The organism is Sphingomonas hengshuiensis (assembly GCF_000935025.1).
Taxonomy (GTDB): domain Bacteria; phylum Pseudomonadota; class Alphaproteobacteria; order Sphingomonadales; family Sphingomonadaceae; genus Sphingomonas; species Sphingomonas hengshuiensis.
In genome coordinates, this window is record NZ_CP010836.1 from 4,470,783 (window position 1) to 4,526,479 (window position 55,697).

Consider the following 55,697-nt stretch of genomic DNA (forward strand, 5'->3'; position numbering starts at 1 on the left):
CTCGATCTCGGTCTGCTGGGCTTCCGAAAAGGCGACGATCCCGATGCTGAGCCCGGTTTCGCGGAACAACAGATCGCGGACCATGGCGGCGATCAGCCGCGCCTCGGGATCGTTGACGCGCTTTTCGTAGAGGCCGTCCGCGACCGGATGGAAGCTGACCGCGCGGGCGAGCATCCGATCGACGGCAGTGGCTGCGGACGCTGCATCGTCGGAGCGGAGCGGATCCGGGGCGGCGGACGGATCGGCGAGGACAAGGTCGGGGACGGTGATCAGGCGCCCCTCGTAAAAGGCGGCATTGGAAAAGCTGATCAACGCCTCGGACCGGCTGCGATAATGCCAGGCGAGCAACGTCGCCGGCAGGCTGCGCGCCGACTGGTTGAGCAGGCTGTCCGCGTCGAGGATGATGGCCACGGTCTCGCCATCCTCTTCCGCGCTGACCTGCATCTCGTCCTCGTCGCGCGCGGTCGCGAAGAAGCTGGTGGGCGGCAGCTGCATCTCGTCGCCGACCACGATCACCTGTGGCGCGCGCGAAAGCGCGGGGACGGCTTCCTCGGTCGGGATCTGGCTGGCTTCGTCGAAGATCACGACGTCGAACAGCTCGGGATGCAGGGGCAGCGTGTCGGACACCGATAGCGGGCTCATCAGCCAGATCGGCTTGAGGTCGATCACCACCGGTCCCGTCTCGTCGTCCGACAGGTCGCGGATCGAGCGGTAGCGCATCGATTTGCCGAACTCATGCTCGAGCTCGCGCCGCCCCGTCGAATAGATGCGCTTGAAATTGCGACCATCGGCGTCGAGCTGCGTCACCGACAGCATCGAGCGCTTCACATGGTCGCGGAAGCGCCGATGGTTGACGCCAAGGATCGCCGCCGAATTATCGCGCTGGAGCAGCCTCCGCGCTTTGGCGGCGCGCCGCGCGCTGGAACCGAGTTCTGCGGCATCGAAGCGCTGGAGCGCCGGCTCGTCGCGCAGGATGCGCGCAAACGCCTCTTCGATCACCTGCGCCTCGATCGCGGGCGGGGCGAGGGCGAGGCTGCGCATCGCATACGCCATGCGCGACCCCGCTGCGTCGGCGGCGGCGAGCAACGGGAGCAGGTCGGGCAGTTCCTCCAGCCCCTCGCGCATGTCGCGCAATGCTTCGGACAGCGCGCCGAGGGTCATGTCGTCCGCGCTGGTGAGGAAGCGCGCGCACAGCGCCGCCAGCGCCTCGATCTGAACCGCGGGTGCGGCCTCGCGCGCGATCAGCGCGGCGGGATCGGCGGCGGCGCGGACATGGCCGATCAGCGTGCGCAGCATCGGCGTCGTCGCATTCGCCCAGTCATCGCGCGCAGCGGCGAGGGCATCGGTATCGCCCGTTGCGAAGCGGCGCGCGATCGCCCGGCGGGCCTCGGCATCGGCGGCGGCGGTCGCATGCCGCGCGGCCAGCCGTTCGAGCACCGTGGTGATGCTGGGTTCGACGGCATGCGCCGAAAAATCATAGCGCTCGCGAACGGTGCGCTTGAGGCGCCGCCATGCGCCGCTCAGGAACTTGAAGAAGCTCGGCTCCTGCCGCCGCGCCTGTTCGAGTGCCGCGGCGGTATCCTCGGGGGTCAGCGGATCGCGCCAGTGCGCCGCTGCCTCGGCGGCGGCTTCGGCGTCGCCCTGCGCGCGATCGAGCGTGGCGCGCCCCGCGGCGAAGTCGCTCGACAGCGCCGATCCCGGATCGAGCAGCGCGAGATTGCCGGCAAGGTTGGTCTCGACCGCCTGTCGCGCGGCGCGGACCAGCGTCAGCGCATCGGCGAGCCGCGTGTCCGGCGACAGCAGGACCGCTTCGTCCTCCAGCGCCGCGTCGAGCGCATCGATCAGGCGCTCGCCGTCTCCGATCGCCGCTTCGGCTTCGGCATAGGCGCGGTCGCTTGCCACCATATCGGGGGCAAGTCGGGCAAAGGGGTGTTGGGCAAGGCTGGCAAGGCCGAAGCTCTCCACCATCGTGCGGTGGATTCGCTCGGCCAGCCCGCGATGCGCGTCCCATTCGGTGAGCAAAGGCAATTGTTCGCGAACCGCAGGGCCAAGCGCTTCGGTCTCGGGGAGCGCGGCGCGGCGGCGGACCATGGCGCGGATGCTGGCGCCCGTCGCCTCGGGCACGCGGCGGGTCGCGGTGTCGAATGCGGCGATCCGGTCGAGATGGCGCGCCAGTGCGGCAAGCGTCCGGTCCCGCGACGCCCACAGCGCGTCGAGCCCGTCATCCTGCCTGGTCCAGCGTTCATAGCTGTCCTTCAAATCCATCACGAAGGACTTTTTGTCCTCCTGCGAATCGTGGATCAGGCAGGAAAGCCGGTCGAGCCCGACCGATTTGAGCCGGTTGAACACCACATCGAGCGCCGCGCGCTTTTCGCAGACGAACAGCACCCGTTTCCCGCGCGCGGCATAGTCGGCGATCAGATTGGTGATCGTCTGCGATTTGCCGGTTCCCGGCGGGCCCTGGATGATGAAGCTGCGGCCCGACCGCGCCATCGCCACCGCGGCATCCTGCGTGGCGTCGGCGGGCACCACCGAATGATGCTCGGCGAGCGGCAGGGCCGGCGGCGCCTCCGCCTCCAGTTCGCGCGGCTCGATCGAGAAAATCCGGTCGAACGCGGGCGGCGGCACGGCATCGTCGATCAACTGGTTATAGTCGCGGACCAGCGACATCTTCTTGTAGTTGAAATTGGCCAGCGTGACTTGGGTGAGATCGATCTCCCATTGGTAGCGATGCCCTTCGCCGCGCACGAGCGCATAGGTCAGTGCCTCGGCATCGCCCCCCGCCACGATGCGGTCCGGTCGGGCCGGCATCCTGCCGCCGACCGCCAGCCGCTGGGGCAGCGGGGCGGGGCGCACATATTTCTCGAACAAGGCGAGGCCCAATGGGCGATAATCGTCCCGTTCGTAGCTGAACTCGGGTCGCGAAACGCCGCTGGCGCGGGAGGTCCGCTGCTTGCGGCGCTGGAATAATTTGAGCCGCTGCACTGCCTTTTGATGGATCAGTTCGATCTGTGGCTTGTCCGCCACCGCCAGAGTCACCCCCGGTTCGCTCCGGTGAATCTGCGCGGCGATGTCGGCCTGGATCTGCTCGATCGAGGTCTGGGCGAGATCGACGCGTTCGGGCAGTTGGATATCGTAGAGTTGGCGCAGATAATGCCGCAGCGCCGGATTGAACTCCGCTTCGGTGCCGGGGCAGCGCAGCAGATACTGGTCGCGCACGCCCTTCTTCCTGGTCACCTCGACCGGCAGCCAGAGCAGGGGCGACTGGATGCGCTCGCCCGGTGCGTCCTTGAGATTGTGCCAGTGGAGGAAGGCGGCGACCAGCCGGAGATGGCTGAAGCCATATTCGGCACGGTCGCGCCGCGTCTCCTGGATGATCCGGTCGAATGCCGAGGGCAGATAAGGCTGGTCCTCGAAGCGCAGCCACTTGGCGAGCGCGATCTGGCCCCCGCCCAGCACCTCCGCCGCGAACTTGCTGTCCCAGGTGCATAGCTGGTCGGCGCGGATCGATTCGAGCCGCATCACCACGGGCACGCTGGCCACGGTGAGGTTCACGCTCGCTTGCGTCGGGCGGAAATGGATCAGCCGGTTGCGGCGCGACAGGTCGAACAACCGGTCGCGCAAATGGGTGAGCACCGCGGCCCGGCGGCCTTTCGCCCCCGTCGCCCCGACCAGCGCGCGCTCGACATCGAGGCCGCCGGGCTGGTCGCGATACCCCTCCAGCCGCCGCGCGAGCGCCTCCAGATCGCTTCCGCGCTCCTGCCGCTTCAGCGCAGTCATCTCGACGATCAGCGCGGCGATTACCGGGTGGAGCGCGGCGTTGAGCCGGAACAGATTGGCCTGTGCGCCGGAAAAGCGCGCGACGTCCTCCTCGTCGTTCAGGTCGAGCCCGCAAGCGAGGCTGGCGAGGATCAGCCCGATGACGAAGATGTCGGCCAGCGCGTCATGATGGCCGATCGACTGCTCCCACGCGCGATAGCCGGTGAGGTAGGCGGGCTTGCATTCGGCCTCCGCGTCCTCGCCGCGCGCTCGCAGATCCTCGATCGTGCTGCCGGTATCGACATCGGTCGCAACGCGATATTCTCCGACGACGCGCAGCGCCGATCCGGCGTGCGGCTGTACCGCGCGCAGCCGGGCGTCGTTATAGCTGGGGCGGCGGCCATCGGGGTGCGCCAGCGCAAGCACGCCGTCGCCGGAATCGGTCACTGCGTCACCGCCCAGATCGGCGACGCGCTCGATCGCATGCAGCGCCGCGACTGCGCGCATCAACGGGAGCATCGCGCGCAGGAGATCCTCGGTCGGCAAGGCGCCGCCCTCGGCCACGCGCTGGCTGAGCGTGACGGGCCGCCCCTCGCTCATGCTTTCGCCTTTTTCAACGGAGCGAAGATGCGTTCTATCGCCGGCTTGGTGAATTTGAGGTCGCGCTTCAGCGCCGCCTTGAACGGCTCGACCCCGTCATACAGGCTGGCGATCCCCGCGCCTGCGGTCAGCATCGCATTGCGGCTGTCCGGGTCCGGATCGGCCATCGCGACATCCAGGCTGAGCGATACGAGATACTCGCGAAACGAGCCGTCGAGGCGATCGGGCGAGAGCGCGCTGTCGCTCACGACCGCCTCGCCCGGCTGCCAGTCGGGGAAGGTGCGGCGCAGCAGCGTCCCGACCGACTCATCGGCGGCGGGATGCGTCGCGAGCCGGGTCAGGAAGCCGCGCGTAATCGCCGTTGCTTCATACTGGCGCGGCAAGTCGAGCGCCGCGATCGACAGGGGCCCCCGAACGCGCTTTTCGATCCACGCCTCGGTGCCGGGATCGCCGCGCCACCATTTGTCGAGTGCCTGGGCGCGTACGAAGATTTCGGGGTGGGTTTCGCCCTGCGAGGGTTTGGCGTCGCTCTCCGCCTCGGCGGCCTGGCGGAGATAGGCCTCGGGATCGACCGAGCCGAGGCCGGTCATCGTCTTGACCAAGGTGGCGATCGCCGGCCCGGGGGCCTGGGCCGCAACCGCGCCGCCGCGATCGGCATAGAGCTCGGTATGCAGGCGATAGAGGCGGGCAGTCTCGACATGGCTGGGCGAAGCGCCGGGATAGGCGAGCGCATGATCGAGGATGGTGGTCGCCGCGTAATAGGCGCCGCCTTCGATCGACCATAGCCGGTAATGCGCCAGCTCATGGCCGAGCAGCGCGATCCGTTCCTCGCGCGAGAGCTTGTCGAGCACCGGCCCGTGGAACAGCAGATGGATCTCGCCCGGCACGAAGCACAGCGCCGCGTTCATCGCGCCGTCCGCCGCCTGATACAGCGTGGCCGGCGCGTCGATCTCGAGCCGCGCCAGCACCGCCGCAATGTCTTCATGCACTTCGGGATGCGCCGCCGCGTCGATGCGATAGGTTTCGCGGAGCAGATAGGCGCGCATTTCCTGCACCTGCTCCTCGCGTGTCTGCTGCGAACTGCCCCAGGCCCAGATTTCGGGCTCGTACTCGCGCAGATGCTCGACGATGAGGCGATGATAGGCGAGCGGCTCAAGCGCCGGTACGGATTGCGATTCGTCCCCCATCGCGCCAATCCTAACGCGGGTTTGGCAACGGTCCAGCCGCAACTGGCGGGCCTTTGTCCACGGTCGGCGCTATTCCGCCGCCAGATCCGTGTCCGCCTCGCGCTCCTGCGCCTGCCTTGCCCACATCTCGGCGTACAGCCCGCCCTGCCGCAGCAGTTCGGCATGCGTGCCCTGCTCGGCGACGCGCCCTGCCTCCAGCACGACGATGCGGTCGGCATGGACGATCGTCGAGAGGCGGTGCGCGATCACGATCGTCGTCCGGCCCTGCTCGATCGCCTCCAGCGTCGCCTGGATGTCCGCCTCGGTGCGGCTGTCGAGCGCACTCGTCGCCTCGTCGAGGATCAGGATCGGCGGGTTCTTGACCAACGTCCGGGCAATCGCGACGCGCTGCTTCTCGCCCCCCGACAGCTTGAGCCCCCGTTCGCCGACGCGCGTCTCGAATCCTTGCGGCAGCGACTGGATGAACCCCGCAATCGCCGCCCCGCGCGCGGCGTCGGCCACGTCCTCGGGCGTCGCATCCTCGCGGCCATAGGCGATATTGTAGCCGATCGTGTCGTTGAACAGCACGGTATCCTGCGGCACGATCCCGATCGCGGCGCGCAGGCTGGATTGCGTCACGCGCGCAATGTCCTGCCCGTCGATCGTGATCCGCCCGCCGGTAAGGTCGTAGAATCGGTACAGCAGCCGCGCGAGCGTCGATTTGCCCGCACCCGAGGGGCCGACCACCGCGACGGTCGCGCCCGCCGGAATGTCGAGGTCGATACCTTTCAGGATCGCGCGGTCGGGGTCATAGCCGAACTGCACGCCCTCGAACCGCACCTGCCCCCGCGCCACCGCCAGCGGCTGCGCGCCGGGTGCGTCGGTCACTTCGGCGGGGGTGTCGACCAGGTCGAACATGCTGCCCATGTCGATCACGCCCTGGCGGATCGTGCGATAGACCATGCCGAGCAGGTCGAGCGGGCGGAACAGCTGGACGAGCAAGGTCGACACCAGCACGACATTGCCCGGCGTGAATTCGCCGCGCGCCCAGCCGAACACGATCAGCGCCATGCCCGCGCCCAGCATCGCATTGGTGATCACCGCCTGGCCGATATTGAGCCACGCCAGCGAATTCTCGCTCACCACCGCCGCCTTGGCATAGGCCTTGACCGCGTCGTCATAGCGGCGCGCCTCACGCACCTCGGCGTTGAAATATTTGACCGTCTCGAAATTGAGCAGCGAATCGACGGCATGCGCGACCGCGCCGGTATCGAGGTCGTTCATCTGCTGGCGCAGCTTGGCGCGCCAGTCGGTCACCCATCGCGTGAAGGCGATATAGACGACCACCATCGCGCAGGTCCCCGCGACGAGCCACCAGCTGAACTTCTGGAGGAAGATGCCGAGCACGAGCACCAGCTCGAAGATCGTCGGCGCGATGTTGAACAGCAGGAAGTAGAGCATGGTATCGATGCTCTTGGTCCCGCGCTCGACCACCTTGGTCACTGCGCCGGTGCGCCGCTCGAGGTGAAAGCGCAGCGACAGCGCATGGAGGTGGCGGAACACGTCCGACGCCAGCCGCTGGGTCGCGACCTGCCCGACCTTCTCGAACACCACGTTGCGGACATTGTCGAACGCCACCCCGCCCAGCCGCGCGACTGCATAGCCGACGACCAGCGCCACCACGAGCCACATGCCGTCGCGCGATCCCCCCGCCATCCGGTCGATCGCCCCCTGCAATGCGAAGGGCGCGCCGAACACCTGGATCAGCTTCGAACAGACGACCAGAGTCATCGCGACGACGATCCGCACCCTTAGCTGCGGCGCATCGGCGGGCCACAAATAGGGCAGGAAACGCTTCATCGTGCCGAGCATCGGCCGCTCGGGCGCGGAATCAGGATTTTCGGGAGGCATCAAGCGCGATTTGGGGCGTCTGGCGCCCGGATGCAACGGCTGGGCGGAACGCACGCGCCGTGGCTTCGTTGATAAGCCGAAGGGAAATGACGATGGAACCGCTTCTCTACGTCCTCGCGATCATGGGCTGCGGCGATGATTCGGGCGCATGCCAGCAGGCGCGGGTAGAGCCGGCACGCTACACGTCGATCGTCGCCTGCCAGGAGGCGATGCCCGCCGCGCTTCGGCGCAACACCGACCTCGAATTCCCGGTGATCAGCGCCACCTGCCAGCGCACCAGCGACCAAATGGTCGACGCGCGTCCCCCTGCGGCACGCTCGGGCGGCTGAACCGCTGGAACCGCGCCGCATTCTACGATAGTTTCGCGCCTGCAACAAATTTGCGGGGGCGAAGATGCAGAGGCTGCTGGCAATCGTCGCGGGGCTGGTCGTCGCGATGGCGACGATCCTGGGAATCGAACTTCTGGCCCATCTGCTATGGCCCCTCCCGCTTCCCGATCTGGCGGACACGCCGGCGGTCGCGGCGTTCCTTGCCGAGGCTCCGGGTGGCGCGCAGACGATGCTGATCGGCGCGTGGTTCGCGGGCGCCTTGCTGGGCGGCACCACGGCGTTCCGCGTCGCGGACTGGCCCGCGGCGGGATGGATCGTGGCGTTTCTCGTCGCGGCGGGCGGGCTGGCGAACGTGCTGCTGCTTCCGTACCCGCTCTGGATGCAGATCGCCGCAGTGGCGGCACCTCTGGTCGGCGGCATCGTCGTGTCGGGCGTGACGCGCCCCGCCTAATCCGCGCGCGGCCGCGTCCACAGATGCGCAGGGCGGGGTGCCGCGCGATACAGGTCGCGGCGGCGCACCGCCTGGCCCAGCGCACGCGCGATCCAGCCGAGCTTGGCGGCCTTGCCCGTCGAGACGCGCCTGTCCCACGCCCGCGCGCCCCTGGCCGCCACCGCGCGCGCGATGTCGCCATAGATCCCCGCCGCCGCCAGCACTGCCCAGGCCGATCGCAGCCCCAGCGCCGGCGTCCCGCCGCGCGCGCTCGCCTCATATTCCTCGGCGCGCCCCGCCAGCCGCGTCGCCAGCATCGCCAGCTTGGTCGGATCGGCCATCACCGCGCCGCGATCGATCTCGGCATCGGCCAGCCAGTCGCCGGGCAGATAGCATCGCCCAGCGCCCGCATCCTCGCCGATGTCGCGCGCGATATTGGCAAGCTGGAACGCCAGCCCCAGGTCGCATGCGCGGTCGAGCACCGCCGCGTCGCGCGGGTTCACTCCCATCGCGACTGCCATCATGCAGCCGACTGCGCCCGCGACATGATAGCAATATTGCAGCAGCCCGGCCTCGTCCTCAGGCTGCCATCCCGCCGCGTCGAGCGCGAAGCCCTCGACCACATCCCATACCAGCCGGTGCGGCATCCCGGTCTCGGCGACGACGATGCGCAGCGCGTCGAACGCCGCGTCGCCCACCCATTCGCCGTCCAGCGCCGCCTGCGTCCGCACCCGGATCGCGTCGAGCCGCGCCTGCGGATCGGCCACTGCCGCCATGCCGTGCCCATCCTCCTGCCCATCGGCGAGATCGTCGCACGCGCGGCACCACGCATAGAGCAGCCACGCCCGCTCGCGCTCGCGCCGCGCAAACAAGCGGCTCGCCGCGGCGAAGCTCTTCGATCCGCGCCCGATCGATTCGCCCGCGGTGGCGACGATCGCCTCGCGCGTCGGCATCGGATGCGCGGCGTGGCTCACAGGTCTTCGCGCTGCATGCGGATGATCGGCACGGTCGGCTCGAAAGTCGCCATCCGCTCGATCAGCCGGGGCAGGTCGTCGTCGGTCAGCAATATCCCCTGATGCTGCGGCCGCAGGAACCCGACCTGGCCCATCTTGGCGACGAACTCGATCAGCCCGTCATAGAAGCCCGCGACATTGAGCAGCGCCACCGGCTTGGCGTGATAGCCAAGCTGTGCCCAGCTCATCGCTTCCCATAATTCGTCCATCGTGCCGGTGCCGCCGGGGATCGTCAGGAACCCGTCCGACAGCTCGGTAAAGCGCGCCTTGCGCTCGTGCATCGTCTCGACGACATGCAGTTCGGTCAGGTCGCGATGCGCGACTTCGGCGCGGACCAGCGCCTGCGGGATCACCCCGATCACTTCGCCCCCGGCCTCCAGGCACGCATCGGCGACCGCGCCCATCAGCCCGAGCCTGCCGCCGCCATAGACAACGCCGATCCCGCGCTCGGCAAAGCTGCGCCCGACGTCGCGCGCGCATGCGATATAGACCGGATCGGCGGGGGTCGCCGACCCGCAATAGACTGCGATACGCTTCAACTTACTTGCCTCCCAGCATCAGCGCGGCCGTAGCCTTCGCGCTCCCCACCACGCCCGGAATCCCCGCGCCCGGATGCGTCCCCGCGCCGACGAAATACAGGTTCGAAATCGAATCGTCGCGATTATGCGCGCGGAAAAAGGCGCTCTGCGTCAGGATCGGCTCGAGGCTGAATGCCGACCCCAGATGCGCGTTCAGGTCGGTGACGAAATCGGTCGGCGCGTACGAGAATCGCGTGACGATCCGGTCCTTGAGGCCGGGGATCAGCCGCCGCTGGATCTCGTCGAGGATGCGCTCCTCCAGCACCGGCGCGACTTCGCTCCAGTCCGCCGGGAACTTGCCCAGATGCGGCACCGGCGCCAGCGCATAGAAAGTCGAATGCCCCTCGGGCGCCATGCTCGGGTCGGTCGCGGTTGGGTGGTGGAGGTACAGCGAGAAATCCTCGCTCAGCACGCCGTGATCATAGATATCGGCGAGCAGCCCCTGATAGCGCGGCCCGAACAGGATCGAATGGTGCGGCACTTCGGGCACCGGCCCCTTCACCCCGAAATGGAGCACGAACAGCGAAGGCGAGAAGCGCTTGCGCTCCAGCTTGCTCGCCGTCCGCTGGGCACTGCGCGAATCCTTCAGCAGGTCGCGATAGCTGTGGACGATGTCGGCATTGCTCGCCACCGCGTCGACGTCGATCGAAAAGCCGCTTGCGGTGCGCACCCCCGTCACCCGGTCGCCCAGCGTGTCGATCGCCGATACCGGATCGTTCAGCCGCAACACCCCGCCCAGCCGCTCGAAATGCTTGACCATCCCCGCGACCAGCCGGTTGGTCCCGCCCTTGGCGAACCACACCCCGCCATCGCGCTCCAGCTTGTGGATCAGCGCATAGATCGAACTGGTCGCCATCGGATTGCCGCCGACGAGCAGCGTGTGGAACGACAGCGCCTGGCGGAGCTTCTCGTTCTTCACATAGCTGGCGACGATCGAATAGACCGAACGCCACGCCTGATGCTTCATCAGCGCGGGCGCCGCGCGGATCATCGACTGAAAGTCGAGGAACGCGACATGCCCGAGCTTGACATAGCCCTCCTCATACACCGCCGCCGAATAATCGAGGAAGCGGCGATATCCCGCGACATCCTCGGGGTCGAGCTGGGCGATCTGGGCATTGAGCTGGACGTCGTCGTTCGAATAATCGAACCGCGTCCCGTCGGGCCAGCTCAGCTGGTAAAAGGGCGAGACGGGGACGAGCGTCACATCCTCGGCCATGTCGTGCCCCGACAAACGCCACAATTCCTGCAACGTGTCGGGGGCGGTGATCACCGTCGGCCCCGCGTCGAACACGAAGCCGTCCTTCTCCCAATAATAGCCGCGCCCGCCGGGCCTGTCGCGCGCCTCCAATATGGTGGTGTCCACCCCCGCCGATTGCAGCCGGATCGCCAGCGCCAATCCGCCAAACCCTGCGCCGATCACTGCTGCCCGCTTCATCGCTGTGTCTTTCCCAAGGTTGCCTGGCCCCATATGGCCTTGATCGCGCGGCCCACCGGCACCGGCGGCTTGCCGGTCAGGATGCGCGCGCGATCGCGCAGTGTCGATTGCCCGGCATAGAACCGCCGGACGAGCCCTTCGTTCAGCCGATAGAAGCGCGCGATCACGCGATACCGCTTCTCGGGCTCCGCCGCCTTGAAGAACATGGCCGTCAGCATCCGGTAAAAGCGCCGCTTGCGCCAGCCCGTCCGGGCATGGCGATACAGCATCGCGTGGAGCGCATCGCCATCGGTCACGCCCGATTCGGCGATCAGCACCGCGGTCCGCACCGCATCGGGCAGCGAATAGCTGGTAAGCGAATGGAACAGCCCGGCGCGCATCCCCGCCTTGGCCACGCCCGGCCCGCCCGCCTGCCAATAGGCGTCGAAATCGCCGCCGATCACCACCGGCAACACCCCGCTTTCCTCGCGCAGCACGCGCCGCACCTTCCATCCGCGCGCCGCGACATAGGCGTCGATCCGCGCGCCCAGCGCCTTGGTGTCGAGCGCGGGGCCGTCGCTGTAATAGGTATCCTCGACGAACATCCGGCTGGGGGTGAAGGGCAGGCAATAGACGAAGCGAAAGCCGTCGATCTGCTCGACCGTCGCGTCCATCACCAGCGGCGCGTCGAGGCCATGGTCGATTTCCAGCTCGAGTTCGCGGCCGTGGAATTTCTGCCAGCCCAGTGCGAACCCGTCGAGCGCGCCGGTGCCGCGGCAATCGATCACGCCCTTCGCGATGACCTGATCGCCATCGGCCAGCGTGACGTGCGTGCTGGTCACCGCCTCCACCTGCCGCCCCAGCAACAGCGCCTCGGGCGGCAGCGCGGCGCGCACCAACTGGTCGAGCCGCGACGATTCGATCGAATAATAGCTGGTCTTGAGCGTGCGGTGCTGCCCCGGAAACGCGACCGCATAGCGCGTCCAGCCATGGCAGACGAGCGGCGCCACCAGCCAGCGATGCTCGGCCGCGACGTCGCTGGCAAAGAACGACCAGAGATGGTTGCCGCCGACGCGCTGCGATCCCTCGATCAGCAGGACGTTGCACGCGGGCCGCTTGCGCCGCAACGCCAGCGCGATCAGCCCCCCGGCCAGGCCCCCGCCGACAATAGCGATGTCGCAATGGATCGTGGCCGACATGGCCTGCGACTAGCCGAACGGGGCAGGCGGTTCCAATGGAAAAACCTGGGAGTGTGGGGTGGCCCAACCGCGCGCCCTGGGTTGCGGTGCGGTACCGCAGCCGCTTTCCCGGGCCCTCAGTGCGCGTAGGGGTTCGAAAGGCCGCCGACGATCGCGTCGAGCCCGGTCTGGAACGTCTCTCCAAAGGGCATGATTCGGTCGAGAAAGTCATGCATCGGGCCGTTCGCCTCGAACATCGACCATCCCAGCACATAGGAAATCACCACGGCCTGGAACGAGAGCGCAGCTTGCGGGTCGAGCCCAAGCGCGACCAGCGGCGCGGCGATCCTGGCGGCGTTCTCCTTGGGATCGGGATGCGCGACGGGCTTGGCCGTGGCGCACAGCCGCGCGCCGTCGCGGCGGCGGGCGAAGCTTGCGCGCAGCGCCGCGCCGAACTGGAGGAGCCATTGGCGCCAGTCCTGCGCGCCGGGGCAGGCAGCATAGGCGTCGGCATAGATGTCGCGCGCCATGCTGCCCAGCAGCATGGCCTTGTCTTCGACATGCCAGTAGATCGCCGGCGCCTGGACCCCGAGATGCGCGGCGACCTTGCGCATGGTCAGGCCGTCGAGCCCCTCCTGTGCCAGCACCGCAAAAGCGGCGCCGATCAGCCGGTCGCGGTCGAGTTCGGGTCCATTGGGTCTGCGCACCCCCCATCCCTTGACTATTTAACAACGTTAAATCAATCTGGCTGGGCGAGATGGGAAAAGGCAGGTGCCGTGATGCGCTATGTTCGAAATGCCTGGTACGTCGCCGGCTGGTCGAAGGACCTGGCGGTGGACAAGCCGCTGGCGATGACGATCCTGGGGGACCGGATCGTGCTGTGGCGGACGGCTTCGGGCGGGCTGCACGCGCTGGAGGATCGCTGCGTCCACCGGCTCGCGCCCTTGTCGCTCGGCCGCTGCGAGGGCGAAAGACTCCGCTGCATGTATCACGGGCTGCTCTTCGATCCCGATGGCAAGGTCGTCGAGATTCCGGGCCAGGAACTGGTCCCGCCCAAGGCGCGCGTCCGCGCCTACCCGGTGGTCGATCGGCATAGCTGGCTCTGGGTGTGGATGGGGGACCCCGCCCGCGCCGACGCGGCGCTGATCCCCGACGCCGTCGGGCTCGACCGGCCGGACTATGTCCTGGGCCACGGGCAACTCGATTACGCAGCCGAGGCGCGGCTGATCAACGACAATCTCCTCGATTTCAGCCACCTCACTTTTGTCCATGCGCAAAGCTTTGGCTCGGGGCCGCAATTTGCCAGCACGCCGGCGCGGATAACGCCGCTGGCGCGCGGCATCCGCTACGAACGATGGACCGAGAACAGCTATGGGTCGGCGTCGCGCAGGAGCGCGGAGCCGATGGACAATTTCATGACCTATGATTTCCTGCTTCCCGGCATCCTGCTCATGACGGGCGGCGTCTTCCCGCTGGGCACCGCACAGGCCGTGGCGTTCGCCGCCCCGGACCTGGGCACGGCAGTGAGCGGGGTCACCTTCACCAGCCAGGCCGTGACTCCGATGACCGACAGGACGGCGCGCTATTTCTTCTCCTGGGGTCCGCACCGCGCGCATGGCGACGAAGCCCAGCGCGACATTCTGATGGGCATCGCCGCGCGGGCGTTCGACGAGGACAAGGTGATGATCGAGGCGCAGCAGCGGGTGATCGACATGACGCCGTCGCCGACGGTCATGCCGACGGCGCATGATCGCGGCGTGACGTTGTTCAACCGGCTCGTCGACAGGCTTGTCCGCCAGGAGGAGACCGCCGCGCGCGACGCTGCCTGACACCCGTCTTAACCGGTGACCGCGGACCGCGAACGGGGTACAGCCCCCCGGTGACTCCGCTTCTCGGCCTTGCCCTGTCCGCCATCGCGATGACGCTGATCGTCGGCGTGCGCTATCTGCTCGCCTCGGGGGCGTTCGCGCTGGCCACGCGCGCGCGGCATCCGGGGCTGTATCGCGGGCTCGACAAGCAGATCCGCCGCGAAATCTGGTGGAGCCTCGCCTCGGCGGCGATCTATGGCATTCCCGCGGGGCTCGTCGCGTGGAGCTGGCAGCATCTCGGCTGGACGCGAATCTACACCGATCTCCATGCCTGGCCGCTCTGGTATCTGCCGGTATCGGTGCTGCTCTATCTCTTCGCGCACGATAGCTGGTTCTATTGGACGCACCGCTGGATGCACCGTCCGCGCTGGTTCCGCATCGCGCATGCGGTCCACCATGCCAGCCGCCCGCCCACCGCCTGGGCGGCGATGAGCTTTCATCCGGTCGAGGCGCTCACCGGCGCTGTGGTAATTCCGCTACTGGTCTTCGTGATTCCGGTGCATGTCGGCGCACTCGGGGTGGTCCTGACGATCATGACCGTTATGGGTGTGACCAATCACATGGGTTGGGAGATGTTTCCCGATTTCGTCACGCGGGGGCGTGCCGGCGGGTGGCTGATCACGGCCAGCCACCACCAGCGCCACCACGACTTCTATGGATGCAATTATGGCCTCTATTTCCGCGTCTGGGATCGACTGTGCGGCACCGACAAGGGGCTGGGCACCTTCCGTGGCCCGCGCGGCGGCGGCGATCGCGTGCCTGGCGACGCTGGGCGGGTTCCTGCCGGTCGGCAGCCTTGACGTAGAGGTCGGCAATCTCCGCTCGAGCCGGGGCGTGCTGCGGCTGTGCATGACCGCGGCGCCGGGCAATTTCCCCAGTTGCAAGGATGGCGGCAACGGCATCACCCGCACCGTCGCGGCCCAGGCCGGGCGTTTCCGCATCGATGGCCTGCCCCCCGGCGACTATGCGGTGGCGATCATCCATGACGAGAATGGCAATGGCAAGCTCGATACGGTGATGGGCATCCCGCGCGAAGGCTTTGGTTTCTCGCGCAATCCGGCGATCGGCTTCGGCCCGCCGCGCTTTTCCGCCGCGCGCTTCGGAGTCAGCGCTGGTGCCGAAGAGCAACAGGTTCGGATTCGCTACTTGTTCTAGGAACCGGCGGGCAGGGGCGGCGTTTCGCACCTGCAACATTCCCCCGGAGTTCCACCATGGCCCTGCGCCCCGTCCTGCTTATCGCCGCGCTCGCCGCGGCATCCCCTGCGTTCGCGCAGGAAACGCCCCCTCCCGCCGATACCGGCGGCGATTTCGCGATCGTCGGCGCAGGCGCCGCAATCCTCCCCGATTACGAAGGCTCGAACGACTATCGCTTCACCCCGGTGCCCGCCGCTGCCGGGCGGCTCGGCGGGTTCAATTTCCAGCTCGTCGGCAACCGCCTCAGCGTCGACCTGCTCGACGATGGCCCCGGCCCCGGCTGGGACATCCAGGCCGGGCCGGTCGGGGTGCTCAATCTCAACCGGACGAGCATCAAGGCGATCGAAGACACGCGGATCAAGGCGCTGGGCAAGATCAGCACCGCGGTCGAGGCGGGCGCCTATTTCGGCATCGGCCGGGTCGGCGTGATCACCAGCGATTACGACCGGCTCTCGGTCACCGCCACCTATCGCCACGATGTCGGCAGCGTCCATGGCGCGGGGGTCTTCACCCCCTCGATCACCTATATGACTCCGCTCAGCCGCAAGGCGATGGTCGGCATCTTCGGCTCGGCGGACCGGGTCGAGCATGGCTATGCCAGCACCTATTTCGGCGTGACGCCGCAAGGGTCGGCGGCGAGCGGCCTCGCAGTCTATGATCCGCGCGGCGGGTGGAAGAGCTGGACCGCCGGCGTGGGCGGCGCAGTGTCGCTGACCGGCGACCTGACGGGCGGGCTCCAGCTCGTCGCGGGTGGCACCTATAGCCGGATGCTCGGCGATTTCGCCGATTCGCCGATCGTCAGCGTCGCGGGCGCCAAGGGCCAGTGGATCGGCGCTGCGGGGTTCGCCTTCAGTTTCTGATGCGGGCGGCCAGCGATTTGCGTCAGCAAATCGCGGACTCGCCACGGCGGGCAGCGGGGCCGGCGCAGCCGGCTCCGTCTGACGGCGTGGCGCTGGACGTGCCCCCGCTAACCGCCTACAACACCGTCATCCCCGGGGGAGCGCCGACCCGCGCTTGAGAGGGGGGCAGGAGCCCCCGACCCGCTGAACCTGATCCGGTTGACACCGGCGTAGGGAGGGAGCGGTTCTTCACCCAGCCGTCTCTCCCGTCTTTTAGGAGTAGACGCGCATGGCCGACATCCCCGCAAAAGCTGAAATCGGCGTAACCACCGGCCCGATCCGCGGCTCGCGCAAAATTTACGTCGGCGACCGCCGCGTCGCGATGCGCGAAATCCATCTCCAGCCGGGCAGCGGCGAGGACCCGGTGCGCGTCTATGACACCTCCGGTCCCTATACCGATCCCGAAGCGCGGATCGACATCAAGGCAGGGCTCCCCGCGCTGCGCCGCGACTGGATTCTGGGCCGCGGCGACGTGGAAGCGGTAACCCCCCGCGAAGTCCGCCCCGAGGATAACGGCCAGCTCGGCCCCGATCGCAGCGGCGGCGTCGAACCCTTCCCCAATGTGATCAAGCGCCCCTTACGCGCCAAGCCGGGCATGAACGTCAGCCAGATGCACTATGCCCGGCGCGGCATCATCACGCCCGAAATGGAATATGTCGCCGAGCGCGAAAATCTCGGCCGCGCCCGCCTGGCGGAATACACCCGCGACGGCGAAAGCTTCGGCGCCTCGATCCCCGATTACGTCACCCCCGAATTCGTCCGCGACGAAGTCGCCCGCGGCCGCGCGATCCTCCCCAACAACATCAACCACCCCGAATCCGAACCCATGGCGATCGGGCGCAATTTCCTGGTCAAGATCAACGCCAATATCGGCAACAGCGCCGTCGCCTCGAACGTCGCCGCCGAAGTCGACAAGATGGTCTGGTCGATCCGCTGGGGCGCGGACACGGTGATGGACCTCTCGACCGGCCGCAACATCCACGACACGCGCGAATGGATCCTGCGCAATTCGCCCGTGCCGATCGGCACCGTCCCCATCTATCAGGCGCTGGAGAAAGTCGGCGGCGTCGCCGAGGATCTGACCTGGGAAATCTTCCGCGACACGCTGATCGAACAGGCCGAACAGGGCGTCGACTATTTCACCATCCATGCCGGCGTCCGGCTCGGCTATATCCCGATGGCGGCGCGGCGCGTCACCGGCATCGTCTCGCGCGGCGGATCGATCATGGCGAAATGGTGCCTCGCGCACCATAAGGAGAGCTTCCTCTACGAGCGCTTCGACGAAATCACCGAGATCATGAAGGCGTATGACATCGCCTACAGCCTCGGCGACGGCCTGCGCCCCGGCAGCATCGCCGACGCCAATGACGAGGCGCAGTTCAGCGAGCTCTACACGCTGGGCGAACTCACCCACCGCGCGTGGAAGAGCGACGTCCAGGTCATGATCGAAGGCCCCGGCCATGTGCCGATGCACAAGATCAAGGAGAATATGGAGAAGCAGCTCGAAGTCTGCGGCGAGGCGCCCTTCTATACGCTAGGACCCCTCACCACCGACATCGCGCCCGGCTACGACCATATCACCAGCGGCATCGGCGCCGCGCAGATCGGCTGGTACGGCACCGCGATGCTCTGTTACGTCACCCCCAAGGAGCATCTGGGCCTGCCCGACCGCGACGACGTCAAGGTCGGCGTGGTCACCTACAAACTAGCCGCCCACGCCGCCGACCTCGCCAAGGGCCACCCCGCAGCCCAGGTCCGCGACAACGCCCTGTCCAAGGCACGCTTCGAATTCCGCTGGCGCGACCAGTTCAACCTGTCGTTGGACCCGGACACGGCGGAGCAATATCACGACCAGACCCTGCCAGCCGAAGGCGCCAAGACCGCGCATTTCTGTTCGATGTGCGGCCCGAAATTCTGCTCGATGCAGATTTCGCAGGAAGTCCGCGCCTTCGCGGCGAAGCAGAACCAGGGCGTCGAGGGGTTCCTCGCGACCGGCCCGACGGGGGCTGAGTCTGCGGCTGCGAGCAAGGCGGCGGCGCTCAAGGGCATGGAGGAGATGAGCCGGGTGTTCAAGCAAACCGGCAGCGAGCTGTATATGGGGGCAGGGGGGCGCGAGCACGACTGATCCCTGCTCGGGACGAATCCTCTCCGAAACGGAGAAATCTCGCTCCGATCCCGATGGGAATCCCGCTAGCCTCGGCGCGGGGTTCACATCGGGGAGGGGGCCGTGGCAGGTCGAGGCGATACTGGCTGGCGCAGGAGCGGGGGCGGGAAGGGGCTATACGCCGCGTTGGCGCTGCTCGCTTCGTCTCCCCCGCCCGCCGCGCTCGCCCAACAAACCATCGTTCCCGCCCCGCCGCTCGCGCGGGACTTTTCGGACATCACCACTGCGGCGGCCGCGGCCAAGCTGGTTCGCAAGCATCTGCTGGTGCGGATCCACTTTTTCCCAACCGAGTTCGGCGGCCCCAACACCCGGCCCAATATCGGCTATGTCACGCCCGAAGCCGCCGCCTCGCACGCGCTGCTGATCAAAATGCTGGCGGCCTATATCGAGCGGGGTCGGCTCGACCATCTTGAAATCGTTCCCGAATATAGGGGCTCGGGCATCGTTCCCATCCGTATCCGGATGACCGCGACCCACAGCCGAAGCAGCGAGCGCTACGAGCGCGCGATCGAAGTGTGGGACTGCGGCCTATGCCCGCCGCTCGATCCGCTGCCCGATCCGGATGCGGAAGGCGACTTGACCGTGTGAGGGCGCGGTGCGGGTGGTCGCGCTCGACCGGAGACAGCAGCGTTGATGCATCCGGCTATGCGCTTCCGCTTGAGCGCGAGAATTTGGTCGGTACAGTCGTCTTTACCACCAGCGTTCGTTCGGAAAGGACCCCCCATGCCCCCCGAACCCCACCCCCTCGCCACCCCCCAGACTGCGCGCGCCGCGATCCGCGTCGGCGATCGACTCGCGCTGGAGGCGGAGGTGCGCGTCACCCCGCTCGGGCTGATCGCGATTGGCGGGCTGGTTGCGGCGGTGCTGTTGTCGGTGCCGCCGATCGTCCGCGCCGCGCGCGGCGTGGCCTCCGCGCGGCTGCCCGAATAGCGCCGCTTCCAATGTAGGATTTCATCTGCTCCAAGCTGGTGGATGGAACCGCACCCGCCCCCCGACTCGCCCGCCCAGCGCCCCCATTGGACCCCCGCGCGGCAACGCATCTTCCTCGCCGCGCTGCTCGAGACGGGCAGCGTCGCGCGTGCGGCGCGGGCGGCGGGGATGTCGCGGTCGAGCGCGCATCGGCTGCGGCTCCGGCTCGCGGGAACGCCGTTCGACCGCGCCTGGGACCAGCTTCTCGCCGAGCATGCCCGGCGCCTCGCCAATCCCTTTGGCGACGATGCGCTGCCCGCCCCGGCGCAATCCGGGCGCGCACCCGGCGCGCCGGCGGCGCCGCGGTGAGGCGCGGGTGGCGCGCCGGTGTCGCGCGGGTGGCGCGTCGCCGCGGCGTTCCCGCAGCGTCGCGGGCGCGTCGCGCCGATCAGCCCCAAATGCCTAAACTTCGACAACTTCAGGCGAACGCGCGCGCCTCAATACGCCCCCGGCACCTCGCGCTGCATCGGCGTCGGCTGGCTCGGCACCAGCAGTCCCTGCTCGGGCTGGCTGCCGGTCAGCCGCACCCGCTCGCTGCTCGCAGTCGCGGCGCCGGTGCTCGCGCTGATCGCGGTGCAGCTCCGCCCCGCGAGATAGTCGAGCGCGACGCGAGTCGAGGCTTCGGCGGGGTCGCCCAGCGGATGCGATATGTCGTCGACGGCGCGGCAGCTCGCCTCCATCGTGCCCGCCAGCCCGTTGTAATAGGCGCCCTGCCGCGCGCTGTTCTGCACCGCCAGCGCAATCACGCGCAGCCGGTCGTCGCATGGCGTGCGGTCCAGCGCGATCTGGCCGACCGGCTTGCCATAGGTATTGGCGCCGATCAGCGCGGCGTTGGCGTGGAGATAGGGGATGAAGGCATTCATCACCAATTCGCTCGCCGACGCGGTCCCGCCGGTGCCGATGAATGCGATTTTGATCGGCGAGACCGATTCGGCCTGCGGGCGGAAATAGCGCGTGGTGTTCTCGGCGGATTTTTCGGGGCGGAAGGTCACGTAATCGAACACGTCCGACGTCGATCGGTTGCCCCCCAGCAAATCGCCCATCAGCTCGGCGATCGAAATCAGCCCGCCGCCATTATAGCGCAAATCGACGATCAGCTTGGTCACCCCCGCCGCGCGAAACTGAGCGAACGCGCTGCGCAGCGCCGGGTCGGCGGTCTCGATGAAGCTGCGCAGATTGACATAGCCGATCTTGGTCCCGCCATCGTCGAGGATGCGCGCGCCATAGCGGCTGGATACCGGGGTGAGCGCATACTCGGCCTTGGCGATCGTGACGGTGCGCGTGCCCGCCGCATCGGTGACGCGCAGCGTGCGCGTAGTGCCGGTGGTCGATGGCCCCAGCGCGTTGGTGACGCCGTCGGTGCCTTCGGCCGCGAGGATTGCCGATACCGTGCGCAGGCTGGCGGCGCTGGTGCCGATCGCGACGATCTCGGTCCCGCGGTCGATCCCCGCGGTCAGCGCGGGGGTGTTCTCGAAGCTTTCGGCAACGAAGATGCGGCCCGCGGCGGAGTCATAGCCCAGCCGGAAGCCATAGCCTGCGCTCGAACCCGATGCGTAATAGGCATTCTCGGCGGCGATCGAGGTCAGATAGGTGAAGTAGCGGTCCTTGTTCTGCGCCCGCGCCGTCGCGGTCAGCGCGTCGATATAGGCATCGACGCTGGCATAGGGGCTGGGGTCCAGGCTGGCGGGCAGCGTGTCGGGGAACAGATACCATTCGTTGAGCTGCGCCGCCGCCCAGGTCTGGCGCTCGCGCAAGGTGCAGCCGGTGGATGCGGTCGGCGTCGGTGTCGTGGTGGCCGCCGGCGACGGGGTGGGGGTGGATGCCGGGGTGGCGGTGAACCCGCCGCCGCTACCGCCGCCACCGCCGCACGCGGCGAGCAGCGAGGTGATGCTCAACAGGCACAGGAAACGCGATGTTTTCATTCGACTCCCCCCTTTGTCGAGCGAGGCTAGAAACAAACCGTGCCGGTGTCAGCCGCTATTGTTGCCTGCGCGTAAGCTATCGTAAAATCGGGCTTTTGTAAGGAACTGCCACAGTCCGCCACCCATTATAGTTGCAGCAAAGCACCACAGGAGAAGATGTCATGGCCACGGCCAACTATAGCGGCGCCCAGACCCGGGCGCCTCGGGCGCCCCGGGCGCTCGTCTCGTCGGATCGCGTCGAGGGCACTTCGGTCTATGCGCCCGACGGCGAGAAGCTGGGCGCGGTACATCACCTGATGATCGACAAGGCGAGCGGCCGGGTCGACTATGTCGTGATGAGCTTCGGCGGGCTGTTCGGGCTGGGCGAGGATTATTACCCGCTGCCCTGGGACGTGCTCGAATATGACGTCGCTCGCGGCGGCTATGTAACCCAGATCGATCGCGCCGCGCTCAACACCGACGCCCCGCATTACAGCGCACACGACGAACCCGATTGGGACAGCGCGTTCCCCGCGCGGCTCGACACGCATTATGAGCGCGCCCGGCTGTAAGCGCCCTCGTCAGGCGGTGATTTTTCCGCTACCCTCCCGGATGCGCGGCCAGAGCTTCGGCGCGCTCCCGGGGGGGACCAGATATGCTCGTCGGGCTTACGCTTGCGCAGTTGACGGAATTGCACGTCGTCATCAGCCTCGTCGCGATCGCCGCGGGCGGGGTGTTTTTCGGGGCGCTGGCGCTGGGGCGATGGTGGAACGGGTGGAACGACCTGTTCCTTGTCTTCACCGTGCTGACCAGCGTCACCGGATTCTTCTTCCCGCCAAAGCCGATCGGCCCGCCCTTCGTCTTCGGCGTGATCTCGCTCGTGGCACTCGCCGGGGCGCTCTATGCGCTGTACGGGCGCGGTGCCGCCGGGCGCTGGCACACGGTCTATCTCGTGCTGGCGCTGTTCGCGCAGTGGCTCAACATGGTGGTGCTGGTGGTCCAGAGCTTCCAGAAACTGCCTGCGCTCCATGCCCTTGCCCCGCTGGGCGGGGAGCCGCCGGTGCTCGCGGCGCAGGTGCTGGTCGCCGCGCTGGTCGGCGGTGCGGCGTGGCGGACGCTGTGGCACCCGGTGCCGATCCGCCGCGGTTAAGCCTGGGCGAACCCGGACAGCGGCGCAGTCGGCGCCATGGCCTCGGCGCGCCGATCGACACGCTTCCACGCCTTTTCGTGGAAGAAGAATGCGACCGCGTTGATGCACGGCTCGATCAGCGCGATCCCGCCCGCCAGGGTCAGCGATCCGGTAAAGGCATAGGCGACCGTGAACCCCACGGTCAGGTGAATCGACAGGTAAGTCAGCGTCTTGGCAAGATCGCGGGGCATCGGGCGGGTCTCCACTGGGCAAGCGCCAAATTAGTGCGAAGGAGTTGCAACAGCCAACGCAACGCCTCGCCCAGTGTGATCGATCCCGCCACTCGTCGCCGCGGGTCAGCGTTTCCGCACGAACTCCGCGCGGAGCACCAGCCCCTTGATCCCGTCGAACTTGCAGTCGATTTCCTGCGCGTCGCCGGTCAGCCGGATCGACTTGATCAGCGTGCCGCGCTTCAGCGTCTGCCCCGCGCCCTTGACGGTCAGGTCCTTGATCAGCGTCACCTGGTCGCCATCGGCGAGAAGGTTGCCCACCGAATCGCGCACTTCGACGGCATCGGCGCTCGCAGCCTTCGCCTTGGCATCGGCGGCGCTGATCCATTCGCCGGTTGCTTCGTCATACACAAAGGCGTCGTCGTCATCGGCCATCAGGCGGGTTCTCCATGGAGTGCGGGCAAGGCCCAGTCGATCGGCCTTAGTCCCTGCGCCTTCAGGAAGCTATTCGCCTGCGAAAAAGGGCGCGATCCGAAAAACCCCGAATGCGCCGACAGCGGCGAGGGGTGCGGCGCCCTGAGCACCAGATGCCGCCCGCCGCGATCGGTCGAATCGACGAACGCCGCCTTTTTCTGGGCATGGCTGCCCCATAGCAGGAACACCACCGGCTCGGGCCGGGCGTTGACCAGCCGGATCACGGCGTCGGTGAATGGCTCCCATCCGCGCTTCTGGTGCGATGCGGCCATGCCCTGCTCGACGGTGAGCACCGCGTTGAGCAGCAGCACGCCCTGCTTCGCCCAATGTTCGAGGAACCCGTGGGCGGCACGCGGGATGCCGAGGTCCGACTCCATCTCCTTGAAGATATTGACCAGGCTCGGCGGGGTCCGCACCCCCGGCTGGACCGAGAAGCACAGCCCATGCGCCTGCCCCTCGCCATGATAGGGATCCTGCCCGAGGATCACGACGCGGACGTCCTCCAGCGGCGTGAGGTCGAGCGCGCGGAACCAGTTGTGGGACGCGGGAAAGATCCGCTTCCCCGCCGCCTTCTCCGCCTTCAGATACGCACGCAGCGCCGCCATATAGGGGCTCGCAAACTCGGCGCGCAGCGGCTCCAGCCAGCTCGGGTGCAGTTTCGGTTCGGCCATGACGATGCCCTAACCGGCGTGTACCGCCGTCACCAGATAGTTCAGCGTCTCGTCCGCGCCGATGACGAACCCCCGCGCTGGCGAGAAGCCCAGCCCGGCGCGGTTCACCACGTGCATCCCCGCCGCCTCGATCAGCGCGATCAGTTCGTCGGGCTTCAGGAACTGGCTCCAGTCATGCGTGCCCTTGGGGATCGCGCCGGTGCCCTCGCCCAGCGTGATCATCGCCAGCCGCGACAGCGGCGTGCGGTTGGGCGTGGAGAGGATCAGCAGCCCACCCGGCGCGACCAGCCCGGCCAGCGTCGCGACGAACGCGGCGGGATCGGTGACATGCTCGACCACTTCCATCGAGGTGACGAGGTCGAACCGGCGCTGCCCAAGCTGCTCGACTTCGCCGGCGATATACTCGATCGCGAGCCCCCCGGCCTCGGCATGTGCCCGCGCTGCACCGATATTCTCGGGCGCCGCGTCCACGCCGGTCACCGCCGCGCCCATCCGCGCCAGCGGCTCGGCGAGCAGCCCGGCGCCGCATCCTGCGTCCAGCGCGCTGCGTCCCGCCAGCGGCGCGAATCCGCCGGCATCGCCGCCCCAATGCGCGTCCACCGCGTCGCGGAGATAGCCCAGCCGCGCAGGATTCAGCCTGTGCAGCATCGCCGATGAGCCCTTTGGATTCCACCAATCGGCCGCCAGACGACCGAAATGTTCAGCTTCTAGGGGGTCAATCGTTGCTTTGGTTGCGTTCGCCATGCCGCGCTCCTATCAGGCCGCCTCATCTCTCCCAAGGCCCGGAAACAAGCAACCAGCCATGGCCCGTATCGTAATGAAGTTCGGCGGCACCTCGATGGCCGGCATCGAGCGTATCCGCAATGTCGCCGCACGCGTGAAGCGCGAGTGGGAGGCGGGCAACCAGATTGCCGTCGTCGTCTCCGCCATGGCAGGGGAGACCGACCGGCTCGTCGGCTTCTGCCGCGAGGCGTCGTCGCTATACGACACCCGCGAATATGATGTCGTCGTCTCGGCGGGCGAACAGATTACCAGCGGGCTGCTGGCGATCGCGCTCCAGGCGATCGGGGTGCCTGCGCGCTCGTGGCTCGGCTGGCAATTGCCGATCCATACCAGCAGTGCGCATGCCTCTGCCCGGATCGATTCGATCGACACCGTCGCGCTCGACGCCAGCCTGGCGAACGGCGAAGTCGCGGTCATCCCCGGCTTCCAGGGCGTGACCGAGGAGGGGCGCGTCACCACGCTCGGGCGCGGCGGATCGGATACCTCGGCGGTCGCGATGGCGGCGGCGATGCAGGCTGATCGCTGCGACATCTACACCGATGTTGACGGCGTCTACACTACCGACCCGCGCATCGTGCCGCGCGCGCGCAAGCTGAAGCGCGTCACCTATGAAGAAATGCTCGAACTCGCCAGCGTCGGGGCCAAGGTGCTCCAGACCCGCTCGGTGGGGCTCGCCATGAAGGAAGGCGTCCGCGTCCAGGTGCTGTCTTCGTTCGTCGACGCCGATGGCGCGAGCGAACCCGGCACGCTGATCGTGGGCGAAGAGGAGATCGACGATATGGAACGCCAACTCATCACCGGCATCGCGCACGACAAGAACGAAGCCAAGATCACGCTTACCGCCGTGCCGGATCGGCCGGGTGCGGTCGCCTCGATCTTCACCCCGCTCGCCGATGCGAACATCAACGTGGACATGATCGTCCAGAACATCGCGCATTCCGCCGGATCGACCGACGTGACGTTCACCGTGCCGACCGCCGAGCTGGCCCGCGCGCTCGACGTGCTCGAGCGGCAGAGCGGCGAGATCGGCTATGTGAAGCTGGTCCACGATACCCGCGTCTCCAAGATCTCGATCGTCGGCGTCGGGATGCGCAGCCATGCCGGCGTCGCTGCGACGATGTTCAAGACGCTGGGCGAGCGCGGGATCAACATCCAGGCGATCACCACGTCGGAGATAAAGGTGTCGGTGCTGATCGAGGAGGATTACACCGAATTGGCGGTGCGCGTGCTCCACACTGCCTATGGGCTGGACGCAGAGGATGCGGCGGCCTGAGCATCAGGACGGGAACGCTTCCGGGCGCGTGCCGCCTGAAATTCGCTCCCTCGGGCACCGCCAGACACGCTTCGGTCGTTTCCTGACATTATTCGGTCGCGTTGCCGCCCCATCCATGGTGTTGGTCGCGGATCGTGAGGGCCTCCCCCCTCGTCCGCCTTCGTTCGAGGTTCAGACCCAAGTCCATGGAAGCGACGAAGCGGACCCTGGTGCCGGAATGGCTCCGCAACGTGTTCGGGCGGCGCGGCGCGGCGTTCGTGCTTGCGCTGCTGGTCGAACTGCTGATCGCGCTGCTGCTGCTGTGGATGTCGCCGACGCTGCCGGGCAAGAAGGACGCGGCAGGGCCGACGGTGTTCGGGATCAACGTCGACGGCGACAAGCCGAGCGAAAAGGCCGAGGCGGCCAAGGAAGCATCGAAGCGCGCCGCGCCGCGCGAAGTCGCGCCGGTCACGCCGCCGCCCCCGCCCGAGATCGTGCCCCCGCCGCCGCCGGTGCCCAACACCGCGAACCCCATGCCCTTCATCCGGATGACGCGGCGCGATTATGCCGATGCCGATATCGCCAAGGCGAAGTCGGGCGCTCCCGCTGCGGCCGGCGATTCGAGTGCCGAATCGGGCGATGCAGCCGGCGCGATGGCGGGCGACAGCGAGGCTATCGGCACCGCGCCCAATGGCGAGCCGCTGTATCCGGTCGAATGGTATCGCCGCCCGACGCATGCGCAACTCGACCCCTATCGGTCGCCGCGAAGCCGCGGCCCGGGCTTCGGACTGATCGCGTGCCGCACGATCGCACGCTACCAGGTCACCGATTGCCAGGAACTTGGCGAAGGGCCGCGCGGATCGGGCAATGCCGGAGCGGTGCGGCAGGCGGCGTTCCAGTTCCTCGTCGTTCCGCCACGCAAGGGCGGCAAGCCCCTGATCGGCACTTGGGTCGCGATCCGCATCGACTATATCGAGCAGCCGGCTAGCCCACCCAAATAACCCACTTGGCGCGTCAAGGCTTGCGGCGGCGCCTCCCCCACGGCTAGGCCTGCGCGCATGACAACCAACAGCATCGGCGCCGAGCGCCTCGCCCGGCGCATGGCGCGCGGCACCGCATTTCTGGGCAGCGAGGTCGCGATCCTGTGCGGCGCGATGTCGTGGGTGAGCGAGCGCAACCTCGTCGCCGCCATGTCCAACGCCGGCGGCTTCGGGCTGATCGCGTGCGGCGCAATGACTCCCGAACTGCTCGACCGCGAGATCGCCGCGACAAAGGCGCTGACGACCAGGCCGTTCGGCGTGAACCTGATCACGATGCACCCGCAGCTGATGGACCTGATCGAAGTGTGCAACCGCCACGGCGTGACGCATGTCGTGCTGGCGGGCGGGCTGCCCCCTGCGGGGAGCCTCGATGCGATCAAGGCCAATGGCGCCAAGCTGATCTGCTTCGCCCCCGCGCTCAGCCTCGCCAAGAAGCTGATCCGATCGGGCGTCGACGCGCTGGTGGTCGAGGGGATGGAAGCCGGCGGGCATATCGGCCCGGTGTCGACCAGCGTGCTCGCGCAGGAAATCCTGCCCGAAGTGTCCGAGCAGGTCCCCGTCTTCGTCGCAGGCGGCATCGGGCGCGGCGAGGCGATCGCCGGCTATCTCGACATGGGCGCGGCGGGGGTCCAGCTCGGCACGCGCTTCGTCTGCGCGACCGAGAGCATTGCGCATCCGGCGTTCAAAAAGGCGTTCCTGCGCGCTTCCGCCCGCGATGCGATCGCCAGCGTCCAGATCGATCCGCGCCTGCCCGTCATCCCGGTGCGTGCGCTCAAGAATGCGGGCGGTGAGCTGTTCACTGCCAAGCAGCGCGAAGTCGCCCAGTTGCTCGACGAGGGCAAGGTGGAGATGATGGAGGCCCAGCTCCAGATCGAGCATTATTGGGCGGGCGCGCTCCGCCGCGCGGTCATCGACGGCGATGTCGAGCATGGCTCGCTGATGGCGGGCCAGTCGGTGGGCATGGTGACCAAGGAAGAGCCCGTCGCCGAGATCCTCGCCGCGCTGATGGCCGAGGCCGCGCACGCGCTGGAGAAGCGCGCGGCCTAGGGGAGGGGCTCAGCGGGCGCGGCGGACCGGCGCCTCGGCGTTGCAGATCTCGACGCCGCCCGCTGGCACCTTGAAGAAATCATTCTGCCGGTTCTCGCGCGCCTTGATCCACGCCGCGAAGCGCGGATTGTCGGTCGCGCGATATTGGAAATGCGGGCGCTCGTCCTCGGGCAACTGGCTGGCGAGCCGCACCGACAGGATCGGCAGCCGCTCGCTCTCTTCCTGGTATACACCGAGCGTGCCGGTGCCGCGCGGCAGGCTCGACAGCCACTGAATGCCCTCGACCACCCTGCCCACCAGCGCGATGTTGCGGTCGAGGTGGCGCGGGGCGTGCCCGATCACCGTATAGAGCTCGCTGCCGCTCCCGGTGCTCGGCGCCAGGTCGCGCGCGACGCCGACCATGCCATAGCAATGCGTCAGCCAACTGGTCTTGCCGTCGGTCGCCAGCGGCCAGCCATCGGCGCTGTGCCCGGTGCGCGCGGCATAGGGGTCCGGGCGGGTAAAGCTGGTGACCCCCACAAACGGCCCGCCCCATTCATATTCGGCGGGCGGATTGGCGATCACCATCGGCGGCAACGGCTTGGTCTCGGTCGCGTCGCCCCATTGCGCGACGTAGTTGTCCTGCACCCGGTACACGCTGGTCCCATCCCACCAGCGCGCCTCGGCCAGCTTGCGGATATTGGCGACATGCGCCGGCGCGAAGCGAGGGGCGAGGCGGATATAGACCTGGTGCCCGCCCTTGAGCGTGATCACCAGCATCTCGTTGTCCGGAATAAGCTGCCAGTCGGAGTCGATCGCATCGGCAGGGGACGGGGCAGGCGCGGTCTGGCCAAGAACCGGTGCGGCAAGGGCGATGGCGACAAGCGCGAGGAGGGGCTTCAACATGCCCCGAAACTGACACGCCGCCGAGCGCTTGCCTAGCCCGCCCGCAGAAGCTAGGGCACGCGCTTCCCGGTAATGCGGAGCGGTGGCCGAGTGGTCGAAGGCGCTCGCCTGGAAAGTGAGTATACGCCAAAAGCGTATCGAGGGTTCGAATCCCTCCCGCTCCGCCACCTGCCTGTTCCCAGCGGTCCGCATCGGACCACCGGAATCGACTTTTCTCTCCTGAAATCCAATACTTAGCAGACCGGTTCGGCCTTGGCCGTTCGTAGCCGTTCGCGCCCATCCGGCGAATCGGAGGGGCAAAAACGAGGTACGCGCGGTCGAAAAACGAGGTATTTTTTGGAGACCGAACCATGCTTACCGATGCCAAGGTGCGCAACGCCAAGCCACGCCCCAAAACCTATAAACTCGCAGACACCAATCGCCTCTGCCTGATGGTCACCCCCAGCGGCGGAAAGCTGTGGCGCTGGAACTACGAATATGATGGCAAGAACAAGACGATGGCCTTTGGTGCCTATCCCCGCGTCTCGCTGGCGGACGCCCGTGAAAAACGCGACGAAGCCTGGTCCATGCTGTGCGAAGGACAGGATCCCAATGTCGCGAAGCGCCTGAAGATCGAGGCGAACCTCGAAGCCGGGCGACAGACGTTCGAGCGTGTGGCTCGCGAGTGGCACGAGAACGCCAAGGCCCAGTGGGCAACGATCCATGCCAGCGACATCATCCGCAGCCTGGAGCGCGATGTCTTTCCGACGATCGGCTCCCTGCCCATCGCCCAACTCACCCCGCCGCTTATCCTCGGCGTTCTGCGCGAGATCGAGGCACGGGGCGCTATCGAGACCGCGAAGCGTGTGCGGCAGCGCATCTCGGCCGTGTTCGTCTACGCGATCGCCCAGGGGATCGCGACGAGCGACCCCGCTGAAAAGCTTGGTGCCGTGCTCAAGCCGCTGCGCAAAGGTAGGCAGCCGGCAATCACCGATCTGGTCCCGCTACGGCGCATGATCCTCGCGGCCGAGGAGGACAATGCGCGGCCGATCACACGGCTGGGGCTCAGGATGCTCGCACTCACGGCCGTCAGGCCGAGCGAACTGCGCGGTGCGCATTGGGCCGAATTCGAGGACCTGGATGGCAAGCTGCCGCTCTGGCGCATCCCGTCGGCCCGGATGAAGGGTGACCTCGACCGGAAGGAGGAAAAGGGTGGCGACCACCTCGTGCCGCTCACGCCGCAGGCTGTCGCTGTATTGCGGGCAATCTGGCCGCTGACCGGCGGCGGACCGCTGGTCTTCCCCAGCAACCGCCATGCGCACCGGCCGATGAGCGAAAATGCGATCGGCTATCTGCTGAACCGCGCCGGCTATCACGGGCATCACGTGCCGCATGGATTTCGCGCAGCCTTCTCCACCATCATGAACGAATGGGCGGAGCGCCACGGCGATCCGCACGACCGCAAGGTGATCGACCTGATGCTCGCCCATGTCCCAAAGGATAAGGTCGAGGGTGCGTACAACCGGGCAGCCTATATGCCGCGCCGACGGGAACTCGCGACAATCTGGGCCGATCTGCTCAGCGAAGGCCTGCCCGATCCCGTGGCTCTGGTCGATCGGCCGGTGAAGGAAATCGGCATGGGCTCACGGCGGCGCTTGCCGGCGCCGGTCGAGCCAGACTTCCGGTTTCCGCGTCAACGGCGTGGAGCCCAATAGTCATCGCTGGACAATTGGTAACGTATATGTTACCAGAAAGAGCGTGCGTTGATCGTTCAGGAATATATTCGCGAGGACGGCTCAAGCCCGTTCCGATCATGGTTCGACGATCTCGATTCCCAGGCTTCGGCCAAGGTGGCGACCGCCATCGTAAGGCTGGAACTGGGCAATCTGTCGAACGTCAAATGGATCGGTGGCGGGCTCGGGGAATATCGCATCGATTGGGGGCCGGGCTATCGGCTCTATCTCGCCCGCGACGGGGATGAGCTGATCATCCTGTTCGTGGGCGGGACCAAGAAACGGCAACAGTCCGACATCGAACGAGCGGGCGTGCTGATCGGCGAGTACAAGGCTCGCAGGGCGGCGGCGAGGAAAGACAGGAAGTGACAAAATGGTGCTGACCCGAGATTTCAAGGAAACGGTGAAGGAACGCGCCGCGCGCGATCCTGCCTTCGCCAAGGCCATGCTCGATGAGGCAGCTACCGCTTTCCTCAACGGGGAACCGCACGTGGCGCGGCTGATCCTGCGCGATCTGGTCAATGCCTCGGTCAGTTTCGAGGAACTGGCGACCGAGACCAACCGCCCGAGCAAGAGCCTGCACCGAATGCTGTCGGAGAAGGGCAACCCGAGCATGGACAATCTCGCTGCCATCTTCGACGCGGTACGCAAGCGACTGGGAGTCGTTTTCGAAGCGCACGCTGTCGAAGCGGCATGACGTCTGGAGGGAACCCATTCGGGTGGCACGTTTCCGGCCACTCAGCACAAAAACCTAATAGCCGTGCGACACGAAAACCTAACAGATGTGCATCCACGCGTTTCATGCCCTGAAGGTATTGGGCTGGATTCCCCGAGGCTTACCTCTCTTAGATCCTGCATTAATCTGATCCGGCACCGCTTTTTTTGGCAGTGCCGGGGCGTGAGGACCTGGCCTCTTTCCTGTCGAGAATTTTCCGGAATTATCACGCAGCTCAGCCCGAGCAGCTATTCGCAGACGGCGCGCGCCGGCCTGCGTCATGTCGTGGCCGTTCGCCGCCCAAGCGCCGGCTTTAGGCCCTGCGCAGACCTTTGAGCGCGCAGTTCGAGATACCGCCGTCGCGTTTCTTGAGTGCCACCAGGGGAACCGGCCCGAATTTATTTTTGCAGCAGCCCCGTAGTTCGCAGCGCGCCGCGTCAATCCCTTCAACGCCGGAGCATCTGGCGATGGGAGGGAAAGAATGACGATCTGGAAACGGGGACTCTGCACCGCGCTTTTTGCTACCGCGACATCGCACGTCGGCATGGCCATAGTGCCGGCCAGCGCACAGGTATCGGCAACACGCTTCGACTGGCCGGCACAGGATCTTGCGACGACGCTGCGCGCGATCGCCCGGCAGGGTGGCCGGGAAATCCTGTTCGCGGACGCGGACGTGCACGGGAAGCGCTCACCAGCGGTTCGGGGCAGCTTCACGATCGAGCAGGCGGTGCGCCTCTCACTCGATGGGAGCGACTTGACGGTCGAGGAGCAGGCCGGCGCGCTGGTCGTACGGGCGCACCCCCGGGTTCACGCGGACGATGCGGCAGAGACCGACATCACGGTGACCGGCACGCGCATCCGCGGCGCTACCGGGCCATCGCCGGTCATTGTGGTGTCGCGCCGGGGACTGGAGGAGCAGGGCATCCCCGACATGGCGAGCGTATCGCGGATCATCCCGCAGAATTTCACCGGAGGGCAAAACCCCGGGGTCGCGGGGGGCGGTGACCAGGGCGGATACAATAACATCAATAACGCGACGACGCTCAACCTTCGCGGGTTGGGCTCGGACGCGACGTTGACGCTCATCAATGGTCACCGCCTTCCTTACGACGCCGTCAACCAGGGCGTCGACATCTCGACGATCCCGCTCGTCGCGCTCGACCGTATCGAGGTGATCGCGGACGGCGCCTCCGCGCTCTATGGGTCGGACGCCGTGGGCGGCGTCGCCAACCTCCTGCTGCGCCGCGATTATGACGGGCTTCAGCTCAGCGCGCGGGGCGGCGGCTCGACCGAGGGCGGCAACGTCCAGCAGCAATATTCCGGCGTTGGCGGCAAGCGCTGGGCCGGCGGCGGGTTCATGGCTGCGCTCGACTATAGCAAGGCGACGCCGATCTACGCCGACGAACGGTCCTATTCGCGAGGGCTCACGCCGTCGCAGATGCTCGGCACCGGCAGCCGGCAAGTGAGCGCCGTCCTCACCGGGCACCAGGATCTGGCGAGCTGGATTTCCTTCGAACTGGACGCCCAGCTCGCCGATCGCCGTTCGCGCAAGGGCAATGCGTTCACCGCGACTGCGCCGGTGACGACCTATGGTCAGCTCAGCCTGCCCGTCACCCGCTCCTACGCGGTGACGCCCTCGTTGCATCTCCGCCCGGGCGGCGGCTGGGAGGGGACGCTCCAGGTGACCGACGGCGAGAGTTCGACCGTGAGCACGGCGTATCGCTATCTCAATGGCCCGCCGCAGATCGGCCGCTCGGCCTATGACAATCATCTCACCAACGTCGAGGCGAGCGCGGAGGGGCCGCTCGTCCACCTGCCGGGCGGCGATGTCCGGCTCGCCATAGGGGGCGGCTACCGGCGCTTCCAGCTCGGTATCAACGTCCGTTCGACGAGCGGCGGGGTGACCCGCGTCACCCGCGATGCGGTCGAGCGCCGCGAGAGCCTGTTCGGCTATGGCGAACTGTCGCTACCGCTGATCGGCCCCGCCAACCGGATGCCGCTGATCGAGGCGCTGCGCCTCAGCGCAGCGGTCCGATACGAGCGCTATGCCGGGATCGATGCGGTGGCGACGCCCAAGCTCGGGCTGGTCTATGCCCCGCACCGCGCCATCACGCTCAAATATAGCTGGGGGCGCTCGTTCAAGATCCCGACGCTGAACCAGGTCAATCAGGCGCGCGAAGTCTATCTGCTCAGTGGGTCGTCCTTCTCGCCGCAGCCGAACCCGCCGCTACCGGCGGGATCAACCGTGCTCCTCCTCAGCGGCGGCAATCCCGATCTTCGCGCCGAGCGTGCGACCAGTTCGACCCTGTCGGCCGAATTCCGGCCGATCCGGGGCCTGCGCATCGAGGCCAGTTGGTTCGACATCGATTATCGCGGTCGGATCGCGTCCGCGATCAGCGACTTCTCGACGGCGCTCACCAATCCGCTCGCCAGGGATTTCGTCGTGTATGCGCCGGGTGCGAGCGTGCAGCAGGGGCTGATCGCGGGTGCCCCGCTCGGGCTGCAGAACCAGACGACGCAGCCCTATGACCCCGCGCTCGTTGCCGCGGTGGTCGATACCAGCCTGCGCAACACCGCGCGCGAGCGCGACCGTGGGGTGGATCTCGCGATCGACTATAGCGCGGACCTTCCGGGCGACAGCCAGCTCCAGATCGGTGGGTCGGCAAGCTATCTCGATGCGAAGCGCCAGACGATCGCCGGCCAGCCTTGGGAGCGTCGCGCGGGCGTGATCTTCACGCCACCGCATTTCAGGGCGCGCGGGTCGGCGACATGGCGGACGCAGCTGGTCCAGCTATCGGCGTCGCTCAACTATGCCGACAGCAACCTCGACAATCGCTACACCCAGGCGACCGATGTCGGCGCCTTCACCACGCTCGATCTCGGCGGTGCCTTCCGCCCCGCGATCGACCATGGGCCATTGCGCGGCATCGAACTGCGGGTGGCGGTCCAGAATCTGCTGAACGAGGAACCCGACCCGATCCGGAACGCCGCCGCCTCCGCGATCCCGTTCGATTCGACCAACCAGTCGCCGATCGGACGGTTCGTCAGCGTCACGGTGACCAAGCAATGGTGAACCTGCGCGTCCTCCTTCTCCTCGTCGCGCTCTTGCTCCTGCGCCCGGCAATAGCGCGAGCAGCCCCCAGTTGCGCCGACCTGATGCCGTCGGGGGCGGCGTTCCCGATTCGCGACCTCGTGCCGGAGGATCTGGTTCGCCTGCGCGACATCGGCCCGGTCGACAACAACCAGCAATATGGCGGACTGTTCTCGGTATCGCCGGATGGCACCCATGCCGCGTTCCAGCTTCGGCGCGGCGATCCGGCTGCCAACAGCGTCTGCATCGCAATGCTGGTGGTCGACCTTCGCGCCAGGGGACCTGCCGTCATCGTCGACCGCGGCGGCGACTTCCTGCGCGTGCGCTATGATTTTCGCGGCAAGGCGAACTTTCCCACCGGTTTGGCCGATCCGATCACGCCGCGCTGGTCGCCCGACGGGAAATGGATCTTCTATCGCCGGCGCGACGGGGGGCACGTCCAGTTATGGCGGGCTGCGGCAGATGGCAGCGGCAGCAAGGCGATCACGCAGAGTGTCGACGACATCGACGATTTCCGCGTGCGGGCGGATGGTCGCAGCATCGTCTATGCGACCCGGCCGGGCCTACGGAGCGCGCTCGCCGCGATTGATCGCGAAGGGCGTTCGGGCTTCCTCTATGATGATCGCTTCGCGCCGTCGGCGAGCGATCGGCCCTTCGCGCCGGCATCCATCCCGCGCGCCGTCTCCGTGCTCGATCTGGCGAACGGCGTGACGCGGGCGGCAAGGCCCGAGGAAGCGGCGCTGCTCGATACCCCGTCGATGCGCGAAGGGAGCTGGACGGAAGCGCCAGCGTCCTCGGGTGCCACCGCGCGGGTGCAAGTTCCGGCAGGGACGCTGTACAGCACGCGCGGACAATTGGCGGTCCTCCATGGTGGAGACACCCTGGCCTGCACCGTGCCCGAATGCGCGGACGCAAGCTTTCCCTGGTGGGTGCGCGGCAAGGTCCGCTTCCTCCGTCACGAGGGATGGGCGAACGCTGTCACCGCGATCTACGAATGGACGCCGGGCCCGCGCAGCGTCCGCCGCCTCTACGCAACCGAGGATGTGCTTCTCGGCTGCGTGCCAGCGGACGGATCGATCATTTGCCTGCGCGAAGGCTCGACCCAGCCCCGCCGGCTCGAGCGGCTCGATCCGGCAACCGGAAAGCGGGCGGTGCTGTTCGACCCCAATCCCGAATTCGCGCATCTGCGGCTCGGCCGTGTCGAGCGGCTCCGCTCGCGCAACAGCTTCGGCATGGAGTCCTTTGCCGACCTGGTGCTGCCGGTCGGCTACAGGCCCGGGACGCACTATCCGCTGGTCGTGGTGCAATATGGCTCGCGCGGCTTCCTGCGCGGTGGAACCGGCGACGAGTATCCGATCCAGGCCTTCGCCAATCGGGGCTTCGCGGTGCTGAGCGCCGATCGACCGAGACAGCTCGGGCTCAAGGCCAGCAACGACTTCCAGGCGGCGGCGCGGATCGACCTCAAGGACTTCGCCGATCGTCGCAGCGTGCTGGAGGCGATCGAGGATCCGGTGCGCATCGCGATCGCGCGCGGCATCGCCGATCCGGCGCGCATCGGCATCACCGGGCTCAGCGATGGCTCGTCGACGGCGGGCTTCGCCCTGCTGCACAGCAGGCTCTTCTCGGCCTATGCGATAAGCAGTTGCTGCTGGGACACCAACCTCGCCATGCGCGTGGGGCCAAGCGCCGCCCGCATCTTCTACGACATGGGATATCCCAGGACCGTCGATGACAGTCCGGCCGCGACGGCTTTCTGGAAGGGAATCGCCTTCACGCCCAACGCCCGGCGCATCCGCGGACCGATCCTGGTACAGGTGGCGGACGACGAGTATCTGAGCGCGCTCCAGACCTTCACGGCCTTGCGCGAGCTCGATCGTCCGATCGAGATGTATGTCTTTCCGGACGAGCACCATGTGAAGTGGCAACCCGCCCACCGGCTCGCCGTCTACACCCGCGCGATCGACTGGTTCGACTATTGGCTGAACGGGAACAAGGCGCCAGGTCGCGCTGATGAGGCCGCACGGTGGGAAGCGATGCGTGCGGCAGTTGCACGGCAGGCGGCAGGATCGGAGGCCAAGGCGCCGGAACCTTGAGGGCGCCGGACCATCGTGTTTATGTCATATGACGCATAACACCGTTTTATGTTCTTTATGCCATATGTCGTCGATATGCGTTTAACGGCATATTGACGTGATATGCGATAGAGCGCATAATATCGAAATGACGCAAATGGTACGGACGCCCCAACAGCTCGGAGACGCCCTTCGCCGGCAACGCCGGGTGAAGGGCCTCAACCAGACCAGCACGGCAGAGCAGGCCGGGCTTCGGCAGGAGCTGATCTCGAAAATCGAGACCGGAAGTCCTGGAACGCGCATCGATTCGATCTTCGCCCTGCTGGCCGCGCTGGATCTGGAATTCGTCGTGCAGCCCCGCTCCCGCCTCTCCGCGCAGGACATCGAGGACATCTTCTGATGCCGCGCAGGCGGGTGCACGTGCCGCTCAATGTCTTCCTGAACAATCGCCATGTCGGCATCCTCGACAAGCAGTCGAGCGGCGCGATCGCATTCGTCTATGCCGCTGCGTGGCTTGCGTGGGAGCATGCCTTCCCCGTCTCCCTGTCGCTTCCGTTGCGCGCGGAACGCTATATCGGCGCGCCCGTGGTCGCGGTTTTCGAGAACCTGCTGCCCGACGCACTGCCGGTCCGCACCCGGCTGGCCGAGCGCGTGGGCGCCGGCGGCACCGACGCCTATAGTCTGCTGGCACAGATCGGCCGCGACTGTGTCGGCGCCCTGCAGTTCCTGCCGGATGGTGCGGCGGCGCCCGAGACGGGGGAGGTCGCTGGGGAGGACGTCGATGAAGCGCAGATCGAGGCGCTTCTCAACAACCTTTCGCGTGCGCCGCTTGGACTCGATCGGGAGCAGGATTTTCGCATCTCGGTCGCGGGCGCCCAGGAGAAGACCGCGCTTCTCCGTCTGGGCGACCGGTGGCTGAAACCGAGCGGTACGACCCCGACGACGCACCTGCTCAAGCCGCAAATCGGCCAGATCCATGCCGCCGGTGGCATGATCGACCTGAGCAACAGCGTCGAGAACGAGCATTATTGCCTGACCCTGCTCGCAGGCTTCGGGCTCCCGGTGGCCCGTACCGCCATCTATCGCTTCGGGAAGACCCGGACGCTGGTGGTCGAGCGCTTCGACCGGCGCTGGACGCGCGACGGTCGCCTGCTGCGCCTGCCGCAGGAGGATTTCTGCCAGGCGCTTTCGGTGCCGCCGGCCGCCAAATACCAGAATGAGGGCGGTCCCGGCGTTACCGCCTTGCTCGATCTGCTGCAGGGCAGCGACGATCCTGCCGCCGATCGCCTCGTCGTGTTCAAGGCGCAGTTGCTCTTCTGGCTGATCGGCGCGCCCGACGGGCACGCCAAGAATTTCAGCCTGTTCCTGAAGCCCGGCGGCCGCTTCTCGCTGACGCCGCTCTATGACGTGCTCACCGGCCAGCCCGGCGTCGATGCGCGGCAGATCCGGCTGAACGGCTTCAAGCTGGCCATGTCGATCGGCACCAGCCGCCACTATCGCATGCGCGACATCACCGGCCGACATTTTTTCGAGACGGGGCGCGAGGCCGGGCTGTCCGAGCCTGTGGTTCGCGAGGCCGTCGAGGACATCCGTGCGCGAGGAGGGGCCGCGTTTTCGAGCGCGATCGACGCGATGCCGGAGGGGTTCCCCGAACAGATCCACGCGTCGGTCCGCGCGGCGTTCGAGGCGCGTATCCGGACCTTCGACGCAGTGCCGACGGCCTGAGCGCGGCGATTGCCGCTCGGGCCAGCCGGGCGGATGTCCCTATGTGTGCCGCGCGAACACGCTGCTGGCCCAGACGGTGGTCCACGCCTCGGCATTGACCAGTTCGAGCAGCCGCACATTCTCCGCGCTGGACGTCGCGCGATCGGCACGGAGCGCGTCTTCGATCGCGCCGGAATCAACCAGCCCATGTCCGGCAAGCTGTCCATCCAGCAGGCGCTCCCGCAGTTCCCGTCGCTTGTGCCGGATGATCTCGCCGCAGAAGGGATCGGGCGTTCCCTTGACCTTGCGGTCGAGGACCATTGCGGGAAGGCTGTTGGCAAAGGCGGCGCGTGCCACGGCCCGGTCGCGCCCGCCCGTGCGCCACTGCCAGCTCGGGATCGACAGGCACGTCTCCACGATCGGCTGCGACAGCAGCGGGTTCACGAGAGGGGCGATGCGGCTGCGATCGGATTCGAGATTGGGATGCGCCCGCAGTATCCCGGCGATATGCACCGCCTTGCCGGGGAGCGCCGCTGGTGGTGCTTCGAGCCAGGGATGTGCGAGCGGAAGATCGCGAAGCGACGCGACCAGATCGGGGTGCAGAAAGGCCGGGCTCGGCTTCCAGCGATAGGCTGGCGACTGCCGCGCGATCGCCATCGCCGCCCGTGTCACGCGCAGCGGCCCCGCGCCGGTCTGCCGGCAGATGTCGCGCAGCGTGGCAAAGGCGCCCGCGCCGGGACCTTCGTGCAAGGCCCGGTCGGCAAGTGCCACGGCGGATTGCGAGAAGCCGAAGACATTGTCGCCGCCATTGCCGCTGAAGAAGGCGTCGGTGCTCATGCGGGCGGCGACCTCCCGGTGGGCTGCCTCATAAGGCTGCGCCTCCGCGCGGCCGATCGGGCGGGGCAGATGCGCGCCGAGTGCGCGGGACAGGTCGACGCCGGCCATGTCGTAGCGATATTCGGCGAGCGGGAAGCCGAGTTGCGCGCACAACGCGGCCGCATAGCCGCGCTCGTCGCCCGCCGGATCGTCGGTGTAGAGCGTCAGGCACGCGGCGTCGCTCCCGGCCTGCGCCAGGCAGGCCGCGACGATCGAGGAATCGAGCCCGCCCGACAGGCTCACCAGCGGCCGGCGACAGGTCGACGCCCATGCCGAAACACAGGTCTCGACGATACGCCGCAGCCGTTCGGCTGTGTCGCCCGGTCGCTCGTCCGCATGGGGCTCGACGAAGGTCCAGGGCGACCATCCTGTCGCCTCGGTCTCGATGCCGCCCTTGCGAACGATCGCCGCGCCGGCTGGCAGCGTGGTGATGCCGCCAAGCGCGGTCGCGACGCTCGGGAGCCCGCAGGAATGGAGCATCCGGCCCAGCCCCTCCCAGTCTATGCCGCGCGGCCCCATGCCCGCCGCGGTCAGAAGGTCGACGTCCGACGCGAACGCGGCGATGGCGCCGGCTTCCGAGCGATAGCAGGGTAGCGCCGCCGAGGGATCGCGCAGGATTTCGACGCTGTCGCCGCGCATCCACAGGCTCACATAGCCACCCCAATGGGACCGGAGCAGCGCCTGACTGCCGCCGCGCGCGAGCGCCTGACGCTCGGCGTCGGTGAAGGTGGTGATCGCGCGCGGTGGGCCGTGGCGGGGGAACAGCGTGCCGACCACCAAGGTATTCGCATCAATATCGAGGCAGCGGCAGGCGTCGTTCACCAGCACCGCCACCTGCGGCGTGGTGCGCGCAAGCCGCAGACCGGTGGCATCGGCAATGCGCTGTGCGCTGCTCGCGCTATCGTCAGCTTGCCCGACAAGAATGAGGTATCGCGGCCTCATGTGACCACCAGGATCGGGGTGTAGAGGCGGACGGTTTCGAGGTCGCCGACGACGACCGCGTCCTTCCACTGTACCCAGCAATGCGCGGCGAAGGGGTTGATGCGCACGCCAAAGACCAGCGCGGCCGGCTGGCCGAGGTGGTGGCAAAGGCGCATCGCCGCGATCGCCCTTGGCAGGCATTGGTCCTGCGCGCGCAGCAGCACGGCACTCGCGACGAAGGCACTGGCGACGCGGCGTAGCGGGCTTTCGTCGTCCCCATCGGCAGGCGTTCCGAGCCGTCGCGCTTCGAGCCGCGCGACGATCGCCGAAAGCGGCGAGCGCTTGACGGCGCGGCGGGCGGCGAGTTGCAGGGCGATGGCCCCGACGATGTCTGACAGGGTGTGGCCGTGCGGTCGCGCGGTCGCCAGATCACGTTGGGCGGGTGGATGGGCAGTGGCAGGCGTCGGTCCCGAGCCGCCGGACTCAAGAATGCCGCATGCAACGAGCTGGTCCAACGCCTCGGACGCAAGGGGCGCGCCCGTGCTCCAGCGTCGAAAGCTCGGATCGAGCGCCGCCGGCAGACAGAAATAGCGGTCCCGTGCCAAGTCGAGAAAAACCGGCTGGCCGTTGCACAGGCACCAGGAAAGGCCTGCGCGCAGGCTGTGGGGCGGAGCGATCTGGGGCATGGGAATAGGCGCGTGCCGGGTAGGCACGCGCCAGTTCGATCAGTCGTCGCTGAGGCCGAAGGGCGCCAGCTGGCCGTTGTCGGCATCGGGGCCGCCGACGATGAGGCCCTTGGTGTCGGTGCTCACGACGCCGAGTTCGATCGTGTCTTCATGTTCGCGGTTCATGGTCTTCCTCCAGTGAGAGAAATGTCATGGCCATGACCCCATCAATCTACGGCAGGCAGCGATTATAAGAAGCTTATAACCTGCTTATAATCCGATTGTTTTTCGACAGTAGATGCTGCCGCATCGAAGCCGGGCGGGAAAAGCATGCTTGGACATGCGCCACCACCTTTAGCCGCGAGGCCTGGACATAGCGGTGGCCACCCGGCCACGCGGAACATCCGGCAGACAATATTACCAGAACCTGTATCGTTACCTTGATCCTCGGCGGTACCGGCGCCTTGGGGTCGCCGACTATGGCGCCTTTCCGGGTCTGCCTGTGGTAGCGGCAGGCGGACCTTCGCTCGGCTGCGCCAGCACGATTTCGCGGGGATCCTGCGTCTCGACGTTCTGGCGCAACAGCGCCCCCAGCCGCCGGGCCAGCACGCCGGTATCGTCCACGCGAAACCATCCGGACACCCGTCGGGCGCCGAGCGCTGGATCGGCAAGGCGGATCGGGCGGGCGGACGTGCGGTTCGCCAGCGCGACCAGATCGGCGACAGACACAGCTTCGAACGACTTCGGCATGGAGTCCTGCGGGACCGCGGCGTCGGCCGAGGTTGCATGTGCCGCAGGTCGTTCGGGCTCTGCCGCGAAGGTGGCGCCCTCGCCCGGCGCAAGCCTGCGAACCTCCGGCGCGGACCTGACGGTGCCGCGCGGCAGCGCGACATCGACCGCGCCGCGCAGGAGCCGCACCTCGACGTTGCCGGAAGGTACCAGCGCCACTTCGAAGATCGTGCCGCGGGCGGTCACGCTGCCGCCGCCAGCCAGGACGATGAAGGGCCGCCGCTCGTGCGCGACCTCGAACCGCGCCTTGCCACGCAGCAGTTGCAGCTGGCGCATGCCGCTTGTCATATCGACCGCAACCAACGTGTCGGCTGTGAGCGTCACGGTAGAGCCGTCGGCGAGCTGGACCACCCTTGCGGTGGTGCTGCTGGAGAGCGTCGTGTGGTCAGTGGCGCTAGCCACTGCGGCGGGCAGATCGGGTATCGAAGCCGGGGGATGTGACGTGATCCATCCCCCGACCCCGATCGCGAAGGCCGCCATGCCGGCCATAGCGACCGCCAAGCCCTTGCGCCCTCGACGTGATTCCGACGCAGGAAGGGATGCAGGTTCGTCCGGCGCGGTGAGCAGCTTCCCCATCGCGAAGATTTCGGCGGCGCGATTGAATGCAGCGCGGTGTTCCGGCGCCTCTGCTAGCCAGGCCTCCAGTTCTGCGCGATGGTCATGGGCGTCGGGGCTACGGGTCCGAGCGAACCGGTGCGCGGCCTCGCGGGCGAGCGCCTCTCCGCCATCCTCTGAATGCTCGTCGGCGATGGTCATTGCCCCAGCTCCTTGCCGATCCGTACCAGCGCCTCGCCGACATGCCATTCGACGGTGCGGATGCTGATGTCGAGCTTAGTCGCGATGTCCTTGTAGCCGAGCCCCTGCACCCGGTGCAGCACGAACACCTCGCGCATCCGCGGCGGCAGCGCGTCCACCGCCGCCCGGTAGCGCTCGCGCATCTGTGCCAGTTCGATTTCGTCCTCCTGGGTTGCGCGCGTGGCTGGCGTGTTCGCTTCGTCGATCGGCACGTGCGTCGTGCGGCTCGATACGCGGCGTGACCGGTCGATCAGCAGGTTGCGGACGATCCGGTTGAGGAACGCCTCGGGCTGGCGCAGGCCGTCGCGGGCACCGGAGCCGAGCAACCGCGCAAAGGCATCCTGCACCACGTCATTGGCGTCCTCGCTCGAGCGCAGGCGCGCATCGAGCCAGCGCCGCAGGCGCGGTGCCTGCTCGCGGTAAAGCGCGTCGATGCGCACCTGCCCGTTGCCGCCGCCGCCGGGCAGCTGGCCAGGATCGTCGTCCGGCTGCCGCATCGCTCAGCCGGGGTGGCGGCTGTCGCGCGGCGCGCGGACATAGGAAAGCGTTCGCACGAGATCGGGTCTCGTGCCGGGCAATGCCTTGGGAATACACCCGACCGCTCTGGTCGGATGCGTTTGATGCCTGGCGGTAAACTCCGCAGCGGGCTGCCGGCCTGAACCACGCTGCATCAGGCAGTCTGCGGTACTTCGCCCACGTACGCAACACTCCACCCGTCTCACCGCGATTCCTTGCCCTGGCTACGACCCGGGAGCCGGACGCCGCTCGTCGGGCGCGCCGCGCCGTCCCGCAACCCGGCCTCCGGCCGGGTGCTCCGCTGACGCTACGCCCTGCGGTGCGTGCCCCCGCTGGTTCGCGCCCGCTGGTGCGACGCCGACCGGCCCCTTCGGGTCGGCGAAACGGAGCAAGCCGATGTCTCAAGACCAAGTCAGCCTGGAAGTGATGCGCCGCGCCGTGGCGGCGCTACCCGAACGCGAGCGGTCGGTATTCTGGCTGTCTGCGGTGGACGGGCTGGACTATCCCGCGATCGCCGAGCGGCTCGGCATCAGCCTCGCTGAGGTCGAGCGACTGCTCGCAGCGGCTCTGCTCGTCATTGATCGCCACCTCGATGACGCACCACATGCGCCCGGTCCTGTCGGTTCGAGAAGCTCAAGGAAGCCTATGTGAAAGCGCGCTATTCCAAGCATTACCGCATCAGCGACGAGGAACTCGCCTGGCTCGGCGAGCGGGTCGAGGTGCTCGGCCGGGCCGTCCAAGTCATCTGCGAGGAGCGGATCGCCGCGCTGGAGCGCAGCGCCGCCGCTTGATCCGGGGCTGGGACCGAGCGCATTCGCTGCGCCGGGCTTTTCGATCCTGCCCGCTGGTGGGGGCGGCCGCTCTCGACGTCATTGCTGTAAAGCGGAATGGCCCCTTTCTCCACCCCTCAACGCGAAGACCCATACCCGGTCCCAGGGGCTCCAAGATTCTCTCCGAACCGGACGCCCGCTCATTGCGGTCGGACCCACATGATGGTCGGCCCATTGCCCGTCGCAACGCTGGTCTGTTAGTCTCGGCATATGGCAACGCAGCAACGCACCGTCGACTACCTGCTCGAACAGGCATCGGGCGCTGGCGCGCTGTCCACCAAGCCGATGTTCGGCGAATACGGCGTCTACCTCGACGGCAAGATGATCGGCTCGATCTGCGACGATCAGCTCTACGTGAAGCCAACGGCATCCGGTCGCCTTCATGCCGAGCCGGTGTCGGAAGCGCCGCCCTATCCAGGGGCCAAGCCGCACCTTCTTATCGAGGCCGATCGCTGGGACGATGCTGAGTGGCTCGGTAATCTGCTGCGCGCCACAGCAGCTGAGCTGCCGATCCCCAAACCGCGGAAACCGAAGCGAAGCACGTAAAAGCCCGCACGGTGTGCTTGTCCTACTGGTTTGTCAGCATGTTACCGCCGTTGAGGGGCGCCTGCCGAAAGATCCAGGAGCCGACGTCCATGGCGGCTTGAGCACTCCCCGAGACTGGTCATTGGTCCAAGTGCTACTGGGCTGCTGCAACTGGGCCGGTTGCAGCCTAGCAGCTTCTGGGCGCCAGATCGCGCGGAGCGGACATCGGCGTTGTTGGCTGGTCGCGCCGCCAGGATCCGCTAATAGCCATCGGGGCAGTTATTCGCTCATCCACTTTTCGGACGCTCATTATAGTAGCGAAACAGTTCAGTTCGCCAGAAGCCGCCGACGCCGGATCCGCGACGCAACGTTGAGCCGTTAGCGATCATGTTGCGTAGCCGAGGAACTCTTCATGCTCATGGCGTTCGACAGTCCAGCGCTTCGCTCCGACAGGTGGGCGCCTCCATTTACCCGTTGATGCGATCGTATTGAGGATTCGAGGTGGCGCTTTGGGTAGCCCTGGGGTTTGGCGCTGGGTTTGCCGGGATTTTCAGCGGCTTCCGTAGAGCGCGGACGCAATTATCCCATGGCGGCGCGTCGCTCGTGGAAGATCAGGCGGTGGATGTTGAAGGCCAGGTTGGCGAGCGTGATCTTGGCCTTGGCCCGTTCGATGCCGATGGTGCGGATGAACAGGCCCATGACGGCCTTCTGATGCGCGAACACATGCTCGACGCGGGCCCGGATCTTCGACTTGGTGGCGTTGCCGCGGCGGACATGGGCGGGCATCGGCCTGCCCTTGGGCTTTCTGCGGTGGATGCGGCTGACGCGGCCCTGGGCCTTCAGCCAACGCTCATTGCTCTGGCTGCGATAGGCGGTATCGGCCCAGACATCCGATGCGGTGTTGTCGCTGGTCACCACGTCGCGCAGCATGCGCCCGTCGTAGCGCGCGCCATCGGTGACCTGGCCCTTACGAATGAAGCCGAAGGTCCGGCATATCGAGATGCTGCTTTTATACCCGAAGCTTGGGATTGCGATATCCGGCTGCGGCTTGCCATCGGCGGTCGGTCGCGCCTTGGCGAATTTAAGCGTCCAGCGGGCATCGACATCCTTCTGGCGCGCCCTGGCGGGTTCGTCCGGCCAGATCTCGGCAGCGCTCCGGCCCGCCTTCACCGCGGCCTTCTCGGCCTCGGTGTTGCGTTGTTTGGGCGCGGCGACCAGCGTTGCATCGACAATCTGACCCCCCATCGGCAGATAGCCCCGCGCCTTCAACTGGCGGTCGAAATCGGCAAACAGCGTATCGAGCGCGCCGACCGCAGTCAGCCGCTCGCGGAACATGCGGATCGTGTTCGCATCCGGCGTCGCTGCGCCAAGATCGAAGCCCAGGAAGCGCAGCCAGCTCAGCCGATCCCGGATCAGCCATTCCATTCGCCCGTCGGCCACGTTGTTCTGCGCCGCCAGCACCAGCACCTTCAGCATCACCACCGGATCGTAGGGCGGACGACCACCCTTGGTACCGTCGGAATAGCCCAGTGCAGCTACCAGCGTCGGCCGAAACGCTTCAAAGTCCACGATCCGCGCCAGCACCTCCAGCGGATCGCCGTCCGCTGAAAGGCGCTTCATGTGGTCCGATAATCCGAAAAGCCCAGCCTGCCGCATCGTCCGCTCCCGCTGACCGCCGACAGTGAATCATCACTGCGCCAATTTGGCGAGAGGTAAATGGAGGTGCCCAGGTCGGTCACGAGATTGGCAAGCGGTCAGCCATAGCCGCTTTTTGGCGCGCGAGATCCCGACGAAATAGGCAGCCCGTTCCGCCGCCGCGTCCCCCCAGAATGTCTCTTGCTCGACCCCTAGGATGACGACCGAATCAAATTCGAGGCCCTTGCTCTTGTGAACCGACATGATGCGGACGGCACTGTCGCCGGAGAAGGACGCCAAGGCAGTCGTCGGATCCGCGTCGTTCTGCAGCAGCAGATGGATGCATTCGAGAGCCTGCTCGATCAACTGATCGAGCCGGCCTCCATGCGCATAGTCCGACGACAGCGCGATCAGATTGTCGCGCCCAACGGCACCGACCAATGCAGCGACGAGCGTCTGCAGGTCGTCCAGGTCCGCGAGATCGACGTCTCCCGCCGCGACCTGTCGCCTCGTGTCCGTGACGAAGCGGTCCCAACGGGAGCGCAGCTGATATTCGCGCTCCTCGTCATGACCATGGTTGAACACGACGAAATCCAGCAAGCGGCGATACGCGGCCGGCTGACGCGAACCACTCGCGATCAAGAAGAAGTCTATGAGCAGGCAGGCAACAGGCTCCGACGCCAGATCCTGCGCCTGGTCTTCTTCGCGGAACGGTATATCGGCCGCCTCAAACGCAGCCGTGAGACGCTGGCAATATAGCGCTTGCTGCTTGCTGACGAGGATCGCGATCTCCGAAGGCTCGACACCATCGTCGATCAGAGCCTTGATCCTCTCCGTCAGGCTCGCGGCTTCTTCGCCGTCGTCATCGAAGCGCAGAATGACAATCTCGCCCCCGTCGCCAACGATATCGTGATCGTCGAGCGCCGCCGGGGGATCCATCACCTTGACCATGGCATTCTGCATGCGGCGAAGCCGCGGCGCGGATCGGAAATTCTGATAGAGATTGAGCGGCAGCGCATCGAAGGCATCGGCGAAGGTCAGAAAGATGCCTTCAAGCGCGCCCGCCCAGCCCATGATGCTTTGCTTGGTATCGCCCACCGCCGTCAAATTTGCCGAGGTGTCGCCAAAGCAGGCGAGGATCAGCTGATATTGCTCAGCGGTGCAGTCCTGGAACTCATCAAGAAAGACATGGGTGTAGGTCTGACGCACTGCGTTGCGCGCGACGAGGCTGGCTTCGATGATATTATGGGCGAGCGGCACCATATCGGCGAAGGTGATCGACTGACGCTGTACGCGGCGCTGACCAATCGAATAGTCCGGATCCAGAGCATCACGTCCGGTGAGAACGGGACGAAAGCGGTCGATGATGCGTTTGGCGAATGCGTGAAACGTATGGCTGTCGAGCCGGATGGACAACGTCTCGACATCGCCATCTCCGACCGCATCGCTGACTGTGAGCCAGTCGCTCGCGCCCGCATCTTCCGAGAGCTCGATTTTGATCAGCCAAACGCGGCCCCGAAAGGGAAACTGTATCTCGCGTGATGCTAACAATGGCTCTGGATCAAGCGGGTTGCCGCTGGTCTCGATCGACGGCTCCTGCGCGATGATCTCGACAATGTCAGGTAGGGTCGCCTCGATTGCTTCGGTCGCATCCGACAAAGCCTGCTCCGCGATGCGCTGGCGATCTCGCTTGGCCTCGAGCGCGCGGAACAGGTCTGCCTGCCGCAGCAATGGCAGGTCGTCGGAGTCGAGTTGCTCGGATAGCAACTCCAGGAACGGCTGCTCGTTCTCATCCCACCGGAAGCCGTCCTTGGTATCGCGTCCAGCATCACGCCGGTGCGCGATGCGCTGCACCGGCTGACGGGGGAGCGACTGGTCGAGACGCCGAACCATAACGGCTTTCGCGTGCCCATCCTGTCGGAGGCGGCACTGCGCGACCTCTACCAGTGGAATGGGCTCGTTCTCGGGCTCGCCGCCAAACGGCTGGAGACCAACATCGAATCAAACGCTATCGAAGACGGGGGCACCCTGCCGGACATCGCGGCCTCGACCGCCGCGCTGTTTCTCAGCGTCGCGCACGCCGCGGGAAGTGTCGAACTCGCCATCACCGTCCGATCGCTCAACGATCGACTGGCGACGGCCCGCCGCGCCGAGGTCGCAACGCTTCCCGCCATGACCGAAGAGCTGTCAGGACTGGCGACGATCGTCGCCGCGGGCGACCGAACGGCGCTTGCGAGCGCGCTGACGCGCTATCATCGCCGTAGGATAGGGGCGGTGGCCGCAATCGTCGCACACCTTACGCGCTATAGGGTTTAGTGAGGCGGAAAAGCTCAGTGAGATCAACGGCGCTTCGGATGATACGCCCGAGAGTTCCGCGTCCTTGGATGCCAATATGATCCCAAGCGAGTCTGGGTAGGGCAAAGATCGTACGGTCCAAGATCGTAGCTGCCCTTACCTCGGGCCTCGCGACCAATCTCGTCGTGACGACGGATCGGCGGAGTTACCACCTCCAACTCACCGCAACGTCACATACAGCAATGGCCGCCTTGTCATGGACATACCCAGCCGACCAGCTGATCGCACTGCGCCGGGCAGCCGACCAGGCCGCAGCTGCGGCACCGGTCTCCGAGGGACTGGCGGTCGACAGCCTCCATTTCAACTATGCGATCAGTGGCGACGCACCTGCATGGCGGCCTCTGCACGCGTTCGACGATGGCCGGCAGACCTTTGTCGAGTTCCCCGCCAGCATCGCCGTCGGCGATGCGCCACCATTGTTCGTCGTCGGGCCGACGGGCGAGGCCGAGCTGGTCAATTATCGTGTCCGTGGCCGGTTCTATGTCGTCGACCGGATATTCGACGCGGCCGAGCTCAGGCTCGGCACCAGGAAGCAGCAGGTTGTCCGGATCGCGCGCATCGGTGACGGCACCCCCTCGCGAAAGGGGAAGCACTCATGAGCGAGGAATCCATTGCTACCGTCCCGAAGCTCGATCCCGAGACGTTGGCAATCCGGACCAAACCGGCGCGCGCGATCCGCTTTCGTCGCGGCTTCATCATCGCAATAGCCGCGCTCGGATCCGTCAGCCTGGTCGTCGTCGCATGGATCGCCCTGAAACCGCGCGTCTTCAGCGCGGTCCCGGATGCCCGAGAATTGTCGGAGCCGAGCAATCGTCCACCGACTGATGCTTTGAACGGCTTGCCCGCAACCTATGGCGACGCCCCGAAGCTCGGCCCACCATTACCCGGTGACCTAGGCAGGCCGATTCTCGAAAGCCAGCGCCGCATGGCAACGGAAACCGGCGTCGGCAATGATCCGTCGGGTCAGGACCAGACCCAAGAGCAGGAGCGAGAGCGGCAGCTGTCTGAGCTGAGGGCTGCTCGCCAATCCGGGGTGTTGGTGCAAGGACGCACGACCGCGTCGCCGATTGGAGCAGCCGACGCCGCAGCGACGTCGCCGGTACCAACGCAAGAGGCATCGGGTCCAGCTCTCGATCCGGACCGGGACCCAAACGCGCAGGCACGCAAGGCCCAGTTCGTCGGTGCGCTCGATCGCTCCGGGGACATCAATCCACACACGCTGACGGCGGCACCGTCGCCATACCTGCTCTCGGCCGGCAGCGTCATTTCGGCGAGCCTGATCACCGGCCTGCGCTCCGACCTGCCGGGGCTGGTGACGGCGCAGATAACGAACCAAGTGTTCGACAGCCCGACCGGTCGCATCTTGCTCATACCGCAAGGGTCGCGGCTGATCGGCAGCTACGACAGCGTCGTCGCATTCGGCCAGAAGCGCGCGCTGATCGTGTGGCAGCGGATCATGCTTCCCGACGGCAGTTCGCTCCGGATCGACAATGTCCCGGCCACAGACGCGTCCGGTTATGCCGGTCTGCAGGACAAGGTCGATTTCCATACATGGGCGCTCATCAAAGGCGTTGCGCTCTCGACCCTGCTCGGCGTCGGCTCGCAGCTGACGGTCACGGGGGAGAGCGATCTCGTCCAGGCAATCCGGGAATCGACGCAGCAGAACGTGCCGCGCGCGGGTGACCAGCTCATGTCCCGCAGCCTCAATATCCAGCCGACGATCACGATCCGGCCCGGGGCGACCGTGCTTCTGGTCGTCCATAAGGATCTCATCCTCGCGCCCTGGCGCGGTTAGGAGCACGTCATGCCCGAATTGAAACTGGCACGGCTGCCGGACAGGACTCCGGTCAAGCTGGCGATCACCGTCACGCCCGATCTGCACCTGATGCTGCAGCAATATGCTGCGCTCTATGCCGAGGCCTATGGCCGGGAGGAGTCCGTTGCCGATCTCGTGCCCGCGATGTTGGCGGCATTTCTCGAGAGCGATCGAAATTTCGTTCGCAGTCGCGCTGCCGCAAAATGAGCGCCGAGACGGAAGCGCCGGAACGGTTCGTCAAGCTCGACGAGGTCAAGCGCCGGGTCGGGCTTGGCAAGACGATGATCTATCGTCTGATCCAGGAAGAAAAATTCCCCGCTCCGTACAAGCTCTCGCCCTTCGCCTCGCGCTGGAGCGACCGGGAGATCGTCGCCTGGATCAACGACGTGAAGGACGGCTTCGAGGGGAAGAAGCGGAAAGTCTGACCGACGAGTTCGAAGGAGTGGCCCTCTATCGAACGCAAGCAGCAAATGGCTGAAATCCCGTTCGGGTCGTGGTTGGCCCGTCGCCACATACCCCGCCGCTTTCTAGACGCCTGTCAGCTGCCGACCCAGGCCCGGTCGTTCACATCCGCTTCGATGAACGTCCGGACCGGACAAAAGCCGCCAATCAGCCTTATGAAGCAGACCATTGGCAACGCGCCAACGCCCTGCCGTTCAGCGAAAATCGCTAATTTTGAAAACTGCGTAGGTAACCACATGATCACGACGAGCGCAGTTAGGCTGTTGCCGGTTGGATCGCCCGTACGATCTGGCGCGTGTCTTTCGACGGGGGCAGGCCGAAGAAGCGCGAATATTCGCGGCTGAACTGCGTCGGGCTCTCATACCCCACGCCGAACGCGACCGAGGTCGTATTGCCCTCGCCCGCGATCAGCATGTTGCGCGCGTGCAGCAGCCTGACGCGCTTTTGATACTGCAGCGGGCTGAGCGCGGTCACCGCCTTGAAGTGGCGGTGGAAGGCCGACACGCTCAGCGATGCCATCGATGCCAAGGTCTCGACCCTTAATGGCGTCGTGAAATTCTCGCGGATCCAGCGGATCGTTACGCCGATGCGCGACAGCGCAGTGCCGGGGGAGGCGATGTCGCGCAGCATCCAGCCATGCGGGCCCTGCAGCACGCGGTAGAGCAGTTCGCGTTCATAGGCGGGCGCTAGCGCGGGGATGTCGGCGGGACGGTCCATCAGGCGGAGCATCCGGACCCAGGCGTCGAGCAGCTCGTCGGTAACGGGGGCGACCGAGAAGCCCGAGTTGTACAGTTCGCCCCCGACAGGTTTGGGCAGATCGGCGAGCAGGTTGGCGACGATCGCGGGCTCGAGCGTCAGGCTGACCGCGAGATACGGCTCGCCGGCATCGGACGCGTGGACCGACCCCACCGCTGGCAGGTCCACCGACATCACGAAATAGGTCGCCGGGTCATAGCGAAAAATGCGCTCGCCAACGGTCATCGTCTTCGAGCCGGTCAGGATGAGGTTGATCATCGGACTATAGACCGCGGCGAGCTTGTGCTGGGGGATCTCGCCCTGGACCATGGCGACCCGCGGGATGCCGGTGGGGGTCGCGCGGTTTTGCGCGCGGGCGCAGAGGTCGCGGAGTTCATCGAGGGGTGTGGTCATGCGCCGTCCTACGCCACGCGCACCCGCCGACCAAGGCGCGAGCAGGATCAGGCAGGTTTCGTGGAGGATCGGATGCGCGACGCGGCCGGTGCGCGCTTATCTCGGATGCAGCCCGGAACTGCCCCGGAACAGGAGCAATGACCATGAAAACCCTGATGATCTACGGCGCCGCCGGCTATACCGGACGCATGGCCGCCATCAATGCGCGCTCGGCCGGCGTGGACGTCGTCGTGGCGGGCCGCGCCAAGGATGAGGCGAAGCTCGCCGCGCTGGCCGCCGAGATCGGCGCGCAATACCGTTTGTTCGCGGTCGATGACGTGCCGGCCACGCAAGCCGCGCTCGTCGACGTCGGCGTGCTGCTCAACACCGCCGGTCCATTCATGCGCACCGCCGAGCCGCTGATGCACGCGAGCATCGCCGCGGGCGTCCATTATCTCGACATTGCGGCCGAGCTCGACAGCTACCAGCTCGCCGAGACGCTGAGCGACGCCGCAACCGCTGCCGGCGTGATGCTGCTGCCGGGCAGCGGCGGCAGCGTGGCGATGCTGGGGTCGCTCGCCGCACATGCCGTCAGCCGCGTGACCAGGCCGGTCAGCCTGCGCATCGCGATGCACGTCGCCGGAGGATTTTCGCGCGGGTCCGCGGTCTCGGCGAGCGAGAATCTCAACACCGCGCTGCTTCGCCGCGTCGATGGCCAACTCGTCGCGCGCAGCACCGAGGTGCGCGACTTCGATTTCGGCAGCGGTCCGGCGACCGCCTTTCCGGTGACGCTGCCCGATCTGATCACGATCTGGCGCGACACCGCGATCCCGAACATTGAGACCTATGTGTACCTCACCGACGGTGGATTCCCGGAAGGCGATCTCGCGGCGATGCCCGACGGGCCGACGCATGATCAGCGTGAGGCCAACCGCTATCACGCCGCGGTCGAAGTAACCGGGGCGGACGGCCGCGTGGTTCGCTCGGTTCTCGACACCGTCAACGGCTATACGTTTACGACGATCGCCGCGGCGGAAGCGGCGCGCCGCGTGTTGGGCGGCGAGGCGCGTGCCGGCTTCCAGACGCCCGCCGGCCTATTCGGCGCGGGCTTTGCCGAGACGATCGCCGACACCAGCATCGTCGATCTCTGATACGACCGGCACCGGGCGGGGGCGAATGCGCCCGCCCGGTGCCTATTCCGCTGCCAGCAGGACATCGTCCTCGGCAGGCGCCGCCACCTTGAAGCGCGCCGCGTCGCGCCCGGGGGGCAGGCCGAACATGCGCGCATATTCACGGCTGAACTGCGACGCGCTTTCATAGCCGACCGCATAGGCGATCCGGCCGACGTCGTGCGTTTCGAACAGCAGCAGGCGGCGCGCCTTCAGCAGCCGCAGCCGCTTCTGATACTGGATCGGCGCCATCGACGTCACCGCTTTGAAGTGCCGGTAAAAGGCCGCGACGCTCATGCCGGTCATCCCGGCGAGCGGCTCGGCGTGGATGGGTTCGGCGAAATTGTCGCGGATCCAGTCGATCGCGGGGCGGACCTGCGACAGCCGGCTGTCGGCGCAGGCGACTTCGCGCAACTTGTCGCCCTGCGGACCGATCAGCACGCGGAACAGGATTTCGCGCTCGATCATCGCGGCGAGGATCGGCGCTTCGCCCGGCCGGTCGATCAGCCGCATCATCCGCAGCCACGCGTCGATCAGTTCGGGGGTCGCGGCCGATACGGCAAAGCCCGTCGGGTTCGGCGTCGTCCCCGCACTGTGCATCTCCGCCATCAACGCCGCGACAATCGTCGGATCGAGCTTGAGGCTCACCGCGAGATAGGGCTCGGTGCCGTCCGGTTGGACTTCGCCGGTCGCGGGCACGTGGACGGGCACGACGAAATAGCACGCCTCGTCGAAGCGCAGATTCTGCGCGCCGATCGACAGGCTTTTCGAGCCCTGCAGCACGAGGTGCAGCATCGGTTCGTAGACCTGATCGGCACAGCCTTCGGATCGCACCATCTGGACGCGGGGTATGCCGGTGTCGGTCCACCGGCTGCCTGCGCGCATCACGATGCCGCGCAACTCGTCCATCGCTGTTTTCATGAAGCCTAAGTGGTCCGACACGGATGTCGAAACAACCCGGACTGAGAAGATCAGGCAAGAACGGGAGAATAACCGGCATGGGATCGGCCCCCTTCGCCACCATCTTGGGAAGGCAAGCGAGGGACGCCGTCTCTCCCGTCACCAAGGACATCCCCATGAAACTCAATGGAAAAATCGCCATCGTCACCGGCGCATCGAGCGGCATCGGCGCCGGCATCGCCAGGGCGTTCGGCGCGGAGGGCGCGGTTGTCATCGTCAATTACATGGGCAGCAAGGACCGCGCCGACGCCGTGGTCGACTCGATCGTCGCAGCAGGCGGCAAGGCCGTCGCGTTACAGGCCGACATGTCGAAGTCTGCGGACGTCGTGCGGCTGTTCGATACGGTCGTCGCCGATCACGGCAAGGTCGACGTGCTCGTCAACAATGCCGGCGTCGCGGTGTTCGAGATGGTCACCGAGCTGACCGAGGACGCGTTCCACAAGCAGTTCAACCTGAACGTGCTCGGCTATTTTCTCGCCGTCCGCGAGGCCGTGAAGCATTTCGGCGAGGCCGGCGGCAGCATCGTCAACATCAGCTCGATCCTCAGCACGCACCCTTCCGCAGGCGGCAGCGTCTATTCGGCGACCAAGGGCGCGGTCGACAACATGACCTATGGGCTTGCGCGTGAACTCGGTCCCCGCAACATCCGCGTGAACGCGATCATGCCGGGCTATACCAACACGCCCGCCACCGATGGTGCATTCGTCGGCGACCTGCGCGATCGGCTGCTCGCCGAAACCCCGCTCGGCCGCGTCGGTGAGGCGGAGGATATCGCGCCGACTGCGGTGTTCCTGGCTTCGGACGATTCGCACTGGATCAGCGGTGAATCGATCCGCGTCACGGGCGGCGCGCGCGGCCTCTGATACTCGCGGGGCCGGGGGCGAAAGTCCCCGGCCTTGCCGTCCTTCGACAAGGGAATATCGCCATGCCAAGTTCGAACCGGGGGGACGCCGTCCCTGCGGACCGTCGTCGCGCGCTCGCGTTATGGACGGTCCTCGCGGCGCAGCTGATGCTCGCGATGGACTTCCTGATCGTCGTCGTCGCGCTGCCGCGCATCCAGACCGATCTCGGCTTCAGCGCCGCCGGACTGACCTGGATGCCCAACGCCTTCGGTCTGGCGTTCGGCGGCCTGCTGCTGCTCGGCGGCCGGCTGGGCGACATCATCGGGCAGGTCCGCGCCTTCCGGATCGGGCTCGGAATCTTCGTCGTCGCCTCGCTCGTCGGCGGCCTTGCACAAGCGCCGTCCGTACTGATCGTCGCGCGGGTGGTGCAGGGGATCGGCGCGGCACTCGCGGCACCGAGCGTACTCGCACTGGTGATGGTGATGGCGCGCGACGAGGCGGAGAAGGCGCGCGGGCTGTCGCTGTTCACCGCGGTATCCTCGATCGGCGCATCCGCCGGTTTGATCCTTGGCGGGGTGTTGACCGATTTCCTGTCGTGGCGCTGGGCGCTGCTCGTCAACGTGCCGGTCGGCATCGTCGTGGTAACGGCGATCGGGCGTCTCGTCGCGGAAACGCATCCTAGGCCAGCGCGGCTCGATATCGCCGGCGCGCTGACCGCGACCTTCGGGTCGGTCGCTTTGGTCTACGGCTTCATCAGCGCGGCGGGCGCAGGCTGGGCCAGCACGAGCACGATTGCTGCGTTCGTCGGTGCCGCCGTGCTGTTGACCCTGTTCTTCCGGATCGAAGACCGCCATCCGGCACCGTTGCTCGATCTCTGCCTGTTGCGGGACCGGTCGCGGCTCGCCGGTCTCGCGGTGATGGCGCTGGTCGTCGGCGTGCATTTCGCAACGCTGTTCCTTCTCGTCCAATATCTCGAGCGCGTGCTGGGCTGGACGCCGCTCGCCGCCGGGCTCGGCTATATGCCGCTCACAATCACGGTCTATGCGCTCAGCGCGTTTGCACCGCGGCTGATCGCGACCTTCGGCCCACGCGCGCTTTTGGTCGCCGGGAGCGCGATCGTCGCTGGCAGCCTTGCGGGCTTCGCCCTGCTCGGCGAGGGGGGCCGCTACTTCCCCGACGTCCTCGTGCCGCTGCTGATCCATGCCGTCGGCATCGCCTTCATCTTCGCGCCG

At 66.8% G+C, this 55,697-nt stretch carries 54 protein-coding genes, 1 tRNA gene, 2 pseudogenes and 1 riboswitch (2 of these 58 cut by a window edge); of the genes and pseudogenes, 34 read left to right on the top strand and 23 right to left on the bottom strand.

The annotated features are described in order from the left end of the window. The 3 genes from TS85_RS20415 to TS85_RS20425 all read right to left on the bottom strand — a co-directional run. Window positions 1–4,359 carry the 5' portion of an AAA domain-containing protein gene (locus tag TS85_RS20415; protein ID WP_044334681.1) on the bottom strand. It extends 1,080 nt beyond the left edge of the window, so only the first 4,359 of its 5,439 coding nucleotides appear in the window; the start codon lies at window positions 4,357–4,359; the stop codon falls past the left edge of the window. Next, window positions 4,356–5,546: a M48 family metalloprotease gene (locus TS85_RS20420; protein ID WP_044334683.1), complete on the bottom strand. Its 1,191-nt coding sequence runs from the start codon at window positions 5,544–5,546 to the stop codon at window positions 4,356–4,358. The genes TS85_RS20415 and TS85_RS20420 overlap by 4 nt, the downstream gene beginning before the upstream one ends. A gap of 69 nt (window positions 5,547–5,615) precedes the next feature. Continuing rightward, complete coding sequence (locus TS85_RS20425; protein WP_044334686.1) at window positions 5,616–7,436, bottom strand: ABCB family ABC transporter ATP-binding protein/permease; 1,821 nt, start codon at window positions 7,434–7,436, stop codon at window positions 5,616–5,618. A 92-nt stretch (window positions 7,437–7,528) separates the two neighbouring features. Here TS85_RS20425 and TS85_RS20430 point away from each other — a divergent pair, with 92 nt between their 5' ends. Continuing rightward, window positions 7,529–7,765, top strand: coding sequence for a hypothetical protein (locus TS85_RS20430; RefSeq protein ID WP_044336708.1), 237 nt, complete (start codon window positions 7,529–7,531; stop codon window positions 7,763–7,765). Window positions 7,766–7,829: 64 nt separating this feature from the next. Continuing rightward, on the top strand, window positions 7,830–8,216 hold the full coding sequence (locus TS85_RS20435; RefSeq protein ID WP_044334688.1) for a hypothetical protein: 387 nt from the start codon (window positions 7,830–7,832) through the stop codon (window positions 8,214–8,216). Here TS85_RS20435 and TS85_RS20440 read toward each other — a convergent pair. From TS85_RS20440 to TS85_RS20460, 5 genes are all read right to left on the bottom strand, one after another. Continuing rightward, window positions 8,213–9,148, bottom strand: a complete 936-nt coding sequence (locus tag TS85_RS20440) for a phytoene/squalene synthase family protein (RefSeq protein WP_044336710.1) — start codon at window positions 9,146–9,148, stop codon at window positions 8,213–8,215. The two genes, TS85_RS20435 and TS85_RS20440, sit on opposite strands and share 4 nt — an antisense overlap. Window positions 9,149–9,165: 17 nt before the next feature. Further along, window positions 9,166–9,747 carry an LOG family protein gene (locus tag TS85_RS20445; RefSeq protein WP_044334690.1) on the bottom strand — a complete coding sequence of 194 codons (582 nt, stop codon included), beginning with the start codon at window positions 9,745–9,747 and terminating at the stop codon, window positions 9,166–9,168. Window position 9,748: 1 nt separating this feature from the next. Beyond that, complete coding sequence (locus tag TS85_RS20450) at window positions 9,749–11,224, bottom strand: phytoene desaturase (protein WP_044334691.1); 1,476 nt, start codon at window positions 11,222–11,224, stop codon at window positions 9,749–9,751. Next, window positions 11,221–12,402, bottom strand: coding sequence for a lycopene beta-cyclase CrtY (gene crtY / locus TS85_RS20455; protein WP_044334693.1), 1,182 nt, complete (start codon window positions 12,400–12,402; stop codon window positions 11,221–11,223). The genes TS85_RS20450 and crtY overlap by 4 nt, the downstream gene beginning before the upstream one ends. Before the next feature lie 116 nt (window positions 12,403–12,518). Beyond that, window positions 12,519–13,088, bottom strand: coding sequence for a TetR family transcriptional regulator (locus tag TS85_RS20460; RefSeq protein WP_044334694.1), 570 nt, complete (start codon window positions 13,086–13,088; stop codon window positions 12,519–12,521). Window positions 13,089–13,160: 72 nt separating this feature from the next. Between TS85_RS20460 and TS85_RS20465 the strand changes: the two genes are divergently transcribed. From TS85_RS20465 to TS85_RS20500, 8 genes are all read left to right on the top strand, one after another. Beyond that, entirely contained in the window at window positions 13,161–14,210 is a 1,050-nt protein-coding gene (locus TS85_RS20465) for an aromatic ring-hydroxylating dioxygenase subunit alpha (RefSeq protein ID WP_044334695.1), read from the top strand. An 89-nt stretch (window positions 14,211–14,299) separates the two neighbouring features. Then, window positions 14,300–15,049, top strand: coding sequence for a sterol desaturase family protein (locus tag TS85_RS20470; RefSeq protein WP_077228720.1), 750 nt, complete (start codon window positions 14,300–14,302; stop codon window positions 15,047–15,049). Beyond that, on the top strand, window positions 14,979–15,404 hold the full coding sequence (locus tag TS85_RS20475; protein WP_227698555.1) for a DUF2141 domain-containing protein: 426 nt from the start codon (window positions 14,979–14,981) through the stop codon (window positions 15,402–15,404). Before TS85_RS20470 ends, TS85_RS20475 begins: the two co-directional genes overlap by 71 nt. Window positions 15,405–15,460: 56 nt before the next feature. Continuing rightward, window positions 15,461–16,303, top strand: coding sequence for a MipA/OmpV family protein (locus TS85_RS20480; RefSeq protein WP_044334696.1), 843 nt, complete (start codon window positions 15,461–15,463; stop codon window positions 16,301–16,303). Between the two features lie 123 nt (window positions 16,304–16,426). Beyond that, a riboswitch (TPP riboswitch) is annotated at window positions 16,427–16,536 on the top strand. 35 nt (window positions 16,537–16,571) lie between these two features. Continuing rightward, on the top strand, window positions 16,572–18,467 hold the full coding sequence (gene thiC, locus TS85_RS20485; protein ID WP_044334698.1) for a phosphomethylpyrimidine synthase ThiC: 1,896 nt from the start codon (window positions 16,572–16,574) through the stop codon (window positions 18,465–18,467). A 165-nt stretch (window positions 18,468–18,632) separates the two neighbouring features. After that, complete coding sequence (locus TS85_RS20490) at window positions 18,633–19,094, top strand: hypothetical protein (RefSeq protein ID WP_052508035.1); 462 nt, start codon at window positions 18,633–18,635, stop codon at window positions 19,092–19,094. Window positions 19,095–19,229: 135 nt separating this feature from the next. Then, a complete protein-coding gene (locus TS85_RS20495; RefSeq protein ID WP_044334699.1) occupies window positions 19,230–19,436 on the top strand; it encodes a hypothetical protein in 207 nt (68 codons plus the stop codon). A gap of 42 nt (window positions 19,437–19,478) precedes the next feature. After that, entirely contained in the window at window positions 19,479–19,784 is a 306-nt protein-coding gene (locus TS85_RS20500) for a terminase small subunit (RefSeq protein ID WP_227698556.1), read from the top strand. 128 nt (window positions 19,785–19,912) lie between these two features. Here the strand turns inward: TS85_RS20500 and TS85_RS20505 are convergent, their stop codons facing one another. Continuing rightward, window positions 19,913–21,397 (bottom strand): S41 family peptidase, encoded by a 1,485-nt coding sequence (locus TS85_RS20505; RefSeq protein WP_077228721.1) that lies wholly within the window; start codon window positions 21,395–21,397, stop codon window positions 19,913–19,915. 161 nt (window positions 21,398–21,558) lie between these two features. Here TS85_RS20505 and TS85_RS20510 point away from each other — a divergent pair, with 161 nt between their 5' ends. Together TS85_RS20510 and TS85_RS20515 are read left to right on the top strand one after the other, a co-directional pair. Continuing rightward, the gene (locus TS85_RS20510; protein WP_044334701.1) at window positions 21,559–21,948 is read left to right on the top strand and encodes a PRC-barrel domain-containing protein; all 390 of its coding nucleotides are present in this window, start codon (window positions 21,559–21,561) and stop codon (window positions 21,946–21,948) included. Window positions 21,949–22,031: 83 nt separating this feature from the next. Further along, on the top strand, window positions 22,032–22,526 hold the full coding sequence (locus TS85_RS20515) for a hypothetical protein (RefSeq protein ID WP_044334703.1): 495 nt from the start codon (window positions 22,032–22,034) through the stop codon (window positions 22,524–22,526). On the opposite strand, the gene TS85_RS20520 is transcribed toward TS85_RS20515, so the two are convergent. The 4 genes from TS85_RS20520 to ubiG form a co-directional block, all read right to left on the bottom strand. Then, window positions 22,523–22,756, bottom strand: a complete 234-nt coding sequence (locus TS85_RS20520) for a DUF2061 domain-containing protein (protein WP_044334705.1) — start codon at window positions 22,754–22,756, stop codon at window positions 22,523–22,525. The genes TS85_RS20515 and TS85_RS20520 overlap by 4 nt on opposite strands. Before the next feature lie 105 nt (window positions 22,757–22,861). Then, complete coding sequence (locus TS85_RS20525) at window positions 22,862–23,170, bottom strand: alkylphosphonate utilization protein (RefSeq protein WP_044334708.1); 309 nt, start codon at window positions 23,168–23,170, stop codon at window positions 22,862–22,864. Then, on the bottom strand, window positions 23,170–23,880 hold the full coding sequence (ung, locus tag TS85_RS20530) for a uracil-DNA glycosylase (protein ID WP_044334709.1): 711 nt from the start codon (window positions 23,878–23,880) through the stop codon (window positions 23,170–23,172). The genes TS85_RS20525 and ung overlap by 1 nt, the downstream gene beginning before the upstream one ends. A gap of 9 nt (window positions 23,881–23,889) precedes the next feature. Next, window positions 23,890–24,624 (bottom strand): bifunctional 2-polyprenyl-6-hydroxyphenol methylase/3-demethylubiquinol 3-O-methyltransferase UbiG, encoded by a 735-nt coding sequence (gene ubiG, locus TS85_RS20535; protein WP_044334711.1) that lies wholly within the window; start codon window positions 24,622–24,624, stop codon window positions 23,890–23,892. A gap of 58 nt (window positions 24,625–24,682) precedes the next feature. Here ubiG and TS85_RS20540 point away from each other — a divergent pair, with 58 nt between their 5' ends. The 3 genes from TS85_RS20540 to TS85_RS20550 all read left to right on the top strand — a co-directional run bounded on the left by TS85_RS20540 (window position 24,683) and on the right by TS85_RS20550 (window position 28,002). Next, window positions 24,683–25,936 carry an aspartate kinase gene (locus TS85_RS20540; protein ID WP_044334713.1) on the top strand — a complete coding sequence of 418 codons (1,254 nt, stop codon included), beginning with the start codon at window positions 24,683–24,685 and terminating at the stop codon, window positions 25,934–25,936. Window positions 25,937–26,121: 185 nt separating this feature from the next. After that, window positions 26,122–26,916, top strand: a complete 795-nt coding sequence (locus tag TS85_RS20545; RefSeq protein ID WP_052508036.1) for a hypothetical protein — start codon at window positions 26,122–26,124, stop codon at window positions 26,914–26,916. A gap of 57 nt (window positions 26,917–26,973) precedes the next feature. Then, complete coding sequence (locus TS85_RS20550; protein ID WP_077228722.1) at window positions 26,974–28,002, top strand: NAD(P)H-dependent flavin oxidoreductase; 1,029 nt, start codon at window positions 26,974–26,976, stop codon at window positions 28,000–28,002. A 9-nt stretch (window positions 28,003–28,011) separates the two neighbouring features. Here TS85_RS20550 and TS85_RS20555 read toward each other — a convergent pair whose 3' ends face one another. Next, window positions 28,012–28,887 (bottom strand): peptidylprolyl isomerase, encoded by an 876-nt coding sequence (locus TS85_RS20555; protein WP_044334714.1) that lies wholly within the window; start codon window positions 28,885–28,887, stop codon window positions 28,012–28,014. Window positions 28,888–28,963: 76 nt separating this feature from the next. On the opposite strand from TS85_RS20555, the gene TS85_RS20560 reads away from it, so the two are divergent. From TS85_RS20560 to TS85_RS20595, 8 genes are all read left to right on the top strand, one after another. Then, a tRNA-Ser gene (locus TS85_RS20560) sits at window positions 28,964–29,054 on the top strand. A gap of 183 nt (window positions 29,055–29,237) precedes the next feature. Next, window positions 29,238–30,581, top strand: a complete 1,344-nt coding sequence (locus TS85_RS20565) for a tyrosine-type recombinase/integrase (RefSeq protein WP_044334715.1) — start codon at window positions 29,238–29,240, stop codon at window positions 30,579–30,581. A 48-nt stretch (window positions 30,582–30,629) separates the two neighbouring features. Continuing rightward, complete coding sequence (locus TS85_RS20570) at window positions 30,630–30,968, top strand: type II toxin-antitoxin system RelE/ParE family toxin (protein WP_044334716.1); 339 nt, start codon at window positions 30,630–30,632, stop codon at window positions 30,966–30,968. Between the two features lie 4 nt (window positions 30,969–30,972). Then, window positions 30,973–31,296, top strand: coding sequence for a helix-turn-helix domain-containing transcriptional regulator (locus TS85_RS20575; RefSeq protein ID WP_044334718.1), 324 nt, complete (start codon window positions 30,973–30,975; stop codon window positions 31,294–31,296). A 562-nt stretch (window positions 31,297–31,858) separates the two neighbouring features. After that, a complete protein-coding gene (locus TS85_RS20580) occupies window positions 31,859–34,387 on the top strand; it encodes a TonB-dependent receptor (protein WP_162184751.1) in 2,529 nt (842 codons plus the stop codon). Then, entirely contained in the window at window positions 34,381–36,498 is a 2,118-nt protein-coding gene (locus tag TS85_RS20585; RefSeq protein ID WP_044334721.1) for an Atxe2 family lasso peptide isopeptidase, read from the top strand. The genes TS85_RS20580 and TS85_RS20585 overlap by 7 nt, the downstream gene beginning before the upstream one ends. Window positions 36,499–36,634: 136 nt before the next feature. Then, the gene (locus tag TS85_RS20590) at window positions 36,635–36,877 is read left to right on the top strand and encodes a helix-turn-helix domain-containing protein (RefSeq protein ID WP_227698557.1); all 243 of its coding nucleotides are present in this window, start codon (window positions 36,635–36,637) and stop codon (window positions 36,875–36,877) included. Continuing rightward, the gene (locus TS85_RS20595; protein ID WP_044334725.1) at window positions 36,877–38,202 is read left to right on the top strand and encodes a type II toxin-antitoxin system HipA family toxin; all 1,326 of its coding nucleotides are present in this window, start codon (window positions 36,877–36,879) and stop codon (window positions 38,200–38,202) included. Before TS85_RS20590 ends, TS85_RS20595 begins: the two co-directional genes overlap by 1 nt. A 39-nt stretch (window positions 38,203–38,241) precedes the next feature. On the opposite strand, the gene TS85_RS20600 is transcribed toward TS85_RS20595, so the two are convergent. The 5 genes from TS85_RS20600 to TS85_RS20615 all read right to left on the bottom strand — a co-directional run bounded on the left by TS85_RS20600 (window position 38,242) and on the right by TS85_RS20615 (window position 42,724). Continuing rightward, window positions 38,242–39,999: an asparagine synthase-related protein gene (locus tag TS85_RS20600; RefSeq protein ID WP_044334727.1), complete on the bottom strand. Its 1,758-nt coding sequence runs from the start codon at window positions 39,997–39,999 to the stop codon at window positions 38,242–38,244. Next, a complete protein-coding gene (locus TS85_RS20605) occupies window positions 39,996–40,664 on the bottom strand; it encodes a lasso peptide biosynthesis B2 protein (protein WP_077228723.1) in 669 nt (222 codons plus the stop codon). Before TS85_RS20605 ends, TS85_RS20600 begins: the two co-directional genes overlap by 4 nt. A gap of 39 nt (window positions 40,665–40,703) precedes the next feature. After that, on the bottom strand, window positions 40,704–40,829 hold the full coding sequence (locus tag TS85_RS25615) for a benenodin family lasso peptide (protein ID WP_155006504.1): 126 nt from the start codon (window positions 40,827–40,829) through the stop codon (window positions 40,704–40,706). 291 nt (window positions 40,830–41,120) lie between these two features. Beyond that, a complete protein-coding gene (locus TS85_RS24300; RefSeq protein ID WP_052508037.1) occupies window positions 41,121–42,188 on the bottom strand; it encodes a FecR family protein in 1,068 nt (355 codons plus the stop codon). Further along, window positions 42,185–42,724 carry an RNA polymerase sigma factor gene (locus TS85_RS20615; RefSeq protein ID WP_044334731.1) on the bottom strand — a complete coding sequence of 180 codons (540 nt, stop codon included), beginning with the start codon at window positions 42,722–42,724 and terminating at the stop codon, window positions 42,185–42,187. Before TS85_RS20615 ends, TS85_RS24300 begins: the two co-directional genes overlap by 4 nt. Before the next feature lie 445 nt (window positions 42,725–43,169). On the opposite strand from TS85_RS20615, the gene TS85_RS24885 reads away from it, so the two are divergent. The 3 genes and pseudogenes from TS85_RS24885 to TS85_RS20620 all read left to right on the top strand — a co-directional run bounded on the left by TS85_RS24885 (window position 43,170) and on the right by TS85_RS20620 (window position 44,119). Further along, window positions 43,170–43,394: an RNA polymerase sigma factor gene (locus TS85_RS24885; protein WP_227698810.1), complete on the top strand. Its 225-nt coding sequence runs from the start codon at window positions 43,170–43,172 to the stop codon at window positions 43,392–43,394. Next, a pseudogene (locus TS85_RS25620) lies at window positions 43,364–43,534 on the top strand (nucleotidyltransferase); the annotation flags it as partial. The gene TS85_RS24885 and the pseudogene TS85_RS25620, both read left to right, overlap by 31 nt. 249 nt (window positions 43,535–43,783) lie before the next feature. Next, the gene (locus TS85_RS20620; RefSeq protein ID WP_044334733.1) at window positions 43,784–44,119 is read left to right on the top strand and encodes a TfoX/Sxy family protein; all 336 of its coding nucleotides are present in this window, start codon (window positions 43,784–43,786) and stop codon (window positions 44,117–44,119) included. Between the two features lie 558 nt (window positions 44,120–44,677). On the opposite strand, the gene TS85_RS20625 is transcribed toward TS85_RS20620, so the two are convergent. Together TS85_RS20625 and TS85_RS20630 are read right to left on the bottom strand one after the other, a co-directional pair. Continuing rightward, a complete protein-coding gene (locus TS85_RS20625; RefSeq protein ID WP_044332087.1) occupies window positions 44,678–45,754 on the bottom strand; it encodes an IS5 family transposase in 1,077 nt (358 codons plus the stop codon). Window positions 45,755–45,787: 33 nt separating this feature from the next. Then, window positions 45,788–47,587 carry a 3'-5' exonuclease gene (locus TS85_RS20630; protein WP_227698558.1) on the bottom strand — a complete coding sequence of 600 codons (1,800 nt, stop codon included), beginning with the start codon at window positions 47,585–47,587 and terminating at the stop codon, window positions 45,788–45,790. Between TS85_RS20630 and TS85_RS20635 the strand changes: the two genes are divergently transcribed. The 5 genes and pseudogenes from TS85_RS20635 to TS85_RS20655 all read left to right on the top strand — a co-directional run bounded on the left by TS85_RS20635 (window position 47,570) and on the right by TS85_RS20655 (window position 50,329). After that, complete coding sequence (locus tag TS85_RS20635) at window positions 47,570–48,049, top strand: GntR family transcriptional regulator (protein ID WP_052508038.1); 480 nt, start codon at window positions 47,570–47,572, stop codon at window positions 48,047–48,049. The genes TS85_RS20630 and TS85_RS20635 overlap by 18 nt on opposite strands. 122 nt (window positions 48,050–48,171) lie before the next feature. Further along, a pseudogene (locus TS85_RS20640) lies at window positions 48,172–48,687 on the top strand (TrbG/VirB9 family P-type conjugative transfer protein); the annotation flags it as partial. Further along, window positions 48,684–49,883, top strand: coding sequence for a TrbI/VirB10 family protein (locus TS85_RS20645; RefSeq protein WP_044334735.1), 1,200 nt, complete (start codon window positions 48,684–48,686; stop codon window positions 49,881–49,883). The pseudogene TS85_RS20640 and the gene TS85_RS20645, both read left to right, overlap by 4 nt. 9 nt (window positions 49,884–49,892) lie before the next feature. Beyond that, the gene (locus TS85_RS20650; RefSeq protein ID WP_044334737.1) at window positions 49,893–50,111 is read left to right on the top strand and encodes a DUF2274 domain-containing protein; all 219 of its coding nucleotides are present in this window, start codon (window positions 49,893–49,895) and stop codon (window positions 50,109–50,111) included. Then, a complete protein-coding gene (locus TS85_RS20655; protein ID WP_044334739.1) occupies window positions 50,108–50,329 on the top strand; it encodes a helix-turn-helix transcriptional regulator in 222 nt (73 codons plus the stop codon). The genes TS85_RS20650 and TS85_RS20655 overlap by 4 nt, the downstream gene beginning before the upstream one ends. A gap of 292 nt (window positions 50,330–50,621) precedes the next feature. Here the strand turns inward: TS85_RS20655 and TS85_RS20660 are convergent, their stop codons facing one another. Then, window positions 50,622–51,515 carry an AraC family transcriptional regulator gene (locus tag TS85_RS20660; RefSeq protein WP_044334740.1) on the bottom strand — a complete coding sequence of 298 codons (894 nt, stop codon included), beginning with the start codon at window positions 51,513–51,515 and terminating at the stop codon, window positions 50,622–50,624. A gap of 137 nt (window positions 51,516–51,652) precedes the next feature. On the opposite strand from TS85_RS20660, the gene TS85_RS20665 reads away from it, so the two are divergent. Then, the gene (locus TS85_RS20665; protein ID WP_227698559.1) at window positions 51,653–52,645 is read left to right on the top strand and encodes a saccharopine dehydrogenase NADP-binding domain-containing protein; all 993 of its coding nucleotides are present in this window, start codon (window positions 51,653–51,655) and stop codon (window positions 52,643–52,645) included. Window positions 52,646–52,687: 42 nt separating this feature from the next. Here the strand turns inward: TS85_RS20665 and TS85_RS20670 are convergent, their stop codons facing one another. Continuing rightward, a complete protein-coding gene (locus TS85_RS20670) occupies window positions 52,688–53,584 on the bottom strand; it encodes an AraC family transcriptional regulator (RefSeq protein ID WP_044334741.1) in 897 nt (298 codons plus the stop codon). Between the two features lie 155 nt (window positions 53,585–53,739). Between TS85_RS20670 and TS85_RS20675 the strand changes: the two genes are divergently transcribed. Continuing rightward, the gene (locus TS85_RS20675) at window positions 53,740–54,486 is read left to right on the top strand and encodes an SDR family NAD(P)-dependent oxidoreductase (RefSeq protein ID WP_044334743.1); all 747 of its coding nucleotides are present in this window, start codon (window positions 53,740–53,742) and stop codon (window positions 54,484–54,486) included. Window positions 54,487–54,548: 62 nt separating this feature from the next. Further along, window positions 54,549–55,697 carry the 5' portion of an MFS transporter gene (locus TS85_RS20680; RefSeq protein ID WP_044334745.1) on the top strand. Its footprint extends 270 nt past the window's final position, so only the first 1,149 of its 1,419 coding nucleotides appear in the window; its start codon is at window positions 54,549–54,551; its stop codon lies beyond the right edge, outside the window.

Coding starts and splice junctions, on each gene's coding strand:
- TS85_RS20525 (WP_044334708.1), bottom strand. CDS start 23,170: ATGGCCGATGACGACGACGCCTTTGTGTATGACGAAGCAACCGGCGAA.
- TS85_RS20625 (WP_044332087.1), bottom strand. CDS start 45,754: ATGCGGCAGGCTGGGCTTTTCGGATTATCGGACCACATGAAGCGCCTT.
- TS85_RS20520 (WP_044334705.1), bottom strand. CDS start 22,756: ATGCCCCGCGATCTTGCCAAGACGCTGACTTACCTGTCGATTCACCTG.
- TS85_RS20605 (WP_077228723.1), bottom strand. CDS start 40,664: ATGCCCCAGATCGCTCCGCCCCACAGCCTGCGCGCAGGCCTTTCCTGG.
- crtY (WP_044334693.1), bottom strand. CDS start 12,402: ATGTCGGCCACGATCCATTGCGACATCGCTATTGTCGGCGGGGGCCTG.
- TS85_RS20620 (WP_044334733.1), top strand. CDS start 43,784: ATGGCAACGCAGCAACGCACCGTCGACTACCTGCTCGAACAGGCATCG.
- TS85_RS20565 (WP_044334715.1), top strand. CDS start 29,238: ATGCTTACCGATGCCAAGGTGCGCAACGCCAAGCCACGCCCCAAAACC.
- TS85_RS20550 (WP_077228722.1), top strand. CDS start 26,974: ATGACAACCAACAGCATCGGCGCCGAGCGCCTCGCCCGGCGCATGGCG.
- TS85_RS20500 (WP_227698556.1), top strand. CDS start 19,479: ATGGAACCGCACCCGCCCCCCGACTCGCCCGCCCAGCGCCCCCATTGG.
- TS85_RS24885 (WP_227698810.1), top strand. CDS start 43,170: ATGCGCCGCGCCGTGGCGGCGCTACCCGAACGCGAGCGGTCGGTATTC.
- TS85_RS20515 (WP_044334703.1), top strand. CDS start 22,032: ATGCTCGTCGGGCTTACGCTTGCGCAGTTGACGGAATTGCACGTCGTC.
- TS85_RS25615 (WP_155006504.1), bottom strand. CDS start 40,829: ATGAACCGCGAACATGAAGACACGATCGAACTCGGCGTCGTGAGCACC.
- TS85_RS20465 (WP_044334695.1), top strand. CDS start 13,161: ATGCGCTATGTTCGAAATGCCTGGTACGTCGCCGGCTGGTCGAAGGAC.
- TS85_RS20585 (WP_044334721.1), top strand. CDS start 34,381: ATGGTGAACCTGCGCGTCCTCCTTCTCCTCGTCGCGCTCTTGCTCCTG.
- TS85_RS20650 (WP_044334737.1), top strand. CDS start 49,893: ATGCCCGAATTGAAACTGGCACGGCTGCCGGACAGGACTCCGGTCAAG.
- ubiG (WP_044334711.1), bottom strand. CDS start 24,624: ATGGCGAACGCAACCAAAGCAACGATTGACCCCCTAGAAGCTGAACAT.
- TS85_RS20435 (WP_044334688.1), top strand. CDS start 7,830: ATGCAGAGGCTGCTGGCAATCGTCGCGGGGCTGGTCGTCGCGATGGCG.
- TS85_RS20665 (WP_227698559.1), top strand. CDS start 51,653: ATGACCATGAAAACCCTGATGATCTACGGCGCCGCCGGCTATACCGGA.
- TS85_RS20595 (WP_044334725.1), top strand. CDS start 36,877: ATGCCGCGCAGGCGGGTGCACGTGCCGCTCAATGTCTTCCTGAACAAT.
- TS85_RS20590 (WP_227698557.1), top strand. CDS start 36,635: ATGGTACGGACGCCCCAACAGCTCGGAGACGCCCTTCGCCGGCAACGC.
- TS85_RS20425 (WP_044334686.1), bottom strand. CDS start 7,436: ATGCCTCCCGAAAATCCTGATTCCGCGCCCGAGCGGCCGATGCTCGGC.
- TS85_RS20450 (WP_044334691.1), bottom strand. CDS start 11,224: ATGAAGCGGGCAGCAGTGATCGGCGCAGGGTTTGGCGGATTGGCGCTG.
- TS85_RS20575 (WP_044334718.1), top strand. CDS start 30,973: ATGGTGCTGACCCGAGATTTCAAGGAAACGGTGAAGGAACGCGCCGCG.
- TS85_RS20580 (WP_162184751.1), top strand. CDS start 31,859: ATGGCCATAGTGCCGGCCAGCGCACAGGTATCGGCAACACGCTTCGAC.
- TS85_RS20615 (WP_044334731.1), bottom strand. CDS start 42,724: ATGCGGCAGCCGGACGACGATCCTGGCCAGCTGCCCGGCGGCGGCGGC.
- TS85_RS20440 (WP_044336710.1), bottom strand. CDS start 9,148: ATGCCGACGCGCGAGGCGATCGTCGCCACCGCGGGCGAATCGATCGGG.
- TS85_RS20600 (WP_044334727.1), bottom strand. CDS start 39,999: ATGAGGCCGCGATACCTCATTCTTGTCGGGCAAGCTGACGATAGCGCG.
- TS85_RS20670 (WP_044334741.1), bottom strand. CDS start 53,584: ATGAAAACAGCGATGGACGAGTTGCGCGGCATCGTGATGCGCGCAGGC.
- TS85_RS24300 (WP_052508037.1), bottom strand. CDS start 42,188: ATGACCATCGCCGACGAGCATTCAGAGGATGGCGGAGAGGCGCTCGCC.
- thiC (WP_044334698.1), top strand. CDS start 16,572: ATGGCCGACATCCCCGCAAAAGCTGAAATCGGCGTAACCACCGGCCCG.
- TS85_RS20430 (WP_044336708.1), top strand. CDS start 7,529: ATGGAACCGCTTCTCTACGTCCTCGCGATCATGGGCTGCGGCGATGAT.
- TS85_RS20470 (WP_077228720.1), top strand. CDS start 14,300: ATGACGCTGATCGTCGGCGTGCGCTATCTGCTCGCCTCGGGGGCGTTC.
- TS85_RS20495 (WP_044334699.1), top strand. CDS start 19,230: ATGCCCCCCGAACCCCACCCCCTCGCCACCCCCCAGACTGCGCGCGCC.
- TS85_RS20655 (WP_044334739.1), top strand. CDS start 50,108: ATGAGCGCCGAGACGGAAGCGCCGGAACGGTTCGTCAAGCTCGACGAG.
- TS85_RS20505 (WP_077228721.1), bottom strand. CDS start 21,397: ATGAAAACATCGCGTTTCCTGTGCCTGTTGAGCATCACCTCGCTGCTC.
- TS85_RS20645 (WP_044334735.1), top strand. CDS start 48,684: ATGAGCGAGGAATCCATTGCTACCGTCCCGAAGCTCGATCCCGAGACG.
- ung (WP_044334709.1), bottom strand. CDS start 23,880: ATGGCCGAACCGAAACTGCACCCGAGCTGGCTGGAGCCGCTGCGCGCC.
- TS85_RS20540 (WP_044334713.1), top strand. CDS start 24,683: ATGGCCCGTATCGTAATGAAGTTCGGCGGCACCTCGATGGCCGGCATC.
- TS85_RS20555 (WP_044334714.1), bottom strand. CDS start 28,887: ATGTTGAAGCCCCTCCTCGCGCTTGTCGCCATCGCCCTTGCCGCACCG.
- TS85_RS20545 (WP_052508036.1), top strand. CDS start 26,122: ATGGAAGCGACGAAGCGGACCCTGGTGCCGGAATGGCTCCGCAACGTG.
- TS85_RS20420 (WP_044334683.1), bottom strand. CDS start 5,546: ATGGGGGACGAATCGCAATCCGTACCGGCGCTTGAGCCGCTCGCCTAT.
- TS85_RS20480 (WP_044334696.1), top strand. CDS start 15,461: ATGGCCCTGCGCCCCGTCCTGCTTATCGCCGCGCTCGCCGCGGCATCC.
- TS85_RS20510 (WP_044334701.1), top strand. CDS start 21,559: ATGGCCACGGCCAACTATAGCGGCGCCCAGACCCGGGCGCCTCGGGCG.
- TS85_RS20675 (WP_044334743.1), top strand. CDS start 53,740: ATGAAACTCAATGGAAAAATCGCCATCGTCACCGGCGCATCGAGCGGC.
- TS85_RS20660 (WP_044334740.1), bottom strand. CDS start 51,515: ATGACCACACCCCTCGATGAACTCCGCGACCTCTGCGCCCGCGCGCAA.